This window comes from Pseudomonas sp. D3 (assembly GCF_029320995.1).
Lineage (GTDB): Bacteria > Pseudomonadota > Gammaproteobacteria > Pseudomonadales > Pseudomonadaceae > Aquipseudomonas > Aquipseudomonas paraveronii.
In genome coordinates this window covers 5030880-5087643 of the sequence record NZ_CP119772.1, presented here as the reverse complement: position 1 = coordinate 5087643, position 56764 = coordinate 5030880, and the positions used below count along the sequence as shown (strand labels likewise).

56 protein-coding genes (2 of these 56 only partly in view) are annotated in these 56764 nt (G+C 61.2%); 45 read left to right on the top strand and 11 right to left on the bottom strand.

Features of this window, described 5'->3' with window-relative positions; translation table 11 throughout:
* On the top strand, positions 1–1151 hold the 3' portion of the coding sequence (locus tag P3S72_RS23430) for an MFS transporter (RefSeq protein ID WP_276194435.1). 229 nt of this gene lie to the left of the window's left edge; the window shows 1151 of its 1380 coding nt (coding positions 230–1380); the start codon falls outside the window, past its left edge; its stop codon occupies positions 1149–1151.
* 59 nt (positions 1152–1210) lie between these two features.
* Here P3S72_RS23430 and P3S72_RS23425 read toward each other — a convergent pair whose 3' ends face one another.
* The 4 genes from P3S72_RS23425 to flgA form a co-directional block, all read right to left on the bottom strand.
* Positions 1211–1960, bottom strand: coding sequence for a flagellar brake protein (locus P3S72_RS23425; protein ID WP_276194434.1), 750 nt, complete (start codon positions 1958–1960; stop codon positions 1211–1213).
* A gap of 96 nt (positions 1961–2056) precedes the next feature.
* Positions 2057–2527 (bottom strand): flagellar protein FlgN, encoded by a 471-nt coding sequence (locus tag P3S72_RS23420; protein WP_276194433.1) that lies wholly within the window; start codon positions 2525–2527, stop codon positions 2057–2059.
* 48 nt (positions 2528–2575) lie between these two features.
* Positions 2576–2899, bottom strand: coding sequence for a flagellar biosynthesis anti-sigma factor FlgM (flgM, locus tag P3S72_RS23415; RefSeq protein WP_276194432.1), 324 nt, complete (start codon positions 2897–2899; stop codon positions 2576–2578).
* A 141-nt stretch (positions 2900–3040) separates the two neighbouring features.
* Positions 3041–3805, bottom strand: a complete 765-nt coding sequence (flgA, locus tag P3S72_RS23410) for a flagellar basal body P-ring formation chaperone FlgA (RefSeq protein WP_276194430.1) — start codon at positions 3803–3805, stop codon at positions 3041–3043.
* A gap of 82 nt (positions 3806–3887) precedes the next feature.
* On the opposite strand from flgA, the gene P3S72_RS23405 reads away from it, so the two are divergent.
* The 7 genes from P3S72_RS23405 (at position 3888) to P3S72_RS23375 (ending at position 10216) form a co-directional block, all read left to right on the top strand.
* Positions 3888–4820, top strand: coding sequence for a chemotaxis protein CheV (locus tag P3S72_RS23405; protein WP_026140310.1), 933 nt, complete (start codon positions 3888–3890; stop codon positions 4818–4820).
* Positions 4821–4862: 42 nt separating this feature from the next.
* On the top strand, positions 4863–5690 hold the full coding sequence (cheR, locus tag P3S72_RS23400; RefSeq protein WP_276194429.1) for a protein-glutamate O-methyltransferase CheR: 828 nt from the start codon (positions 4863–4865) through the stop codon (positions 5688–5690).
* Between the two features lie 304 nt (positions 5691–5994).
* On the top strand, positions 5995–6402 hold the full coding sequence (flgB, locus tag P3S72_RS23395; protein ID WP_003175633.1) for a flagellar basal body rod protein FlgB: 408 nt from the start codon (positions 5995–5997) through the stop codon (positions 6400–6402).
* A 3-nt stretch (positions 6403–6405) separates the two neighbouring features.
* A complete protein-coding gene (gene flgC / locus P3S72_RS23390) occupies positions 6406–6849 on the top strand; it encodes a flagellar basal body rod protein FlgC (RefSeq protein ID WP_016973698.1) in 444 nt (147 codons plus the stop codon).
* Positions 6850–6865: 16 nt separating this feature from the next.
* Positions 6866–7591, top strand: a complete 726-nt coding sequence (gene flgD / locus P3S72_RS23385; protein WP_276194427.1) for a flagellar hook assembly protein FlgD — start codon at positions 6866–6868, stop codon at positions 7589–7591.
* 31 nt (positions 7592–7622) lie between these two features.
* A complete protein-coding gene (gene flgE / locus P3S72_RS23380; protein ID WP_276194426.1) occupies positions 7623–8939 on the top strand; it encodes a flagellar hook protein FlgE in 1317 nt (438 codons plus the stop codon).
* A 188-nt stretch (positions 8940–9127) separates the two neighbouring features.
* Positions 9128–10216: a hypothetical protein gene (locus P3S72_RS23375; RefSeq protein WP_276194425.1), complete on the top strand. Its 1089-nt coding sequence runs from the start codon at positions 9128–9130 to the stop codon at positions 10214–10216.
* A gap of 103 nt (positions 10217–10319) precedes the next feature.
* Here P3S72_RS23375 and P3S72_RS23370 read toward each other — a convergent pair whose 3' ends face one another.
* Positions 10320–13214, bottom strand: coding sequence for a ribonucleoside-diphosphate reductase subunit alpha (locus P3S72_RS23370; RefSeq protein ID WP_276194424.1), 2895 nt, complete (start codon positions 13212–13214; stop codon positions 10320–10322).
* 784 nt (positions 13215–13998) lie between these two features.
* Here P3S72_RS23370 and P3S72_RS23365 point away from each other — a divergent pair.
* The gene (locus P3S72_RS23365) at positions 13999–14724 is read left to right on the top strand and encodes a response regulator (RefSeq protein ID WP_276194423.1); all 726 of its coding nucleotides are present in this window, start codon (positions 13999–14001) and stop codon (positions 14722–14724) included.
* Positions 14721–16331: an ATP-binding protein gene (locus P3S72_RS23360; protein WP_276194422.1), complete on the top strand. Its 1611-nt coding sequence runs from the start codon at positions 14721–14723 to the stop codon at positions 16329–16331. Before P3S72_RS23365 ends, P3S72_RS23360 begins: the two co-directional genes overlap by 4 nt.
* 82 nt (positions 16332–16413) lie before the next feature.
* Here P3S72_RS23360 and P3S72_RS23355 read toward each other — a convergent pair whose 3' ends face one another.
* Positions 16414–17130 carry a 4'-phosphopantetheinyl transferase superfamily protein gene (locus P3S72_RS23355; protein WP_276194421.1) on the bottom strand — a complete coding sequence of 239 codons (717 nt, stop codon included), beginning with the start codon at positions 17128–17130 and terminating at the stop codon, positions 16414–16416.
* 136 nt (positions 17131–17266) lie between these two features.
* Between P3S72_RS23355 and P3S72_RS23350 the strand changes: the two genes are divergently transcribed.
* The 3 genes from P3S72_RS23350 to P3S72_RS23340 are packed head-to-tail and all read left to right on the top strand — an operon-like array spanning position 17267 to position 19614.
* The gene (locus tag P3S72_RS23350; protein WP_276194420.1) at positions 17267–17575 is read left to right on the top strand and encodes a hypothetical protein; all 309 of its coding nucleotides are present in this window, start codon (positions 17267–17269) and stop codon (positions 17573–17575) included.
* Between the two features lie 18 nt (positions 17576–17593).
* A complete protein-coding gene (locus P3S72_RS23345) occupies positions 17594–18271 on the top strand; it encodes a response regulator (RefSeq protein ID WP_276194419.1) in 678 nt (225 codons plus the stop codon).
* The gene (locus P3S72_RS23340; protein WP_276194418.1) at positions 18268–19614 is read left to right on the top strand and encodes an ATP-binding protein; all 1347 of its coding nucleotides are present in this window, start codon (positions 18268–18270) and stop codon (positions 19612–19614) included. The genes P3S72_RS23345 and P3S72_RS23340 overlap by 4 nt, the downstream gene beginning before the upstream one ends.
* A 21-nt stretch (positions 19615–19635) precedes the next feature.
* On the opposite strand, the gene P3S72_RS23335 is transcribed toward P3S72_RS23340, so the two are convergent.
* Positions 19636–20634 (bottom strand): AraC family transcriptional regulator, encoded by a 999-nt coding sequence (locus P3S72_RS23335; RefSeq protein ID WP_276194417.1) that lies wholly within the window; start codon positions 20632–20634, stop codon positions 19636–19638.
* Positions 20635–20973: 339 nt separating this feature from the next.
* On the opposite strand from P3S72_RS23335, the gene P3S72_RS23330 reads away from it, so the two are divergent.
* From P3S72_RS23330 to P3S72_RS23310, 5 genes are all read left to right on the top strand, one after another.
* Entirely contained in the window at positions 20974–22305 is a 1332-nt protein-coding gene (locus P3S72_RS23330; protein ID WP_276194416.1) for a dicarboxylate/amino acid:cation symporter, read from the top strand.
* A 254-nt stretch (positions 22306–22559) separates the two neighbouring features.
* Entirely contained in the window at positions 22560–23030 is a 471-nt protein-coding gene (locus P3S72_RS23325) for a (2Fe-2S)-binding protein (RefSeq protein ID WP_247395888.1), read from the top strand.
* Complete coding sequence (locus P3S72_RS23320; RefSeq protein ID WP_276194415.1) at positions 23027–25348, top strand: xanthine dehydrogenase family protein molybdopterin-binding subunit; 2322 nt, start codon at positions 23027–23029, stop codon at positions 25346–25348. The genes P3S72_RS23325 and P3S72_RS23320 overlap by 4 nt, the downstream gene beginning before the upstream one ends.
* Positions 25348–26334, top strand: coding sequence for an XdhC family protein (locus P3S72_RS23315; RefSeq protein WP_276194414.1), 987 nt, complete (start codon positions 25348–25350; stop codon positions 26332–26334). The genes P3S72_RS23320 and P3S72_RS23315 overlap by 1 nt, the downstream gene beginning before the upstream one ends.
* Positions 26331–26915, top strand: a complete 585-nt coding sequence (locus tag P3S72_RS23310; protein ID WP_276194413.1) for a nucleotidyltransferase family protein — start codon at positions 26331–26333, stop codon at positions 26913–26915. The genes P3S72_RS23315 and P3S72_RS23310 overlap by 4 nt, the downstream gene beginning before the upstream one ends.
* A 173-nt stretch (positions 26916–27088) precedes the next feature.
* Here P3S72_RS23310 and rne read toward each other — a convergent pair whose 3' ends face one another.
* Positions 27089–30307: a ribonuclease E gene (gene rne, locus P3S72_RS23305; protein ID WP_276194411.1), complete on the bottom strand. Its 3219-nt coding sequence runs from the start codon at positions 30305–30307 to the stop codon at positions 27089–27091.
* A gap of 768 nt (positions 30308–31075) precedes the next feature.
* Between rne and rluC the strand changes: the two genes are divergently transcribed.
* The 3 genes from rluC to P3S72_RS23290 are packed head-to-tail and all read left to right on the top strand — an operon-like array spanning position 31076 to position 33689.
* Positions 31076–32035 (top strand): 23S rRNA pseudouridine(955/2504/2580) synthase RluC, encoded by a 960-nt coding sequence (rluC, locus tag P3S72_RS23300; protein WP_276194410.1) that lies wholly within the window; start codon positions 31076–31078, stop codon positions 32033–32035.
* The gene (locus P3S72_RS23295; protein ID WP_276194408.1) at positions 32022–32684 is read left to right on the top strand and encodes an HAD-IA family hydrolase; all 663 of its coding nucleotides are present in this window, start codon (positions 32022–32024) and stop codon (positions 32682–32684) included. The genes rluC and P3S72_RS23295 overlap by 14 nt, the downstream gene beginning before the upstream one ends.
* A 21-nt stretch (positions 32685–32705) precedes the next feature.
* On the top strand, positions 32706–33689 hold the full coding sequence (locus tag P3S72_RS23290; RefSeq protein ID WP_276194406.1) for a S49 family peptidase: 984 nt from the start codon (positions 32706–32708) through the stop codon (positions 33687–33689).
* Positions 33690–33819: 130 nt separating this feature from the next.
* Here P3S72_RS23290 and P3S72_RS23285 read toward each other — a convergent pair whose 3' ends face one another.
* Complete coding sequence (locus tag P3S72_RS23285; protein ID WP_276194405.1) at positions 33820–34398, bottom strand: nucleoside triphosphate pyrophosphatase; 579 nt, start codon at positions 34396–34398, stop codon at positions 33820–33822.
* A gap of 105 nt (positions 34399–34503) precedes the next feature.
* On the opposite strand from P3S72_RS23285, the gene P3S72_RS23280 reads away from it, so the two are divergent.
* From P3S72_RS23280 to P3S72_RS23185, 20 genes are all read left to right on the top strand, one after another.
* Complete coding sequence (locus P3S72_RS23280; RefSeq protein WP_247405338.1) at positions 34504–35034, top strand: YceD family protein; 531 nt, start codon at positions 34504–34506, stop codon at positions 35032–35034.
* A 13-nt stretch (positions 35035–35047) separates the two neighbouring features.
* Positions 35048–35230, top strand: a complete 183-nt coding sequence (gene rpmF / locus P3S72_RS23275) for a 50S ribosomal protein L32 (RefSeq protein ID WP_008152339.1) — start codon at positions 35048–35050, stop codon at positions 35228–35230.
* Between the two features lie 4 nt (positions 35231–35234).
* A complete protein-coding gene (plsX, locus tag P3S72_RS23270; protein WP_276194403.1) occupies positions 35235–36245 on the top strand; it encodes a phosphate acyltransferase PlsX in 1011 nt (336 codons plus the stop codon).
* A 126-nt stretch (positions 36246–36371) separates the two neighbouring features.
* Entirely contained in the window at positions 36372–37310 is a 939-nt protein-coding gene (fabD, locus tag P3S72_RS23265; RefSeq protein ID WP_276194402.1) for an ACP S-malonyltransferase, read from the top strand.
* Between the two features lie 24 nt (positions 37311–37334).
* Positions 37335–38078, top strand: a complete 744-nt coding sequence (fabG, locus tag P3S72_RS23260) for a 3-oxoacyl-ACP reductase FabG (protein ID WP_276194401.1) — start codon at positions 37335–37337, stop codon at positions 38076–38078.
* A 192-nt stretch (positions 38079–38270) separates the two neighbouring features.
* Complete coding sequence (acpP, locus tag P3S72_RS23255; protein ID WP_003442511.1) at positions 38271–38507, top strand: acyl carrier protein; 237 nt, start codon at positions 38271–38273, stop codon at positions 38505–38507.
* Positions 38508–38632: 125 nt separating this feature from the next.
* Positions 38633–39877, top strand: coding sequence for a beta-ketoacyl-ACP synthase II (gene fabF, locus P3S72_RS23250; protein ID WP_276194398.1), 1245 nt, complete (start codon positions 38633–38635; stop codon positions 39875–39877).
* Positions 39877–40692, top strand: coding sequence for an aminodeoxychorismate lyase (gene pabC / locus P3S72_RS23245; RefSeq protein ID WP_247408289.1), 816 nt, complete (start codon positions 39877–39879; stop codon positions 40690–40692). The genes fabF and pabC overlap by 1 nt, the downstream gene beginning before the upstream one ends.
* Before the next feature lies 1 nt (position 40693).
* A complete protein-coding gene (gene mltG / locus P3S72_RS23240; protein ID WP_276194397.1) occupies positions 40694–41824 on the top strand; it encodes an endolytic transglycosylase MltG in 1131 nt (376 codons plus the stop codon).
* Between the two features lie 19 nt (positions 41825–41843).
* Positions 41844–42476: a dTMP kinase gene (gene tmk, locus P3S72_RS23235; RefSeq protein WP_276194396.1), complete on the top strand. Its 633-nt coding sequence runs from the start codon at positions 41844–41846 to the stop codon at positions 42474–42476.
* Positions 42469–43458: a DNA polymerase III subunit delta' gene (locus P3S72_RS23230; protein ID WP_253398150.1), complete on the top strand. Its 990-nt coding sequence runs from the start codon at positions 42469–42471 to the stop codon at positions 43456–43458. The genes tmk and P3S72_RS23230 overlap by 8 nt, the downstream gene beginning before the upstream one ends.
* 63 nt (positions 43459–43521) lie before the next feature.
* Positions 43522–44307, top strand: a complete 786-nt coding sequence (locus P3S72_RS23225; protein WP_247405608.1) for a TatD family hydrolase — start codon at positions 43522–43524, stop codon at positions 44305–44307.
* A gap of 445 nt (positions 44308–44752) precedes the next feature.
* A complete protein-coding gene (locus tag P3S72_RS23220; protein ID WP_276194395.1) occupies positions 44753–45421 on the top strand; it encodes a TetR/AcrR family transcriptional regulator in 669 nt (222 codons plus the stop codon).
* 114 nt (positions 45422–45535) lie between these two features.
* Complete coding sequence (locus tag P3S72_RS23215; protein WP_276194394.1) at positions 45536–46504, top strand: radical SAM protein; 969 nt, start codon at positions 45536–45538, stop codon at positions 46502–46504.
* A gap of 206 nt (positions 46505–46710) precedes the next feature.
* The gene (locus P3S72_RS23210; protein ID WP_276194393.1) at positions 46711–47316 is read left to right on the top strand and encodes a DUF4823 domain-containing protein; all 606 of its coding nucleotides are present in this window, start codon (positions 46711–46713) and stop codon (positions 47314–47316) included.
* A gap of 16 nt (positions 47317–47332) precedes the next feature.
* On the top strand, positions 47333–47893 hold the full coding sequence (locus tag P3S72_RS23205; protein WP_276194392.1) for a DUF1285 domain-containing protein: 561 nt from the start codon (positions 47333–47335) through the stop codon (positions 47891–47893).
* A 70-nt stretch (positions 47894–47963) separates the two neighbouring features.
* On the top strand, positions 47964–48677 hold the full coding sequence (locus P3S72_RS23200) for a GntR family transcriptional regulator (RefSeq protein WP_276194391.1): 714 nt from the start codon (positions 47964–47966) through the stop codon (positions 48675–48677).
* On the top strand, positions 48674–49705 hold the full coding sequence (locus tag P3S72_RS23195) for an ADP-ribosylglycohydrolase family protein (RefSeq protein ID WP_276194390.1): 1032 nt from the start codon (positions 48674–48676) through the stop codon (positions 49703–49705). The genes P3S72_RS23200 and P3S72_RS23195 overlap by 4 nt, the downstream gene beginning before the upstream one ends.
* A gap of 68 nt (positions 49706–49773) precedes the next feature.
* Positions 49774–51240, top strand: coding sequence for a cytosine permease (locus P3S72_RS23190; protein ID WP_276194389.1), 1467 nt, complete (start codon positions 49774–49776; stop codon positions 51238–51240).
* Complete coding sequence (locus P3S72_RS23185) at positions 51233–52150, top strand: PfkB family carbohydrate kinase (RefSeq protein WP_276194388.1); 918 nt, start codon at positions 51233–51235, stop codon at positions 52148–52150. The genes P3S72_RS23190 and P3S72_RS23185 overlap by 8 nt, the downstream gene beginning before the upstream one ends.
* A 16-nt stretch (positions 52151–52166) precedes the next feature.
* On the opposite strand, the gene P3S72_RS23180 is transcribed toward P3S72_RS23185, so the two are convergent.
* Together P3S72_RS23180 and P3S72_RS23175 are read right to left on the bottom strand one after the other, a co-directional pair.
* Positions 52167–52511, bottom strand: a complete 345-nt coding sequence (locus P3S72_RS23180) for a hypothetical protein (protein ID WP_276194387.1) — start codon at positions 52509–52511, stop codon at positions 52167–52169.
* An 86-nt stretch (positions 52512–52597) separates the two neighbouring features.
* On the bottom strand, positions 52598–53794 hold the full coding sequence (locus P3S72_RS23175; RefSeq protein ID WP_276194386.1) for an MFS transporter: 1197 nt from the start codon (positions 53792–53794) through the stop codon (positions 52598–52600).
* A 190-nt stretch (positions 53795–53984) separates the two neighbouring features.
* Between P3S72_RS23175 and P3S72_RS23170 the strand changes: the two genes are divergently transcribed.
* The 4 genes from P3S72_RS23170 to araG form a co-directional block, all read left to right on the top strand.
* The gene (locus P3S72_RS23170) at positions 53985–54464 is read left to right on the top strand and encodes a GNAT family N-acetyltransferase (protein ID WP_247407386.1); all 480 of its coding nucleotides are present in this window, start codon (positions 53985–53987) and stop codon (positions 54462–54464) included.
* Positions 54465–54618: 154 nt separating this feature from the next.
* Entirely contained in the window at positions 54619–55440 is an 822-nt protein-coding gene (locus tag P3S72_RS23165; RefSeq protein ID WP_276194385.1) for an SDR family oxidoreductase, read from the top strand.
* Between the two features lie 38 nt (positions 55441–55478).
* A complete protein-coding gene (locus P3S72_RS23160; RefSeq protein WP_276194384.1) occupies positions 55479–56465 on the top strand; it encodes a substrate-binding domain-containing protein in 987 nt (328 codons plus the stop codon).
* On the top strand, positions 56462–56764 hold the 5' end (the start) of the coding sequence (araG, locus tag P3S72_RS23155) for an L-arabinose ABC transporter ATP-binding protein AraG (protein WP_276197983.1). Its footprint extends 1197 nt past the window's final position; only the first 303 of its 1500 coding nucleotides appear in the window; it begins with the start codon at positions 56462–56464; its stop codon lies beyond the right edge, outside the window. Before P3S72_RS23160 ends, araG begins: the two co-directional genes overlap by 4 nt.

The window sequence follows — 56764 nt, the reverse complement described above, 5'->3', positions numbered from 1 at the left end:
GTGCCGGGATCGTCGGCGCGGCGGTGTTGGGCCATGGCCTGATCGATTGGCTGCCGGCCTGGATCGTGCTGCGGGTCATTGTGGGCCTGGGGATGATGTGCCAGTACATGGTCATCGAAAGCTGGCTTAACGAGCAGGCGGATGCCCGGCAGCGTGGTGTGGTGTTCAGCGGCTATATGATCGCGTCCTACCTTGGCCTGGTGCTGGGGCAGTTGATCCTGGTGATGCATCCCCAGCTCGGCCTCGAGTTGCTGATGGTGGTGGCGCTGTGCTTCGCCCTGTGCCTGGTGCCGGTGGCCATGACCCGGCGCATTCACCCGGCGCCCCTGCGTCCGGCGCCGATGGAGCCGCGCTTCTTTATCCAGCGGGTGCCGCAGTCGTTGAGTACGGTGCTGGGGGCGGGGTTGATCGTCGGCTCGTTCTACGGTTTGGCGCCGCTCTATGCGTCCCAGCAGGGGCTGACCACCGAGCAGGTCGGTCTCTTCATGGGTAGCTGCATTTTTGCCGGGTTGCTAGTGCAGTGGCCGTTGGGCTGGCTGTCCGATCGTTACGATCGTGCGCTGTTGATTCGCTGCTTCGCCCTGTGCCTGGCGGTGGCGGCATTGCCGTTGGCCATCCTGAGCAAGGTGCCGTTGGAAGTGCTGTTCGTGGCCGGGTTCCTGTGTTCGCTGGTGCAGTTCTGCCTGTACCCGCTGGCCGTGGCGTTTTCCAATGACCACGTTGAAGGTGATCGGCGGGTATCGCTGACGGCCATGTTGTTGGTGACCTACGGCGTTGGCGCCAGTATCGGGCCGTTGCTGGCTGGTGTGGTGATGAAGCTGTTTGGTAGCCAGATGCTTTACGCGTTTTTCAGCCTGTGCGCGCTGATCCTGGTGTGGCGTATCCGTCCTAAAGCGGTGACCAACCTGCATCAGGTCGATGACGCACCGCTGCACCACGTGGCGATGCCTGACAGCATGTCCAGCTCGCCGCTGGTGGCTGCACTTGATCCGCGGGTTGATGAGCAGATGGTGCAGGAGCAGATGCAGACGCCTGTTGCGGAGCCTGAAACCGACTCCGAACCACCGACCGATGAGCCGCCTTTCGAAGGGCCGCCGGAACCACTGGGCCCGGATGAGCACCCCCATGACCTGAGCAGGGCGCGCCCCTGAATGCAAAAACGGGCAGATCCCGAAAGGGTCTGCCCGTTTTTTTGTCGCGATCTCAGTGCTTAAAAATCGTCGTCTTTGTCGAAGCGCCGTGCTTCGCGTTGCAATTGGTACACGAAACGCTCGACCTGGCGCTGCACCAGGCCGCTCATGTTGTGGAAGCGCACGCCGGCGAAGGTGGTGTTGATCTTCTCTTCGAAGTGCAGGTAACGCAGTTCGACCGAGGTGGTCATGCTGCCGAAGGGCAGGGCGGCGATGAAGCGGTCGTAGACCTCGCCCAACTGCAGTCGATCGGAAATATCGCCTTCAAAGCGCAATTTGCAGCCGGTGGCGGAGATGTCCAACAGTTTGCCGGTGGGCGCGGCCTTGAGTTTCTCGCCGCCCAGCTCGATGTTCACCAGTTGTGCCAGCTTCAGCGCGGCACGGAACGCATTGCGGCGCTGATGGTAGACCACCTCGTCCGGCATGCTGCCGGTGTAGATACGGTGGCCGCCTTTTTCGCTGATGCTCAGGGTGCCGTTGCTTTCCCAGGCGATGCGTACACCGTCGTGAAAGCCTTCGATGCGGAAAGGCTCGCCATTCTCAAGGTGGCGTTCGCCATCGCGTGGAATCATTTCGTCCAGGGCCAGGGTCTTGCTGTCCCGGTTGACGTCGACCAGGTAGCTTTGAAAGCGCTGGCTGCGCTCATGGAAGGTGATGATCAGCGGGTCATGGCTTTCTTGCAGCATTCGCAAGGTGCCGGCGATTTCCAGAGGCGTGGTGAGCACCTTGGGTGGCTGCGGAGCATCTTCCGCATTAAGGGCGTTGAACACGGTTCTTCCATCTCCAGACAAAATACGACTACACGCAATAACCGTCATTTTGCCAGTATGTCGCGCGCCTTGGATAGGGCACGCTTTAAACCGGCGTCAGGCTTGGCTGCGGGTGCTTGGCTTAACCAGGCGTGAGGTAGAACCTTGGGCGTTATACAGGGCCGGAGGTTCGCCGCCGTGGAGTATGCGCAACTGATTGGCCGTCGTGGTTTGCTGAAGCTGGATCGACTGACCGTTGAGCAGGTTGGCTTCCTGACACTGGGTGAGTAATTGATTGAGTTCTTTGCTCTGGGCCAGCAACTGATCGCCGACCGAGGAGTGACTGGCCAACTGCGCAAGGCCGTCTTGATCAGCCGGCAGGCCGAGGCTGACGAGAATCTGGCTACGCTTCTTGCCGTGCTGTTCCAGCAGGACAATCAGCGATTGTTTGCGCGCCAGGATTTCTTCCAGCAGCGGCATATCCCGGCCGTAGAGCGCCAGGGATTCTTCTTTGAGCAGCTCGAGCAATTGTTGCGTCGGCGCCAGATCATCAATGATCAGTTGAAGCAGATTTTCGTCGTGGTGCATGGCTGGCCTTGGGTTTTAAGCGTCCAAAAGCCTGGCGCAGGCCTTTGCCTAGCGCTCGGCTTCGAAGTTAAGCAGCTTGCTGGCTACACGGTTGCTGTCGACTTTATAGCTGCCATCGGCGATCGCCTGTTTCAATTCGGCCACGCGGGCTTGATTGACGACGGGTTGATCGCGCAGCGAGTTAGTGACCTTCTGCAACTGTTGAGCCTCATTGCTCAGGTGTACGGATTCCCCGCTTTGGCTGGCGCCGGCCTGTTCTGCCTTGGCGGGCAGAGGCTGGGCCTTGGCTTCTACGCTGTCCTTGGTGCCGCTGGTGCGCGTAGTGCCTGGCAAAGCCGGGGCGTTATTCAAACGGCTGAAATCGATGACCATGATAAAAAACCTCTGGGTATTTGGACGCTTGCCATGTTTTCGGCCATACCCGTACAAACTTTAGGCGCGATTGACAATAAACCTGCATGCACGAACGTCAGGCGTACAGTGTAGGAAAAGCTGGCGTCCTATTCCAGCTATCTATAAAGCGACCTCGACTTGGCCGGGCGCTGTGACCCGTGCCCTGATGACGCGGTTGGAGTTGAGGTTCTTGACCCGGATCTGTTCGCTCATGCCGCCGTTGGACAGCGCTTCGCCCGGCATCTTCACGTTCAGCCCGCCGCTGCTCGCGGAAATGACGACCTGGTCGCCCTTGCGAATGACCTCGGCCTGTTCAAGATTGACCAGGGTGATGACCTGATCGCTGACCATTGGTCGGGTTAATCGTTGCCCAACAGCCTGGTCCACTGACGTCAGGTAGCCCTGATTGATCAGGCTGATGTCCCGCTCACGCAAGATGACATCCTCATCGCCGATGATTCCGCCGCGTTTAAGCGGCCGCGATACCACGACTACATCGCGGAACAGTTTGACCTGGGCGGGCACGAACACGGTCCAGGGCGAGGCACCTTCACAGCGGACCTTGACCGTCACGCGGCCAATGGGTTGGGCCGGGCTTTCCAGGGTGGCTGTCAATTCCTTGTCGCACATCGGCATGCGCAGGCGCGGGTCCAGTTGGTTGACCTGGATTTCATAACGTCCTGGCGTCTGAGTGGTTGCCAGATAATCTTCTACAGTGAACTCAAGAAAGCCTTGGGTGACGCCGATAAGTAGATCAGGCAATGTGACGTTGTCGGCGCGGGTAGTGGCGCTTGCGCCCACGGCAAACAACGCCATCCAGGCGCAGAGTAATCTGCGGTACCGTGGGCGGCTGGTGCGTCGGGAAACTGTCGTTTTCATATCCATGACCAAATAAAAAGCAAAGCTCGTGCCGTTTAGTGTTGGGTGCGCGTCGTACCCCCAAAGGTTTTAGCGTAGGAGTCTGGGCATGGCAGGTGTAATGGATTCAGTAAACCAGCGCACACAGCTGGTAGGGCAGAATCGCCTCGAACTGTTGCTTTTTCGCCTGGACGGCAAGCAGCTATATGGCATCAACGTGTTCAAGGTGCGGGAAGTGCTGCAGTGTCCCAAGCTGACGATCATGCCCAAGTCGAGCCCGGTGGTGTGTGGCGTAGCCAACATCCGTGGCGCGACCATTCCGATTCTCGACCTGGCGTTGGCCACGAGTTCGGCCGGCCTGCAAGACCGCGAGAACCCGTTTGTGATCATTACCGAATACAACACCAAGACCCAGGGTTTCCTGGTGCGCTCGGTGGAACGTATCGTCAACATGAACTGGGAAGAGATCCATCCACCGCCCAAGGGCACCGGTCGCGATCACTACCTCACGGCGGTGACGCGGGTGGACAACCAGTTGGTGGAAATCATCGACGTGGAGAAAATCCTCGCCGAAGTCGCACCGACTTCCGAAGCGATCTCGGTTGGCGTCGTCGATGCCGAAACGGCGCACAAGGCGGTTTCGCTGCGGGTGTTGACGGTGGACGACTCCTCGGTGGCGCGTAAACAGGTGACCCGTTGCCTGCAAACCATCGGCGTTGAGGTGGTGGCGCTCAATGATGGCCGCCAGGCGCTGGATTACTTGCGCAAGCTGGTGGATGAAGGCAAGAAGCCGGAAGAAGAGTTTTTGATGATGATTTCCGACATCGAGATGCCGGAAATGGATGGTTACACCCTTACGGCTGAGATACGTAACGATCCACGCATGCAAAAATTGCATATCATCCTGCATACTTCGTTGTCGGGCGTATTCAATCAGGCGATGGTCAAGAAGGTCGGTGCTGACGACTTCCTGGCTAAGTTCCGCCCTGATGACCTGGCATCCCGGGTAGTCGACCGGATCAAGGCAGCAGATCACGGCTAGGGGGATTTCCCTGGCGGTCACACGATTTAAGAGGCGGTATCATTGTCTACGGGTAATTTGGATTTCGAACAGTTCCGGGTCTTCCTGGAAAAAGCCTGTGGCATATTGCTCGGTGAAAACAAGCAATATCTGGTATCCAGCCGTCTCAACAAACTGATGGAACAGCAGGGTATCAAGTCCCTCGGTGAGTTGGTCCAGCGGATTCAGAGCCAGCCGCGCAGCGGGCTCAAGGAAATGGTGGTCGATGCCATGACCACCAACGAAACCCTGTGGTTTCGCGACACCTATCCCTTTGAAGTACTCAAGAGCAAAGTGCTGCCCGAGGCCATCAAGGCCAGCCCGGGTCAGCGTTTGCGGATCTGGTCGGCAGCCTGTTCCTCGGGGCAGGAACCGTACTCGATTTCGATGTCCATCGACGAGTTCGAGCGGACCAACATGGGCCAGTTGAAGGCCGGTGCGCAAATTGTCGCGACCGATTTGTCCGGCACCATGCTCACCAACTGCAAGACCGGCGAGTATGACAGCCTGGCCCTGGGCCGCGGTTTGTCCCCGGAACGCCTGCAGCGTTTCTTCGATCCGAAAGGCGCGGGGCGTTGGGCGGTCAAGGCGCCGATCAAGAGCCGGGTGGAGTTTCGCTCGTTCAACCTGCTCGACAGCTACGCCAGCCTGGGCAAGTTCGACATGGTGTTCTGCCGCAACGTGCTGATCTACTTCTCGGCCGAAGTGAAGAAAGACATCCTGCTGCGCATCCACGGCACGCTCAAGCGCGGTGGTTATCTGTTCCTCGGTGCATCCGAGGCGCTGAACGGCCTGCCGGATCATTTCCAGATGGTGCAGTGCAGTCCAGGGATCATTTACCAGGCCAAGTAAGTCGCACGCAGTCAACGTGTGGGAGGGGGCTTGCCCCCGATAGCGGTTCAGTTGATGTAACTATCACTGACACACCGCCGTCGGGAGCAAGCCCCCTCCCACATTTGTTTGCGCTGCAAACTTCCCAATAGCGGCAACCGCGATTGCCGCTTTACTGGCGCCACGCGGAAACCGGTTGCCGCTTTTCTGGCATTGCCGCCGGCAATCTCCCCGCAACCCCTTGATATATGGGCTCCCATCAGATTGGCATGTACCTTGCTATAACCCTGTTAACGAACAGCAGGTCAGCCTAAAGGTTTCCGCCATGAGCATCAGCTTCGATAAAGCGCTCGGTATCCATGAACAAGCCCTGGGCTTTCGCGCCCAGCGTGCGGAGGTTCTGGCCAACAACATTGCCAACGCCGACACCCCGAACTACAAGGCTCGGGACCTGGACTTCTCCGCCGTGCTCGCCGCACAGCAGGACAAGACCAAGAACGGCACCTTCGCCTTGAACATGACCAATAGCCGTCATATCGAAGCGCAAGGCCTGAGCAGTGGTGACGAGTCGCTTCTGTATCGCACCCCGATGCAGCCATCGATCGACCAGAACACCGTCGACGCGCAGTTGGAGCAATCGGCCTACGCCGAGAACTCGGTGAACTTTCAGGCCAGCTTCACCCTGCTTAACAGCAAATTCAAAGGGCTGATGTCAGCCCTGCGTGGAGAGTAAGCCATGTCCCTAGCCAGTGTTTTCAATATTGCCGGCAGTGGCATGAGCGCGCAGACCACGCGTTTGAACACCGTCGCCAGTAACATCGCCAACGCCGAGACCGTGTCTTCGAGCATTGACCAGACATATCGCGCGCGTCACCCGGTGTTCGCCACCATGTTCCAGGGCGGCCAGAGCGGCGGCAGCGATTCGCTGTTCCAGAACCAGGATGCTGCCGGACAAGGCGTGCAGGTACTCGGCGTGGTGGAAGACCAGAGCAATCTGGAAGCGCGCTATGAGCCGAATCACCCTGCGGCGAACGAAAAAGGCTACGTGTACTACCCGAACGTCAACGTGGTCGAGGAAATGGCTGACATGATTTCCGCCAGCCGCTCGTTCCAGACCAACGCGGAAATGATGAATACCGCCAAAACCATGATGCAGAAGGTCCTGACCCTGGGTCAGTGATAAGGGGTGCCAAACAATGGCCATTGTTGATACGACGAACAACACGGCAGTCCAGAACCTGTTCAATAGCAAGGTCAGTACTGCGACGACCAACAGCAGCCTCAGCACTGCCACCAAGACGGCAACGGGCAGCCAATCGCTGGGCAAGGATGCGTTCCTGCAACTGTTGGTGACCCAGCTGAAAAACCAGAACCCGCTGTCGCCTCAGGACAATGGTGCGTTCGTGGCTCAACTGGCGCAGTTCAGCAGCCTGGAAGGCATCAACACCCTGAATGATTCGGTAAACAACATCTCCAGCAACTACAGCTCGTCGCAGGCGTTGCAGGCTTCGTCGCTGGTAGGCCGCTCGATCATTACCCAGACCGACACTGCGCTGGTGGATACCAGCAAGAGCATGACCGGCTCGGTCGCGGTGACGGCGGCAACGGGCAACGTCTCGGTCAAGATCACCGACAAAGACGGCGTCGTGGTGCGCACCCTCGATCTGGGCGCACAGAGCGCAGGTAGTTCCGACTTCATCTGGGATGGCAAGAACGCCAATGGTGAGGTCGCGGCTGCCGGGACTTACACCTTTGCGGCCACCACCAAGAACGACACAGGCGACTCGGTGGCACTGGCGACTTCTCTGCCGGCGACGGTCACCAGCGTGACCCTCAGCCAGACCGGCGGCGAAATGCTGCTTAACCTTGCTGGCGGCATGGGCAGCGTCAAGCTGTCGCAAATTCAGACTATCGGTACATAGAGCCGGCTAAATACGGCAGAGGGAGAGAAACATGTCTTTTAACATCGGCCTTAGCGGCCTCTATGCGGCCAACAAACAACTGGACGTGACCGGCAACAACATCGCCAACGTCGCGACCACTGGCTTCAAAGCGTCCCGCGCGGAGTTCGCGGATATCTACGCGGCGTCCAAACTGGGCACCGGCCAGAACAGCGTCGGTAACGGTGTGAACCTGGCGGCGGTGTCCCAGCAATTTACCCAGGGTGACGTCAACAACACGGGTGGCATCCTGGACATGGCGATCCAGGGCGGCGGCTTCTTCGTACAGAAGGGCAGCGACGGGTCGCTGGAATACACCCGTAGTGGTGCCTTCCGTTCGGACAAAGACGGCTATATCACCAACAACACCGGTACTTCGCGCCTGCAGGGCTACGCGGCGGATGCCAACGGCAAGATCGTCAAGGGCGGCTTGGTCGACCTGCAAGTGAGCCTGTCGAACCTGCCGCCTAAAGCCTCCAGCACCGTGGACTCCACCAGTAACCTGAACTCCTCGGAGGCGGTGATCGACCAGGTGGCCAAGCCATTCAACCCAAGCGACACCAGTACCTTCACCACCCAGTACAGCACCACCTTGTACGACACCCAAGGCAACTCCCACCCGATGGTGCAGTACCTGGTGAAGACGGGTTCCAACCAATGGAACTCCTACACCTTGATCGACGGGGTTAACCCTAATGGCACACCGATCAGTGGCACAGGCGCAGTGGCACCTGTAGCGTCGACCTTATCGTTCGACACCTCCGGTAAGCTCACTGGCGTGGTTACGCCGCCTAGCACGACCTCCAACACCACCCTGACCATTTCCGACTGGAAACCGGGTACCGTGACCAATGGTGTATGGACAGCTAACGGCGCTGCGGCCAACACGAGTGGTATTGCGGTCAACATGGCGAGTATCACCCAGTACAATTCGGCCAGCTACCGCAACCCGCCGGTCACCGATGGTTATGCCACCGGCCAGATCACCGGGCTGAAAATCGACGGCAGCGGCGTACTGTTCGCCACCTTCAGTAACCAGCAGAGTAAGGCCATTGGCCAGATCTCCCTGGCCAGCTTCAACAATGAGCAAGGTCTGCAGCCAGCGGGCAGCACCACTTGGAAGGAGACCTACGCTTCGGGCCAGCCGGGCTATGACGCCCCTCAAGCCGGTACCCTCGGTTCGATCGTGGCCAACTCCCTGGAGAACTCCAACGTCAACCTGACCAACGAGCTGGTGGACCTGATCAAGGCCCAGAGCAACTACCAGGCGAACGCCAAGACCATCTCCACGCAGAGCACCATCATGCAGACCATCATCCAGATGGCCTGATGCGTTAGCGCTGCACAAGAAGCCCCTCGATCGAGGGGCTTTTTTTTGCGTTTTATTTGGCATTAAGACCTTTTCCCACTACCGATGCGGTTACGAGATGACACGCCTTTGTTGGAACGCGCCACACCTGTCTTTCCACCTATCCAGCCGAGAGGCGTTGGGTTCTCTCATTGTTGGGGAGAGGCGATATGTGGAGTTCATCGGTATCTGGCCAAGGGGTCGGGGGTGTGCGTTACGAAAGTGGGGGGGCAGGGCAACACCTGAAGGCCGCCAGCCAGTCTGATGGCACCCAGCAAGACACGGGCGCCGTCAAGGAAAGCGTCACAAAGCTGATCAAAGAGCTTGAAGACGCCGAAAAAACCTCGAAGAACCAGACGGCCCAGGAGTTGCGGGACAAGCTGAATGAAAAGCGAAAGGAGCTTGGTGAAGAGAAATTCAAGGAGATTCTCGATGATCTGAAGAAAGATGCGTCCGAGGGTTTTCTCGATTTCATGAAGAGAGCCTTTCCGGAGGCGTTTCCTGATGGCCCGTCTCCGGATAAACCCCCTTCACCCTCTCCCTCTCCTTCCCCCTCGCCGGGAGGAGGTGGAGGTGGAGGTGGAGGCGGTGGAGGCGGCGGCGGTGGTTTTGGCCCCAGCGAGGCCATGAGCAACAAGGCGATTACCGAAGGCGCGAAGCATTTCGACTACAAACCCGATAACAGTGAGCCGGGAAAAAAACCGGAGAATATCTGGAGCGGCTTCAAGCAGGGGCCGGACGGCAATTGCGTGACGGTTTCAGCGATCAAATCCGCCATGATGCACTTTGGTGAGAAACCCACCGATGTCTTCAAGGAGGTCAAGGAAACGGGTAATGGCTACTCGGTGACCATGCGCGATGGTGTCAAGGTTGATCTGACCAAGGATGAAGTGCGGCTAGCTGCCACTCATGCACGTTTCCAGGGGGATGATCCAAAAATGATGACCAACGCCAACTTCATGTTTGCCGTGAGTGCAAAACGGGCGCAAATGGAAAACAACGATGGCACTGCCGGGCGCAGCTTTCTGGATGGCATACGCACGCTCAACGATGGTGAGTACAGTCGGGAAGGTCTGGACCGCCTGGGGCTGCGCAACAATTACCGGCAGTCCACGGATGCCGACTTGCGAAACAGCAAGTCGGGGACGGTGGAGTACGGCGGTCATTCGATGGCGGTGATCGACGGCCGGATTGAACTGTGGGGCAAGCGGGGCGGGGTGCCCAAGACAGGGATTGCGACCATATTGTTCGGCAACTGACGGGCTTTGCCTGGGCAAAAGAAAACCCCGATAAACCCAACTGCAGCTAGGGTCTATCGAGGTTTTTTCAATCACGGGCAATCAAGCCCGGAACCGACTCAGCTTATTGGCACGCTTCGCAATCCGGCTCGTCGATCGCGCAGGCTTTCGGCACTGGCGCCGGGCCGGCAGGTGCGGCGAGCACCGAGTCATCACCGTGGTTGCCGCTGGAAACCGCGTTCAGCTTGCCGGTGTTGATGGTCGACTTCTCGGTGCTGGTCGCGGCCAGGGCACGGAGGTAGTAAGTGGTTTTCAAGCCACGGTACCAAGCCATGCGGTAGGTCACGTCCAGCTTCTTGCCCGAAGCGCCGGCGATGTACAGGTTCAGGGACTGCGCCTGGTCGATCCACTTCTGACGACGGCTGGCGGCGTCAACGATCCACTTGGTGTCCACTTCGAAGGCGGTCGCGTAGAGCTCTTTGAGTTCTTGCGGGATGCGTTCGATCTGCTGCACCGAACCGTCGTAGTACTTCAGGTCGTTGATCATGACCGAGTCCCACAGGTCGCGGGCTTTCAGGTCGCGAACCAGGTACGGGTTGATCACGGTGAATTCGCCCGACAGGTTCGATTTCACATACAGGTTCTGGTAGGTCGGTTCGATCGACTGCGATACGCCGGTGATGTTGGCGATGGTTGCGGTCGGCGCGATGGCCATGATGTTGGAGTTACGAATACCTTTCTGTACACGGGCACGTACCGGCGCCCAGTCCAGGGATTCGTTCAGGTCAACGTCGATGTACTTCTGGCCACGTTGCGCGATCAGGATCTGTTGCGAATCCAGCGGCAGGATGCCTTTGGACCACAACGAACCCTGGAACGTCTCGTAGGCACCGCGCTCGTCGGCCAAGTCGCAGGAAGCCTGGATCGCGTAGTAGCTGACCGCTTCCATGGACTTGTCGGCGAATTCGACCGCTGCATCCGAACCGTAAGGAATGTGCTGCAGGTACAAAGCGTCCTGGAAGCCCATGATGCCGAGGCCGACTGGACGGTGCTTGAAGTTGGAGTTCTGCGCCTGTGGCACCGAGTAGTAGTTGATGTCGATGACGTTATCGAGCATACGCACGGCGGTGTTCACGGTGCGTGCAAGCTTCACGGTGTCTAGCTTGCCGTTGACGATGTGGTTCGGCAGGTTGATCGAGCCCAGGTTGCAAACGGCGATCTCATCCTTGTTGGTGTTCAAGGTGATCTCTGTGCACAGGTTCGAGCTGTGGACCACGCCCACGTGCTGCTGAGGGCTGCGCAGGTTGCACGGGTCTTTGAAGGTCAGCCATGGGTGGCCGGTTTCGAAGAGCATGGACAGCATTTTGCGCCACAGGTCTTTGGCCTGGATGGTCTTGAACAGCTTGACCTTGCCTGGGTATTCGGTGAGGGCTTCGTAGTACTCGTAACGCTCTTCGAAAGCCTTGCCGGTCAGGTCATGCAGGTCCGGCACTTCGGATGGCGAGAACAGGGTCCATTTGCCGTCGTCGAAGACGCGCTTCATGAACAGGTCAGGAATCCAGTTGGCGGTGTTCATGTCGTGGGTACGACGACGGTCATCACCGGTGTTCTTGCGCAGCTCGATGAACTCTTCAATGTCCATGTGCCAGGTTTCCAGGTAGGCACAGACAGCGCCTTTGCGCTTGCCACCCTGGTTGACCGCTACGGCGGTGTCGTTGACGACTTTCAGGAACGGTACAACGCCCTGGGACTTGCCGTTGGTGCCCTTGATGTACGAACCCAGCGCGCGCACCGGGGTCCAGTCGTTACCCAGGCCGCCAGCGAATTTGGACAGCATGGCGTTGTCGTGGATCGCGTGGTAGATGCCCGACAGGTCATCCGGCACGGTGGTCAGGTAGCAGCTCGACAGCTGTGGACGCAGGGTGCCGGCGTTGAACAGGGTCGGCGTCGACGACATGTAGTCGAAGGACGACAGCAGGTTGTAGAACTCGATGGCGCGGTCTTCTTTGTGCTTCTCTTCAATCGCCAGGCCCATGGCCACGCGCATGAAGAACACTTGCGGCAGTTCGAAGCGGATACCGTCCTTGTGGATGAAGTAACGGTCGTACAGGGTTTGCAGGCCCAGGTAGGTGAACTGCTGGTCGCGCTCGTGGTTGATCGCCTTGCCGAGTTTTTCCAGGTCGAAGGTGGCCAGGACCGGGTTCAGCAATTCGTATTCGATACCCTTGGTGATGTACGCCGGCAAGGCCTTGGCGTACAGGTCGGCCATCTCGTGGTGGGTGGCGCTGGGGGCTACGCCGAGGAAGCCCAGGCCTTCGGCGCGCAGGGTGTCCATCAGCAGGCGCGCGGTCACGAACGAGTAGTTCGGCTCACGTTCAACCAGGGTACGGGCGGTCATCACCAGGGCGGTGTTGACGTCGGTCAGGGCTACGCCGTCGTACAGGTTCTTCAGGGTTTCGCGCTGGATCAGGTCACCGTCGACTTCTTCCAGGCCTTCGCAGGCCTCGGTGATGATGGTGTTCAGGCGGCCCAGGTCCAGCGGCGCGAATGTGCCGTCGGCCAGGGTGATGCGGATCGATGGGTGCGCTTGTACGGCGGCTTCGTCGACTGGGGAGCGAACGGCGCGCTCTTTGGAGCGGGCGTCACGGTAGATCACGTAGTCGCGGGCGACTTTCTGCTCGCCGGCACGCATCAGGGCCAGTTCGACCTGGTCCTGGATTTCTTCGATGTGGATGGTGCCGCCCGAAGGCATACGACGCTTGAAGGTCGCGCTGACTTGTTCGGTCAGGCGGGCAACGGTGTCGTGGATGCGCGACGAGGCGGCAGCGGTGCCGCCTTCAACTGCAAGAAACGCTTTGGTGATGGCGACGGTGATTTTGTCATCGGTGTAAGGAACGACAGTGCCGTTACGCTTGATCACGCGCAATTGGCCTGGTGCAGTGGCGGACAGATCCATATTCGAATCAGCGGCCTGCGGCACGGAGCCCTGCGGGTTCTCGCGAGTTGTGTCGGTTTGCATGGGGTGTTGTCTCCACATTCTATATTTATTTGGGCACCATCACGGCGCCCACCGTTCCGTCCTGAAGCACTTACAGCAGGCCTGGGCCTGGCATAACAACTTCGAGACAGGAGGAAGGGAGCTCATCGCGCCGCTTCCATGCCGAAGTCTTCGGTTTAGAGCTCAAAAGCTCCTCGCCGTATTCCTGGTGGGTGACAGTTGCCAAGTTCAAGCACTGCAACACCCGTACCGTTTTGCGCTGTTGGCGCGCTAAAACGGTTGCCATCCGCTTGAGCGGTTTGGGCTTTAAAAAATGCTGGAGTTGGACCAAACAGGAGCAAGAAAGGACTTGAGTTTCTTGTCTGATTTGTGTTTGGTCTTTTCGCTCAAAACCCTACATGTAGGGTTTTTTTTGCGCCGAGGTACAAGATAATGCGTTTTTGGAGGCTTAGCAATCCAAGGTCTGTGGATAACGCTGTGGGTAAAATGTGTATGAAACCTAGAATGCCCGTGTAGGCCGCAGTACTGCTGGACCGCGCCGTTTGTCACTGAATATTCCAAGGAAAAAACGGCCCATTGGATTTTTGAGGGCGCGAACCCTATCACAAAAAAACGTGATCACCGAATGCATTTCCTGGCTTGTGTTTGAGGGTTGGGGCATGGCTACAATCGATCTTTTTTATGCCCTTACAACATTACAAATAGGGTATGGCTGGCGAAGATCTAAAGGTGGGAGGGGGCTTGCTCCCTCCCACCTTTAGATCGAGCAGGCCAATCAATTCCTTAATAACAACGAGGATTACCTGTGGAGCATGAAGCCTGGCAAATTCTGATCGTCGAGGATGACGAGCGATTGGCCGAGTTGACCCGCGAGTACCTGGAGAGCAACGGCCTGTGCGTGTCGGTGGAATGCGATGGCGCCCAGGCTGCCGCGCGGATCATCGCCGAGCAGCCGGACCTGGTGATCCTCGACCTGATGCTGCCCGGCGAAGACGGCCTGAGCATCTGCCGCAAGGTGCGCGAGCGCTACGACGGAGTGATCCTCATGCTCACCGCACGTACCGACGACATGGACCAGGTACTGGGCCTGGACATGGGCGCCGACGACTACGTGTGTAAACCCGTGCGTCCGCGCCTGTTGCTGGCACGTATCCAGGCGCTGTTGCGCCGCAGCGAGCCGGCGGAACCCGTCGTGGTGGAAAACCAGCGCCGCCTGCAATTCGGCCCGCTGCTGGTGGATAACGCCCTGCGCGAAGCCTGGCTGCAGGGCGAGGGCATCGAACTGACCAGCGCCGAGTTCGACCTGCTGTGGCTGCTGGTGGCGAATGCCGGGCGCATCCTGTCCCGCGAAGAAATCTTCATCGCCCTGCGCGGCATCGGTTACGACGGCCAGGACCGCTCGATTGACGTGCGCATCTCGCGTATCCGTCCGAAGATCGGCGACGACCCGATCCACCCGCGCCTGATCAAGACCGTGCGCAGCAAAGGCTATTTGTTCGTCCCCGAAGCCGCCGCCGACATGCCGCTGTGAACTCGATCTTCCTGCGCATCTACGGCGGCATGTGTGCGGCGCTGATCCTGGTGGCGCTGTTGGGCGTGCTGGCGTTGCACCTGCTCAATGACGTGCGCAGCGGGCAGTACCGTGAGCGCCTGGCCCACGGCACGTTTGCCTTGATGGGCGATAACCTGCAACCCATGAGCGCGATTGAGCGCCAGCGCGCGCTGGCGGTGTGGGAACGCCTGCTGGGTATTCCTCTGACGCTGCGCACCTACACCGATGCTCAATTGGACCTCGGCCAGCGCACCCGCCTGCAGCACGGCCAGGTGCTGGTGCAACAGACCGGCCCCCATGCGGCACGGGTGCTGCGGTTGGTCAGCGAGACGGATCAATTGGTGCTGGAAGGTGAAGTGCAGCAGATCAGCGAGCAATTGGCGCGCGCGACCATTTACCTGTTGGCCGACGAACTGGTGCGTTTCCCGGTGGCCGAGCAGCCGCAGCGGCTGGCCGCTATAAAAGAAGCCAAGGGTTTTGGCTTCGAGATGCACCTGATGGCCCTCGACCAGGCCGATATGGATGACGACCAGCGCCGCCGCGTGGCGGAGGGCGATACGGTGATGGCGCTGGGCAAGGGTGGCGATTCGATTCGGGTGTTTGCCGGCATGGTCGGCACCCCCTGGGTGCTTGAAATCGGCCCGTTGTATCAAATGAACCCTTACCCGGCGCAATGGTTGATCCTGATTGCGTTGATCGGCCTGACCCTGATTGGCCTGATCGTCTATCTATTGGTGCGTCAGCTTGAGCGCCGCCTCAAAGGCCTGGAAGCGGCCGCCACGCGTATTGCCAAAGGCAACCTGGAAGTGCGCGTGCCGGCGCGTGGCGCCGACTCGGTAGGGCGCCTGGCCGCCGCCTTCAATGGCATGGCCGAGCACCTGCAGCAGTTGCTGGCGATCCAGCGCGAACTGGTGCGCGCCGTGTCCCACGAACTGCGCACCCCGGTGGCACGCCTGCGTTTCGGCCTGGAGATGATCGGCGACGCCGCCACCCCGCAGGCCCGGCGCAAATACCTCGAAGGCATGGACAGCGATATCCAGGACCTCGACGGCCTGGTCGACGAAATGCTCACCTACGCGCGCCTGGAGCAGGGCGCGCCGGCGCTGAATTTCCAGCGGGTCGACCTCAATGCGTTGCTCGACCAGGTGATCGGCGAATTATCGCCACTGCGTCCGCAGGTCAACGTGGCCCGTGGTATTTGCCTGTCATCGGCGCATTGGGACGATGCCTGGGTCGATGCCGAGCCGCGCTACCTGCACCGTGCCCTGCAAAACCTGGTGAGCAACGCCATGCGCCATGCCCAGGGTCAGGTACTGATCAGCTACCAGGTCGGCCAACTGCGCTGCCGCATCGATGTGGAAGACGATGGCCCCGGCGTACCGGAAAGCGCCTGGGAGCGCATCTTCACGCCTTTCCTGCGCCTGGACGATAGCCGCACCCGCGCCTCGGGCGGGCATGGCCTAGGCTTGTCGATTGTGCGGCGGATAATTTATTGGCATGGCGGGCGGGCGTTGATCAGCAAGAGCAACAACCTGGGAGGGGCATGCTTCAGCCTGAGTTGGCCTAGGGACCAAGATAAATCCTGATCCATCGCTATCGGGGGCAAGCCCCCTCCCACAGTGGAATGCATTCCCCTGTGGGAGGGGGCTTGCCCCCGATAGCGATGGATCAGACGCTGATTGCTACAAGGCTCAACAACTGCTCCCCCTCCACCGCAAATTGCCCAACCAATTCCTTACCGTGACGCCACTCTTCGGACAAGTCCGTCAGCAGCCGCAACCGCACCTGCCCGTTCTCTGACCATTCCAGCACCTCGGCATGCTCAAAATAAAAGCGCTTCTGCACGATCGGGTAAAGCGCCTTGAACAAACTCTCCTTGGCCGAAAACGTCAGTGTCACCAGCAGCGCATGTTGCTCACGCGGCAACAGGGCCATGCGCTGCAACTCAGCGGCGCTGAGAATTTCCCCGGCCAGGCGTTCGGCGCGCTCCAGGCTCAGGACATTTTCCAGGTCCATCCCCAGCCCACGCCATTGCGCCTTGTGACCGACAATCGCCGCCGCGTGCCCGCTGCTGTGGGTGATGGAGCCGCAGATATGGTGCGGCCACACCGGCGCACGGTCTTCGCCGATTGCCGGCACGCAGTCCAGGTTATCGAGCTGTTGCAAGGCGGCGCGGGCGCATAACCGGCCGGCGAGAAATTCCGCCTGGCGCTTGGCCACCGAGCGTTGGATGCTCGCCGGCGGCGGCACGGCGCTGCGTTGGAAATCATCGGCGATCAACAAGGCCGGATCAAAGCGCGTACTGAGCAGCACCGTGCCCGGCAAGGGATCGGGCAACGGCCAATGGGCGTCGAGCGGGGTGCAGCAAGCGGGTAGGGGCGTCATGCGCGGTATTTTGCCGAGTTGACGCGCCAGTGGATAGCCCGCAGCGGTTCAGGCCAGGTTCAGAGCCTGTTCAGGGGGAGTTCAGGGGCGCTTGCGTAGTGTGGGTCCACAGCCAAAACGCGTAGAGGTAGGCACCATGACTGCGATCAAGAAGCTTATGTTGGCATTGACCATGCTCAGTGCCACCGCCGGGGCGCAGGCCAGCGATGGTGCCTTTGCGGGATTCGGTCGCGAGAAAACCAAGAAATCCAGCACGCTGATGCAGCGTGTGAGCTTCGACGAGGTGCGCAGCCAGGTCGCGCCGTGGGGCCAGTCGCTGGGCCTGAGCACCCCGCAGGCGGCTTACCGCGCCGGTTATGAGCACCTGAGTGGCCAATACAATGGCATTAAACTGCGCCCGCAAGACCTGCAGGGCCGCTATGATATCCCTCTGTCGGACAGTTGATTTGCCTTGGAGAGCCTTATGAAATTGCTGGTGGTGGAAGATGAGGCGCTGTTGCGTCATCACCTGTATACCCGCCTGACCGACAGCGGGCATGTGGTCGAAGCCGTGGCCAACGCGGAAGAGGCCTTGTACCAGACCGGCCAATTCAACCATGACCTGGCGATCATCGACCTCGGCCTGCCCGGCATGGGTGGCCTTGACCTGATCCGCCAACTGCGCACCCAGGACAAGACCTTCCCGATCCTGATCCTCACCGCTCGCGGCAACTGGCAGGACAAGGTCGAAGGCCTGGCCGCTGGCGCCGACGACTATGTGGTCAAGCCGTTCCAGTTCGAAGAGCTGGAGGCGCGGATGAATGCGTTGCTGCGCCGTTCCAGCGGCTTTACCCAGTCGACCATCGTCGCCGGCCCCTTGCTGCTGGACCTCAATCGCAAGCAAGCCTCGCTGGATGAGCAGCCACTGGCGCTGACCGCCTACGAGTACCGGATTCTCGAGTACCTGATGCGTCACCATCAGCAGGTGGTGCCCAAGGACCGCTTGATGGAGCAGCTCTACCCCGATGACGACGAGCGCGACCCGAATGTCATCGAAGTGCTGGTCGGCCGCCTGCGCCGTAAACTGGAAGGCCCGGCCGGGTTCAAACCGATCGACACCGTGCGCGGCCTGGGCTATCTGTTCAATGAGCGCTGCCGTTGATTCGCTCGTTACGTGTGCGCTTGATGCTGGCGGCCGCCACCCTGGCCGTGCTGTTTATGCTGGGGTTGTTGCCGGCCATGCAGGGCGCGTTCAGCCTGGCCTTGCAGGACTCGATCGAGCAGCGCCTGGCGTCGGACGTTACGACCTTGATTTCGGCGGCGCGGGTCGAAAACAACCGCCTGCAGATGCCGGCGCAGTTGCCGGACGAACGCTTCAACCTCACCGATAGCCGGTTGCTCGGTTATATCTACGACCGCGAAGGCCACCTGGTATGGCGCTCGCGGGCGACCCAGGAAGAAAAGATCAACTACAAGCCGCGCTATGACGGGCGTGGGAATGAATTTGCGCGGATTCGCGAGAGCGATGGCCAGGAATTCTTCGTGTATGACGTCGAGGTCAAGCTGCTCGGCGGCAAGAGCGCGGCGTTCAGCATCGTCGCGCTGCAACCGGTGCGCGAATACCAGTTGACCCTCGAAGGCCTGCGCGAAAACCTCTACCTGGGCTTCGGCGCGGCGTTGCTGGTATTGCTGACCTTACTCTGGCTGGGCCTGACCTGGGGCCTGCAGGCGTTGCGGCGCCTGAGCCAGGAGCTGGACCAGATCGAAGGCGGCACCCGCGAAAGCCTCAGTGAAGAGCACCCCCGCGAACTGCTGCGCCTCACCGGGTCCCTCAACCGTTTGTTGCACAGTGAGCGCGAGCAGCGTACTCGCTACCGCGATTCCCTCGACGACTTAGCCCACAGCCTGAAAACCCCGCTGGCGGTGTTGCAAGGCGTGAGCGAAGACATGGCCCAGCGCCCCGAAGACCGCGACCAGGCCTGGGTGCTGCAATCGCAGATCGAACGCATGAGCCAGCAGATCAGCTACCAATTGCAGCGCGCCAGCCTGCGTAAAAGCGGTTTGGTACGCCATCAGGTGCGCCTGCAGCCGGTGCTGCAAAGCCTGTGTGACACGCTGGACAAGGTCTACCGCGACAAGCGCGTCAAGGTGTCCTTCGAGTTGCCGGACGAGTGCGATGTGCCCATCGAAAAAGGCGCCTTGCTGGAACTGCTCGGCAACCTGCTGGAAAACGCCTACCGCCTGTGCCTGAGCGAAGTGCGCATCAGCCTGGTGGAAAGCCAGGAAGGCATTGAGCTGTGCATCGAAGATGACGGCCCCGGTGTACCGCCCGACCAGCGCGCGCGGATTCTGCAACGCGGCGAGCGGCTGGATCGCCAGCACCCGGGGCAGGGGATCGGCCTGGCGGTGGTCAAGGACATCATTGAAAGCTACGGCGCGCGCCTGACTCTGGGGGACTCACCGTTGGGGGGCGCGGCATTCAAGATTCACTTCCCGGCCCTGTGACCCAGCGGGTGATCTGACTCATCAGGTTTCCTGCGCGCGGTAGGCCCCCGGCGTCAATCCCGTCCACTTCTTGAACGCCCGATGAAACGCCGACGGCTCGGAAAACCCGAGCTGCTCGGCAATTTCCTGCAAAGACAAGTTCGCGCGTCCCAGATGGTAAATGGCGATGTCCCGGCGCAACTCATCCTTGAGCGCTTGAAAACTGCTGCCTTCTTCACGCAGATGCCGGCGCAGGGTCTGCGGGCTGATGTGCAGGTGCTGGGCAACGGCATCCAGGTCCGGCCAGGGCGTGCGGTCACGGCTGAGCAAGCGGCGGATCTGGCTGCTCAAACTGTCGCCCTCATCGGGCCGCGACAACACGTCGGCGGGGAAGCGCTGCAGGAAATGCTTGAGGGTGCGCTCGTCCTGCAGCAGCGGCAGGCTCAAGTAACGGGCAGGAAACACCAGGCTGCTGTTCGGTGCGCCGAACACCTGTGGGCAGGGAAACAACAGGTCGTATTCGCTGGCGTGGGCCGGCATCGGGTAGCTGAACGTGGCCTGGTGCAGACGGATGCGCTGGCCGATCAACCAACTGCCGAGGCGATGCCAGATCACCAACAGGCATTCACTGAGAAAATGATCCGGGTCGCCTAGCTGTGAGTCGTCCAGGCTCAAGCGGGCCATTTCGCCTTCCCGTGTCAGATGCCAGCGCGGACCTTGTGGGAATAGGCTATAAAACAATAAGCCGCGTTCGAGTGCCTTCTCCAGGGTGCGGCAATGGATCAGCGCGTGGCACATCATGGCGAACGTGCCGCGCTTGCTCGGACCCTCGGCAAATCCCAGGTACTCGTCGTCCAGCGCGAGCCAGAGCATTTGCAGCAGCCGGGTAAATTGTTCCGGCGCGATGCGGGCGCGGGGTTCGGTCAGCAGTTCTGGGGTGATGCCCACCTGCTGCAACAGGCCCGAGTAGTCGTAGCCGGCCCGGCGCGCACCGCCGAGGGCGGCTCGGGCGTAGTGACTGGCGATGGTACGTTCACGCATGCAAGGGCCTCGTCCATGGAGTGGCGGATGGTAGCCACCCCCCAGTACCACGACAAGGCGGATATCCGCCAAATTGTAGGACGAGACTCGATGAGTTGGCGGAAAACCGCCGCCTGACGGGCCGCGTTGCGGCACGGCTTAATCCCTCCAACCCTTATGTCTAAGGGGCTTCAGACAGTTTCAGCAAAGTGGCACGGCGTTTGCGATAAGGATTACAGCGCAGGCCTTGTCCTACAAGTCTCGCAAACAACAAATCCCTCCAGTGCAGGAGGGTTCGCAATTCAAGTGCCGTGGGCAATGGCGGATATTTGCCACACGGGACTATTGAGGAACTTTACAATGACGACTCGTCAGCCACTGTACAAATCCCTGTATTTCCAGGTGATCGTTGCCATCGTTATCGGTATTTTGCTCGGCCACTTTTACCCGCAGACCGGCGTGGCCCTCAAGCCGCTGGGTGACGGGTTTATCAAACTGATCAAAATGGTCATCGCCCCGATCATCTTCTGCACCGTTGTCAGCGGCATCGCCGGCATGCAGAGCATGAAATCGGTCGGCAAAACCGGCGGCTACGCGCTGCTGTACTTCGAAGTCGTGTCCTCCATCGCCCTGCTGATCGGCCTGTTCGTGGTGAACGTTGTGCAGCCGGGCGCCGGCATGCACATCGACGTGGCCACCCTGGACGCTTCGAAAGTCGCGGCCTACGTGACGGCTGGTGCGGACCAGAGCATCGTTGGCTTCCTGCTTAACGTGATCCCGAACACCATCGTCGGTGCCTTCGCCAACGGCGACATCCTGCAAGTCCTGATGTTCTCGGTGATCTTCGGTTTCGCCCTGCATCGCCTGGGTGCCTACGGCAAGCCGGTGCTGGACTTCATCGATCGCTTCGCCCACGTGATGTTCAACATCATCAACATGATCATGAAGCTCGCGCCAATCGGGGCCCTCGGCGCCATGGCGTTCACCATCGGTGCCTACGGTGTCGGCTCGCTGGTGCAACTGGGCCAGTTGATGATCTGCTTCTACATCACCTGCGTCCTGTTCGTGGTCGTGGTGCTCGGCGCCATCTGCCGCGCGCACGGTTTCAGCGTGCTGAAACTGATCCGCTACATCCGTGAAGAGCTGCTGATCGTTCTGGGTACGTCCTCGTCTGAATCGGCACTGCCACGCATGCTGATCAAGATGGAGCGTCTGGGCGCGAAGAAATCCGTGGTTGGCCTGGTGATCCCGACCGGCTACTCGTTCAACCTCGACGGTACGTCGATCTACCTGACCATGGCTGCCGTGTTCATCGCCCAGGCGACTGACACGCACATGGACATTACCCACCAGATCACGCTGTTGCTGGTGCTGCTGCTGTCCTCCAAAGGCGCTGCAGGCGTGACCGGCAGTGGTTTCATCGTACTCGCCGCGACGCTGTCGGCCGTAGGCCACCTGCCGGTTGCCGGTCTGGCGCTAATCCTGGGTATCGACCGCTTCATGTCCGAAGCCCGTGCGCTGACCAACCTGGTCGGTAACGCCGTGGCGACCCTGGTGGTAGCCAAGTGGGTCAACGAACTGGACGAAGACAAGCTGCACGTCGAGCTGGCTTCCGGTGGTCGTGGTATCTCCGACACCCGTGAAGAAGATGACCTGGGCGTGGCCGAAGGCCCGGCGCCGGTGATCAAGTAAGACGCTGATGGCGTGAACTGACGTCCACAGCAATCCGCAAACGCCCCGACTGGTTCGGGGCGTTTGCGTTTCTGCCCGGTCACTTTGCGGATTTTTGGTTTACATTAAGCCCATGTTCCATCAAAGGCCCGGTGAAGATTCGTCTTCACAAGAGAGCCTCCTCAGCCTGAGCCAATCTGCGCGTACCCGAACCAGCGATACCTTTCGCGACAGATGGCTCGCCCCTAAATGCAGCAAATAGGCGGGCGTGCCCAATGATTACCCTGAAACTCAACGGCCAAGACCATCAACTGGACGTCACCGAGGAGATGCCACTGTTGTGGGCGATCCGCGATGTGGCGGGCTACAACGGCACCAAATTCGGCTGCGGCATGGGCCTGTGCGGCGCATGCACCATTCATATCGACGGCGCGCCGGCGCGCAGTTGCATCACCCCGATCGGCGCGGTCAAGGGCCAAGCCGTCAGCACCATCGACAACCTGCACACCGACCCGATCGGCCAGGTCGTGCAGCAAGCCTGGCTGGACAGCGCCGTGGCCCAGTGCGGCTACTGCCAGGGCGGGCAAATCATGTCGGCCACCGCGCTGCTGAAAACCAACCCCAACCCCAGTGACGAGCAGATCGAAGAGGCGATGGTCGGCAATATCTGTCGGTGCGGCACTTACAACCGCATCAAGACCGCGATCCGCCAGGCGTCGACGCATCTGCAGGGGGCCAAGGCATGAGCCGCTTACCCGCTGATTTCGTCCTCAATAACCTCAGTCGCCGTGGTTTCCTGCAGGGCGTCGGCGCCACCGGCGCGCTGGTGATCGCCGCCAGTTGGGGCTTGCCCGAGGCGTTTGCCGCTGATGCCGTCAAGAAATATGGCGGCGCTGCCATGCCCCATGGGCTGATCGATGACCCCAAGGTCTACGTCAGCATCGCCACCGACGGTACCGTGACGGTGATTTGCAACCGTTCGGAAATGGGCCAGGGCGTGCGTACCAGTCTGAGCCTGGTGGTGGCCGATGAGTTGGACGCCGATTGGGCCCATGTGCGGGTCCAGCAGGCGCCGGGCGACGAAGTGCGTTACGGCAACCAGGACACCGATGGCTCGCGCAGCATGCGCCACTGGTTCGAACCGATGCGGCGTTGCGGCGCGAGTGCGCGCGCGATGCTGGAACAGGCGGCTGCCGACCAGTGGAAAGTCCCGTTGGGCGAGTGCCGTGCGCAGTTGCATAAGGTCATCCACCAGCCCAGCGGTCGCGCCCTGGGCTATGGCGAATTGGCCGCCGCTGCCGGTGCATTGGCGGTGCCGGCGCGGGACACGCTGCGCCTCAAGCAGCCGTCGGAGTTCCGCTACATCGGCAAAGAGGGTGTCAAGGCCATCGATGGTGTCGACATCGTTAACGGTCGCGCAGTCTACGGCGCGGACGTGCATTTCGACGGCATGCTCTACGCCACCATTGCACGGCCGCAGGTCTATGGCGGCAAGGTCAAATCCTTCGATGCCAGTGCGGCGTTGAAGGTGCCGGGGGTGATCAAGGTCGTCGAAATCGAAAGCCGCCCTCTGCCTTCGGAGTTCCAGCCGCTGGGCGGCGTGGCCGTGGTGGCGAGCAACACCTGGGCGGCGATCAAGGGCCGTGAAGCGCTGAGCATTGTCTGGGATGACGGCGTCAACGCCGGCTACAACTCCATCGATTACCGCAAGGCTCTGGAAGCGGCCGCGCAGCAACCGGGTAAAGTGGTGCGCAATACCGGCACCCTCGACCAGGCCATGAGCGCTGCCGACAGCACCCTCGAAGCCGCTTATTACTTGCCGCATCTGGCCCAGTCGCCGATGGAACCGATGGTTGCCATCGCCCGTTTCGACAAGGGTCAGTGCGAAGCCTGGGCGCCAAGCCAGGCGCCTCAGGTGACTCGCGAGCGCGTTGCCGAGCGCCTGGGCCTGCCTTTCGATAACGTGACCATCAATGTCACGCTGCTGGGCGGCGGCTTCGGTCGCAAGTCCAAGCCGGACTTCGTGGTCGAGGCGGCCATCCTCGCCAAGGAGTTCCCCGGCAAGGCCGTGCGCGTGCAGTGGACCCGTGAAGATGATATCCACAACTCCTACTTCCACACGGTTTCTGCCGAGTACCTCAAGGCTGGCCTGAACAAGGACGGCCTGCCTTCTGCCTGGCTGCACCGCACCGTCGCGCCGAGCATCACCGCACTGTTTGCGCCGGGCATGAACCATGAGGCGGCGTTCGAGCTGGGCATGGGCTTTACCAACATGGCCTACGCGATTCCCAACGTGCGCCTGGAAAACCCCGAAGCCGCCGCTCACACCCGGGTTGGCTGGTATCGCTCGGTGTCGAACATCCCCCACGGCTTTGCGATTCAGAGCTTTGTTGATGAGCTGGCGCACAAGGCCGGTCAGGACCCGTTGCAGTACCAACTCAAGTTACTCGGGCCGGATCGTCAGATCGATCCTAAAACCCTGAGCGATGAGTGGAACTACGGCGAATCCCCGGAGCGCTACCCGATCGATACCGCCCGCCTGCGCGGGGTGCTGGAAACCGCCGCCAAGGCCGCCGGCTGGGGGCGCACGCTGCCCAAGGGCCGAGGACTGGGGCTGGCGGTGCATTACAGTTTCGTCACCTATGTGGCGGCGGTGATCGAGGTCGAAGTCAAAGACGACGGCACGCTGATCGTACACAAGGCGGATATCGCCGTGGACTGCGGCCCGCAGATCAATCCGGAACGCATTCGCTCGCAATTCGAAGGCGCCTGCGTGATGGGCCTGGGCAACGCGGTATTGGGCGAAATCAGCTTCAAGGACGGCAAGGTCCAGCAGGATAACTTCCATATGTATGAAGTGGCGCGCATGTCCCTGGCGCCCAAGGTCGTTGCGGTACACCTGGTCACGCCACAGGGCGAGGTGCCGTTGGGTGGTGTCGGTGAGCCCGGCGTGCCGCCGATTGCGCCGGCGTTGTGTAATGCGATCTTTGCCGCCACCGGCAAGCGCATTCGTAGCCTGCCCGTGCGCTACCAACTGCAGGGTTGGCAGGAGACGAAGGCCTGATGGACAGTGTGGATCTGAATGTCCTGCGCAGCGTGCTCGAATGGCGCCGCGCGGGGCAGCGGGTGGTGTTGTACAGCGTGGTCCAGACCTGGGGCAGCGCGCCGCGTCCGCCCGGGGCCATGCTGGCCTTGCGCGGTGACGGGGTGGTGATTGGCTCGGTGTCCGGCGGCTGCATTGAAGATGACTTGATTGCGCGTTTGCAGGATGGTCGGTTGGCGGATGACGGGCCACCGGTGCAGTTGGTGACCTACGGCGTGACGCGCGATGAAGCGGCGCGGTTTGGCCTGCCGTGTGGCGGCACCCTGCGCCTGACCGAAGAGCGCGTGATGGAGTGGCAGTGGGTGGCCGAGTTGCTGGCGCGCTGTGAAGCCCATGAAATCGTCGCTCGCGAGTTGGACCTGGCCACCGGCAATGTGCGCTTGAGCGCTGCAAGCAAGACCGACGTGGTGACCTTCGACGGCGAGCGCTTGCGCGCCATTTATGGCCCGCGCTGGCGCCTGCTGTTGATCGGCGCCGGGCAGCTGTCACGCTATGTGGCGCAAATGGCGCGGTTGCTGGATTTCGAAGTGCTGATCTGCGACCCGCGTGAAGAGTTCGTGTATGGCTGGGAAGAACAGCATGGCCGCTTTGTGCCCGGCATGCCTGATGAAGCGGTGCTGAACATCCAGACCGACGAACGCACGGCTATCGTCTGCCTGACCCACGATCCGCGCCTGGACGATATGGCGTTGCTGACGGCATTGAACTCCAGCGCGTTCTATATCGGCGCGCTGGGTTCGCGGGTCAACACCCGTAAACGCCGGGAAAACCTGGCGGCGCTGGGGATGTCTGCGCAGGCGATTGCGCGGCTGCATGGGCCGATCGGTTTGCATATCGGCAGCCATACACCGGCGGAGATTGCCCTGTCGTTGCTGGCGGAAATTGTCGCGATCAAGAACGGCGTGGCACTGCTGCAGAAAAAGCCGATGCCGGTGCAGGTTGAATGAGCGTCACGGTGATTGTGCTGGCGGCGGGGCAGGGCAGTCGTTTTCGCGCTGCAGCCGCGGCTGATCAGGATAAGTTGCTGGCTGATTGCGTGGGCCGGGACGCCGTAGTGCGGCCGGTGATCGAGCAGGTGCTGGTGAATTTGCCTGCGTGCGCTGTAAAACGCGTGGTGGTGACCTCGCCCGATCGGCTTGAAGTCATTCGTCTGGCGCAGGCCCATGGCTGCGAGGTAGTGCAGCTGTGCTCAGACGGAATGGGCGACAGCATTGCCGCAGCGGTCGCGGCCAGTGGTTCCAGCGATGGCTGGCTGGTGGTGCTGGGTGATATGCCGTTCATTCTGCCGTCCAGCATTGAACGGGTGTTGGAGCGCATAGACGGTATCAGTGTGCCGGTGCATGCCGGCCAGTATGGGCATCCGGTTGCGTTTGGGCGAGCGTTCGGGCCGGCGTTGATGGCGTTGACGGGTGATTGCGGGGCCAAGCCACTATTTGCCCAGGGGCAAGTGCGCGAGATCCAGGTAAGTGATCCTGGCGTACTCTGGGATGTGGATCTTCCGCATCTGTTGGATTTCAAACCGCTCTGAAATGTGGGAGGGGGCTTGCCCCCGATTGCGGTGTGCCAGCCAACATATCTGGTGACTGATACATCGCAATCGGGAGCAAGCCCCCTCCCACATTGGTTTTTCAGCGTTTTGACAATTGGCATAAAAAAGCCCCGCCTGAGTGATCAGACGGGGCTTTTTAGTGGCGGATGGAATCAGACGAGAGGTTTAGGTTCGTGCTCTTCTTCCAGGGCCTTTGGGTGGTGCTCTGCCACTTCTTCAACGGAACTCGGGGTCTCGTCGACGATTGGGGCAGTGTGTTCGACCACTTCGGCGGCAGCCGGTGCGGCAGCGGCAGCAGCGGCGGCAGCTTCGGCTTCCTTGCGGCGACGGCGCACTTCACGTGGGTCGTTCGGCGCACGGCCGTTTTCGGTCAGGGTAATGGCCGGTGCGGCTTCAACCACCGGGGCGGCGGGTTCGGCAACGACGGGTGCTTCAACCACTGGCGCAGGCTCGGCAACCGCTACCGGAGCGGCTTCAACCACTTCGACAACCGGGGTTGGCGCTGCTTCTACCACAGGGGCAGGGGCGGGCGCTTCAACCGGTGCGGCAGGTTCGGCTGTCCACTGGAAGGCGGTCTGTTCTTCGCGAACTTCACGCACGGCCGGGGCGGCTTCTTCGACAACCGGTGCTTCGACAACGGCTTCAACCACTGGCTGTGGCTCAACCACCGGGGCAGGCTCCGCAGCAACTACTTCGGTTTCTGGTTGGGCTTCGCGAACCGGCGCAACTTCCACTTCCGCAACCACTGGGGCTTCGATCGGGGTGGTTGCTTCTACGACCGGTGCTTCAACCACTGGGGTCTCGGCGACTGGTGCCTCTACCGCAACGGTTTCTTCGACGGCGGCAGTGGCGCGTTCAGCCTGCTCGTGAGCCTGGGCTTCAGCAGGTGCGCTGATGACCGAGCTGGCAACGGCAGCGGTAACGGCCAGGCCGGCAGCCAGTTCGGCGCCAGTCGGTTCGCTGTTGGCGGCTTCTGCGTTCTCGCCGGCTTCTTCCGAACCTTCGATCACGTTGCCGTTGGCATCACGTTGACGCTCACGACGGTTGCTGCGACGACGCTGACCGCGGGAGCGGCGGCGTGGACGATCGCCTTCGGCGTTGTCCTGGCCGTCTTCCAGCAGTTGCTCTTCGCCGGTCAGCACTTCGTCGTCGTCTTCTTCGCTGGCGCTAGCCGCCTGCTCGGTGCGTGGTTGACGTTCTTCACGCGGTGCGCGTGGTTGGCGCTCTTCACGTGGCGCACGCTCTTCACGCGGCGGGCGAGCCGGGCGTTCTTCTGGGGTGGCGGCAGCAGCAGTAGCAGTCGCGGCGGCAACGGCAGGCGCGGCGTCCAGCGGCTCGCGCAGTTCACGCACACGTTCTTCGCGCTCGCCACGTGGCTTGCGATCTTCACGTGGGGCGCGTGGTGGGCGCGGTGCGCGCTCTTCACGCGGTGCACGTTCTTCACGGGCTACCACGGCCGGGGTCTCTTCGCGGGCTTCGCGAGGCGCACGCTCTTCACGGGGTGCGCGCTCTTCACGCGGGGCACGTTCTTCGCGCGGCTTGCGCTCTTCGTCACGGCGACCGTTGCGGTTACGGCTCTGCTGACGACCGTTGCGACGCTCTTCGTTACGCGCTGGGCGCTCGGTGGCAGGTTTTTCAACCACAACCGGTGCCGCAGGTTCTTCCTTGCTGGCGAACAGGCTGACCAGCGACTTCACCAAGCCTTTGAACAGGCTTGGCTCAGGCAGCGCGGCCGGGGCGGCAACTGGGGCCGCGACTTCAACCGGAACTGGTGCGTTGGCACGCGCCGGAGCAGTCTTCACAGCAGCTTCCTGGCGAACCAGGGTGCGGGTCGCGGCGGCTGGCTGGACTTCTTCCACTTCGGCAGCGGCAGCGGCGATTTCGTAGCTGGACTGGCCGCTGTGGGCTTCCGGGCTGTCATCACGCAGGCGCTGCACTTCGAAGTGCGGCGTTTCGAGATGATCGTTCGGCAGGATGACGATACGGGCACGGGTACGCAGTTCGATCTTGGTGATCGAGTTGCGTTTTTCGTTGAGCAGGAACGCGGCAACCGGGATCGGCACTTGCGCGCGGACTTCGGCGGTGCGGTCTTTCAGGGCTTCTTCTTCGATCAGGCGCAGGATCGCCAGGGACAGCGATTCAACGTCACGAATGATGCCGGTGCCGTTGCAGCGCGGGCAAACAATGCCGCTGCTCTCGCCCAGGGACGGACGCAGGCGCTGACGGGACATTTCCAACAGGCCGAAGCGCGAGATGCGGCCGACTTGCACGCGGGCACGGTCGGCTTCCAGGCATTCGCGGACTTTTTCTTCCACGGCGCGCTGGTTCTTGGCGGGGGTCATGTCGATGAAGTCGATCACGATCAGGCCGCCGATATCACGCAGGCGCAACTGGCGGGCGATTTCTTCAGCCGCTTCCAGGTTGGTCTGCAGGGCGGTTTCTTCGATGTCGCTACCTTTCGTGGCGCGCGCCGAGTTGATGTCGATGGACACCAGGGCTTCGGTCGGGTCGATCACGATGGAGCCGCCGGAAGGCAGTTCGACCACGCGCTGGAAGGCGGTCTCGATCTGGCTTTCGATCTGGAAACGGTTGAACAGCGGAACGCTGTCTTCGTACAGCTTGATCTTGCTGGCGTACTGCGGCATCACCTGGCGGATGAAGGTCAGGGCTTCGTCCTGGGCTTCGACGCTGTCGATCAGCACTTCGCCGATGTCCTGGCGCAGATAATCGCGGATGGCGCGGATGATCACGTTGCTTTCCTGGTAGATCAGGAACGGCGCGGAACGATCCAGGGACGCTTCTTTGATAGCGGTCCACAGTTGCAGCAGGTAGTCGAGGTCCCACTGCATTTCTTCGCTGCTGCGGCCCAGGCCGGCAGTGCGCACGATCAGGCCCATGTCGGCTGGAGCGACCAGGCCGTTCAGCGCTTCACGCAGTTCGTTGCGCTCTTCACCTTCGATGCGACGGGAAATGCCGCCGGCACGTGGGTTGTTCGGCATCAGCACCAGGTAACGACCGGCCAGGCTGATGAAGGTGGTCAGGGCGGCGCCCTTGTTGCCACGTTCTTCTTTTTCTACCTGAACGATGACTTCCTGGCCTTCGCTCAGGACGTCCTTGATGTTCACGCGGCCTTCGGGGGCTTTCTTGAAGTATTCGCGGGAGATTTCTTTGAGGGGCAGGAAGCCATGGCGCTCGGAGCCGAAATCGACAAAGGCAGCCTCAAGGCTTGGTTCGATGCGAGTAATACGGCCTTTATAGATGTTGGCCTTCTTCTGCTCGCGTGCACCGGATTCGATGTCCAGGTCGTAGAGGCGTTGGCCATCTACCAGCGCAACACGCAACTCTTCGGGTTGAGTTGCGTTAATCAGCATTCTTTTCATGTTGTACCGTCGGTTTCCGGGCTGCCGGAAACGGCGTTCGGCACACACGACTTCTCACGGTCGGTGTCAGGTGCGTCAAGAGTGGTTGGCCACTCCAGTGTCCAGCAATAACCGGCCAATTGGGCTGGTATCGCGACGGACGCGTCCTGCTTGTTAGCGGTGGTGACAAAAGCACCACTTCAACAAAAGCTAAGGTCAGGAGGAGGAATCAACCGGCGACTGTGGACGAGATGAAGCGTCTATATATAAGCCTAGTGCTACACGGTCCGACGGTTGTGCATCTCCACCCTACACGTATCCCTGATAATTCGGGTGCTGCCGCGCGCAGAATCCGCAGCGGGTTGGCATTTACCGTGTGCTCCAATGGGGAGTACACGCTCATGGCTAAACAAGACCAAGTGTGGGCGACTGCGCTCTCACTCAGCTCTTAACAGGCTTTGTTTCCGAAGCATTCGCCATGGTGTGTCCCAAGACTGACTGCACTTTGTGAACTGGCCGTAAATATCGGCGCAAAATGCGAGTATTTACTCTGCTTTCTGCACTCGCTTCAGGCCTCATGTCACCTGCGCTTGTTACAATCTCGAGCTTTCCACGGTGACGAAAGCCCCGTAGGACGGCCTCGCGTCCTGATGAATTGCGATGGTCAGGGCCGGCAGTTTGCCGCAAGTCCTCTGTCCAGGCCGCTTTTGGCGGCGTTCGCGACTATAGCAGTAATGATTAAGTGCTTCAATTCCATAAAAAATTGTTATCATCGCCGACATGACGACTACCGCCCCCCAGACCCCCAGCGTCCAGCTGCTCGAGGTCTCGCCGGAATATGCCGGCCAACGCATCGACAATTTTCTCCTGGCCAGGCTCAAAGGCGTGCCCAAGACCTTGATCTACCGCATTTTGCGTAAAGGCGAAGTGCGCGTGAACAAAGGCCGCATCAAGCCCGAGTACAAGCTGCAGGCGGGCGATATCATCCGCGTGCCGCCGGTGCGCGTGCCGGAGCGTGATGAGCCTGTGCCACTGGCCCAGGGCCTGCTGCAGCGCCTTGAGGCGTCGATTGTCTTTGAAGACAGCAAGCTGATCGTGATCAACAAGCCCTGTGGCATTGCGGTTCACGGTGGCAGCGGCCTGAGTTTCGGTGTGATCGAAGCCTTTCGTCAGTTGCGTCCGGATGCCAAGGAACTGGAACTGGTTCACCGCCTTGATCGCGACACCTCCGGCCTGCTCATGATCGCCAAGAAACGCAGCATGTTGCGCCATCTGCACGCCGCCCTGCGCGGTGATGGCGTGGACAAGCGCTACATGGCGCTGGTGCGCGGCAACTGGGCCAGCTCGATCAAGAGCGTCCGCGCGCCGTTGCAGAAGAGCAACCTGCGCTCCGGCGAGCGCATGGTCGAAGTGGACGAGGAGGGCAAAGAGGCCCTGACCCTGTTCAAGGTGCTGCGCCGCTTCGGCGACTTCGCCACCTTGGTCGAGGCCAAGCCAGTCACCGGGCGCACTCACCAGATTCGCGTCCACACTTTGCATGCGGGCCACTGCATTGCCGGCGACACCAAGTACGGCGACGAGGCGTTCTCCAAGGAGATTCGCGACCTGGGCGGCAAGCGCCTGTTCCTGCACGCCTACATGCTCACCGTGCCGCTGCCCGATGGTGGCGAATTGAAGTTGCAGGCGCCGGTCGATGACATGTGGGCCAAGACCGTGGAGCGCTTGAGTGTCGCACCTTGACTACAAGCTGCTGATTTTCGATTGGGACGGCACGCTGTGTGATTCCATTGGCCGGATTGTCGAGTCGATGCACGTGGCGTCGACCCGTTCGGGCTATGAGCTGTGCAGCGACCTGGCAGTCAAGGGCATTATCGGTCTGGGGTTGCCCGAGGCGATTCGCACCTTGTACCCGGAAATCGCTGACGATGAATTGGTCGCGTTCCGCGAGCATTACGCCGATCACTACATCGCGCTGGAGGCCGAGCCTTCGCCGCTGTTTGACGGTGTGGTGCAGTCCCTGGAAGCATTCCGTGCCGAGGGTTATCACCTGGCGGTCGCCACCGGCAAGGCCCGTCGCGGCCTGGATCGGGTGCTCAGGGCTCACGGCTGGGAAGGCTATTTCGACATCACCCGCGCAGCGGATGAAACCGCCAGCAAGCCCCATCCGCTGATGCTTGAGCAGATACTCGCCCATTGTGGCGTGTCGCCACGCCAGGCGCTGATGGTGGGCGACGCTTCCTTCGACCTGATGATGGCTCGCAACGCTGGCATCGACAGCGTGGCGGTCAGCTATGGCGCCCAGGCTGCCGAGGCGTTGCAGCAATACGAGCCCAGGCTGACGATCGATCATTTTTCTGAATTGCAGGCCTGGCTCAGCCGGGCTCACTAAGTCTTTGCTGGGGTAGATGGCATGAGTGATGAGTGGAAAGCGCCCGAAAAGGCCGACAGCGGTGATGACAAGAGCTGGAAGCTGCTGGAGAAGACCCTCCTGGCCAGCGTGCAGGAGCAGCGTCGTTCGCGGCGTTGGGGGATTTTCTTCAAGCTGCTGACCTTTGTTTACCTGCTCGGCATGCTGGCGCTGTTCAGTCCGCTGATGGACATGGAAAAAAGCGCGACCCGTGGCCCCAACTACACCGCCCTGATCGAAGTGCGCGGGGTGATTGCCGACAAGGAGTCCGCCAGTGCCGACAATATCGTCAGCAGTCTGCGCACCGCGTTTGAAGACCCCAAGGTCAAGGGCGTGATCCTGCGCATCAACAGCCCAGGCGGCAGTCCGGTGCAGTCGGGCTACGTGTATGACGAGATTCGCCGCCTGCGCGCGCTGCACCCTCAGACGAAGCTGTACGCGGTGATTTCCGACCTGGGCGCCTCGGGCGCGTATTACATCGCCAGTGCTGCTGACCAAATCTACGCCGACAAGGCCAGCCTGGTCGGTTCCATTGGTGTGACGGCGGCCGGTTACGGCTTTGTCGGCACCATGGAGAAGCTGGGCGTGGAGCGTCGCACCTACACCTCGGGCGAGCATAAGTCGTTTCTCGACCCGTTCCAGCCGCAAAAGGCCGATGAAACCCAGTTCTGGCAGAGTGTGCTCGACACCACCCATCGCCAGTTCATCGCCAGCGTCAAGCAGGGGCGTGGGGATCGTCTGAAGGATAAAGATCATCCAGAACTGTTCTCTGGGCTGGTTTGGTCTGGGGAGCAGGCCTTGCCGCTGGGCTTGATCGATGGCCTGGGCAGTGCCAGCTCGGTGGCGCGGGACGTGATTGGTGAGAAGGAACTGGTGGACTTCACCGTTGAGGAATCGCCGTTTGACCGTTTCTCCAAGAAGCTCGGCGCCAGCGTGGCTGAGAAGTTGGCCCTGTACATGGGCTTCCAGGGCCCGGCCCTGCGCTGAAATCTCAAGGTCTGTGTAGATAAATGTGGGAGGGGGCTTGCCCCCGATTGCGGTGGGTCAGCTACAGATAAGCTGGCTGATCCACTGCTATCGGGAGCAAGCCCCCTCCCACATTGGTTTTGTGGTGGTTTTAAGGGATCTGTATGCCTTCGGCCAGCAGCATGTCCACCAGGCGGATCAGCGGCAAGCCGACAAGGCTGGTCGCGTCCGAGCCTTCGGTGCTTTGAAACAGGCTCACACCCAGCCCTTCGGCCTTGAAGCTGCCCGCGCAGTCATACGGCTGCTCGATCCGCAGGTAGCGTTCAACCTGCTCCGTGTCCAGTATGCGCATGTGGACGGTAAACGGCACGCAGTCCACCTGACAGTGCCCGGTCTCGCTGTTCAGCAGCGCCAGCCCGGTGAGGAAGCTGACACGCTTGCCGCTGGCGGCCAGCAGTTGCTCGCGAGCGTTCTCGAAGGTGTGGGGCTTGCCGATGATCCGGCCTTCCAGTGCGGCCACCTGGTCAGAGCCGATGATCAGATGGCCTGGATGACTGGCGGCGAGGGCGCGGGCTTTCTCTTCGGCTAGGCGCTTGACCAGTTCGACGGCTGACTCATTTGCACGGCGGCTTTCATCGATATCCGGCGAGCTGCAGATGAACGGCAGGTGCAGGCGCTCCAGCAATTCCCGGCGATAAATCGAGCTGGATGCGAGTAATAAAGGCAGCATGGGCGTCTCCTCGGGGCGGCTGGGGATTCTAGCGGGGCGACCGGCTGACGCCCAGGGCTGAATTTCCTTTGACATGGCTGGGTGCATCCCTATAATGCTGCGCCTATGTTGAATGACCCGATTCCACCTCACGTTGACCCGCGCAAATTGGCTGATCGTGGCACTTCCCTTCAAGGTGAATTGCTGCTGGCCGATTTGAAGAGACTCTGCGACCCGCTTTCCGACACTGTCGGTACGGTGCAGGCTAAATTCGTTTTTGAACGAGATGAACGTAAATCTGTGGTTATTCACAGCTTTATCGACACCGAGGTCAAAATGGTTTGCCAGCGTTGTCTTGAGCTGGTCACCCTGCCGATCCACAGCGAGTGCAGTTATGCTGTGGTAAAGGAGGGTGCGAATACCCAGTCGTTGCCGAAAGGTTATGACGTGCTGGAACTGGGCGAAGATCCTTTGGATCTGCATGCACTGATCGAGGAGGAGCTTTTGCTCGCCTTGCCCATTGTGCCTGCTCATCATCCGGAAGAATGCCAGCAGCCGGCGGGCCTCGATGACGAGTCCGAACCGAGCGAGGACGAGGTAACGCGGTCCAACCCGTTCAGTGTATTGGCGCAGTTAAAGCGTGACCCAAACGTTTAGGAGTTAATCAATTATGGCTGTTCAGCAGAACAAAAAATCCCGCTCTGCCCGTGACATGCGTCGTTCGCACGACGCCCTGACGGCGAGCACTCTGTCTGTAGAAAAAACCACCGGTGAAATTCACCTGCGTCACCACGTATCGCCAGAAGGCGTATACCGTGGCCGTAAAGTGATCGACAAGGGCGCTGACGAGTAATCACTTGTCTGCTCAAGTCATCGCGATTGACGCAATGGGCGGGGACTTCGGTCCCCGCAGCATTGTTCAGGCCTGCATTGCCAGCCTGTCTGCCACGCCCTCGCTGCACCTGACCCTCGTCGGTCAACCTTCCCTTCTTGAAGAACTGATTGCCAGCCATCCGGCGGTGGATTGCGCGCGCCTGACGATTACGCCAGCCAGCGAAGCCATCGGCATGGATGAAAAGCCGGCGGTCGCCTTGCGTGGCAAGCCTGATTCTTCAATGCGGATCGCCCTTGAGTTGTTGCGTGATGGCAAGGTGCAAGCCTGTGTCAGCGCCGGCAATACGGGCGCGCTGATGGCGTTGTCACGGCATGTGCTCAAGACCTTGCCGGGGATCGACCGACCGGCGATGGTCGCGGCGATACCGACGCAGGCAGGCTATTGCCAGTTGCTGGACCTGGGCGCGAATGTCGATTGCAGCGCCGAGCACCTGTTCCAGTTCGCTGTGATGGGCTCGGTGGCTGCCGAAGCGCTGGGTGTGGCCCGTCCGCGGGTGGCCTTGCTGAATATCGGCACCGAAGACATCAAGGGCAACCAACAGGTCAAGCTCGCCGCCGCTTTGCTGCAAGGTGCGCGGGGTTTGAACTACATCGGCTTTGTCGAAGGTGACGGTTTGTATCGCGGCGAGGCGGATGTGGTGGTGTGTGACGGATTTGTCGGCAATATCCTGCTTAAATCCAGCGAAGGCCTGGCCACCATGATTGCCTCGCGGATTGAGACTTTGTTCAAGCGCAACCTGGCCACACGCCTGGTCGGCGCCTTGGCGCTGCCGCTGATGCGCCGCCTGCAGGCGGACCTGGCCCCGGCGCGGCATAATGGCGCGAGCTTTCTCGGCTTGCAGGGGATCGTGGTGAAAAGCCATGGTTCAGCGGGGGTGGAAGGCTTTCAGAGCGCGATTGCACGGGCCTTGATCGAGATCCAGGAAAACCTGCCGCAACGCTTGCACGGCCGCCTGGAGGACCTGTTGCCTTAGGCGAATCGGCCTGGAAATGCTTAAATGTGACCGGCCGGTTCAATTGACCATCCAATCTGTCAGTTTCGTGCGCTCCCATCGTAGGAGCGCCCATATCCGACGACCAGATCATTAGGGGCTTGTTACATGTCTACATCCCTCGCATTCGTCTTTCCAGGGCAGGGTTCGCAGTCCCTCGGCATGTTGGCCGAGCTGGGCGCGCACTATCCGCTGATCCTGGAAACCTTCAAGGAAGCTTCCGATGCCCTGGGTTACGACCTGTGGGCGCTGACCCAGCAGGGGCCGGAAGAGCAACTCAATCAAACCGATAAAACCCAGCCGGCCATCCTCACCGCTTCGATCGCCCTGTGGCGCTTGTGGCTGGCGGAAGGTGGTGCGCGTCCGGCGTTCGTGGCCGGTCACAGCCTGGGCGAATACAGCGCCCTGGTCGCTGCGGGCAGCCTGACCCTCGCTGAAGCGGTCAAGCTGGTCGAACGTCGTGGCCAGTTGATGCAGGAAGCGGTTCCGGCCGGGCAGGGCGGTATGGCCGCCATTCTCGGCCTGGATGATGCTGTGGTGATCGAGGCCTGTGCCGAAGCGGCCCAGGGTGAAGTGGTCAGCGCGGTGAACTTCAACTCTCCGGGCCAGGTGGTGATTGCCGGTGCCAAGGCCGCCGTTGAGCGCGCCATGGAAGGCTGCAAGGCCCTTGGCGCCAAGCGTGCCTTGCCGTTGCCGGTGAGTGTGCCGTCGCATTGCGAACTGATGCGCCCGGCGGCCGAGCGTTTTGCCGAGTCCATCGCGGCCATCAACTGGCAGGCGCCGCAGATCCCGCTGGTGCAGAACGTCAGCGCGGCAGTTGCAGCGGATCTCGACACCCTCAAGCGCGACCTGCTGGAGCAGCTCTACAAGCCGGTGCGCTGGGTTGAATCGGTGCAGACCCTGGCCGCCAACGGCGCCACCGAGCTGGTCGAGTGCGGCCCGGGCAAAGTCCTGGCCGGCCTGAACAAGCGCTGCGCCGACGGCGTGTCGACCGCCAACCTCAATACCCCGGATGCCTTCGCTGCCGCTCGCGCGGCACTGGCCTGATCCCCAAACTTAGGAGAAGCCTGCATGAGTCTGCAAGGTAAAGTTGCACTGGTTACCGGCGCAAGCCGTGGCATTGGCCAGGCGATTGCCCTGGAGCTGGGCCGTCAGGGCGCCATCGTGATCGGCACTGCCACTTCCGCTGCGGGCGCCGAGCGTATCGCCGCGACCCTGAAGGAAAACGGCGTGCAAGGCACCGGCCTTGAGCTGAATGTGACCAGCGATGAGTCCGTGGCTGCCGTACTGGCCGAGATCAGCGCACAGTTCGGCGCGCCTGCGATTCTGGTGAATAACGCCGGTATCACCCGCGATAACCTGATGATGCGGATGAAAGACGACGAGTGGCATGACGTGGTCGACACCAACCTGAACAGTCTGTTTCGCCTGTCCAAGGGCGTTTTGCGCGGCATGACCAAGGCGCGTTGGGGCCGAATTATCAATATTGGCTCCGTAGTGGGTGCCATGGGCAACGCAGGCCAAGTAAACTACGCCGCGGCGAAGGCCGGTCTGGAAGGTTTCAGCCGCGCATTGGCGCGTGAAGTCGGCTCGCGGTCGATTACGGTCAACTCGGTGGCCCCAGGGTTCATCGACACCGATATGACCCGCGAACTGCCGGAAGCACAGCGTGAAGCCTTGCTGACGCAGATTCCGCTGGGCCGTCTTGGCCAGGCTCAAGAGATCGCGAATGTGGTCACTTTCCTGGCATCCGACGGTGCGGCATACGTGACTGGGGCTACAATCCCGGTTAACGGCGGGATGTACATGAGTTAAATTGTGACGGATCGCTTCAAAAAAATGTCATACGAGCTGTCTAAAATCCGTTATAAAGCTGCAACTTAATTTATAGGCGGGTGGCCGACCGGGTACTGGGTGAACCTTTCAGTTGAAAAGCTGAAATGGCTTTCTATACACTTACCCACTGGCCAGCTGCCTGAATTTGTCCATTAGGAGTGAAAACAAGGTATGAGCACCATCGAAGAGCGCGTCAAGAAAATCGTTGCCGAGCAACTGGGCGTTAAAGAAGAAGAAGTGGTCAACACTGCTTCCTTCGTTGAAGACCTGGGTGCCGACTCCCTTGACACCGTTGAGCTGGTGATGGCTCTGGAAGAGGAATTCGAGACCGAAATCCCGGACGAAGAAGCTGAAAAAATCACTACTGTTCAAGCTGCAATCGACTACGTTACTAACCACCAGGCGTAATAGTTTGTAGTCGTCGCTTGCTGTCAGGGAAAACCGCACTGCTGTAAAGGCGTGCGGTTTTTTCTTTAGCTCTGATGAAAAGTGATTCTGAAGCAAAGTGTCGTCATTAGAAAAAGGAGAGTGCTGTGTCGCGTAGACGCGTCGTAGTCACCGGTATGGGTATGTTGTCGCCACTGGGCACGGATGTGTCGAGCAGTTGGCAGGGCATTCTGGCTGGCCGCAGTGGTATCGGTCTGATCGAACACACGGACCTTTCTGCCTATTCCACCCGTTTTGGCGGCTCGGTAAAGGGGTTCAATGTCGAGGAATACCTCTCGATCAAAGAGTCCCGCAAACTCGACCTGTTCATTCAATACGGCCTGGCAGCGGGTTTTCAGGCAGTGCGTGACGCTGGCCTGGAAGTCACCGACGCCAACCGTGAGCGCATCGGCGTGGCCATGGGGTCGGGTATTGGTGGTTTGACCAATATCGAAGAGACCAGCCGCACGTTGCACGAGTCCGGCCCCCGTCGAATTTCACCGTTCTTCGTGCCGGGTTCGATCATCAATATGATTTCCGGTTTCCTGTCCATCCATCTGGGCGCACAGGGACCTAACTACGCGATTGCTACCGCTTGCACCACAGGTACTCATTGCATCGGCATGGCCGCGCGCAACATTGCCTATGACGAAGCGGACGTGATGATCGCCGGTGGCGCCGAAATGGCGGCGTGCGGCCTGGGCATGGGCGGTTTCGGCGCGTCACGTGCGCTGTCGACCCGCAACGACGAGCCCGCTCGCGCCAGCCGTCCGTGGGACAAAGGTCGTGACGGTTTCGTCCTGGCCGACGGCGCCGGTGCCCTGGTGCTGGAAGAGCTGGAACACGCTAAGGCGCGTGGTGCGACGATCTACGCCGAGCTGATCGGTTTTGGCATGAGTGGCGACGCCTACCACATGACTTCGCCACCGTCCGACGGTGCCGGCGCCGCACGTTGCATTACCAACGCCCTGCGCGATGCGAAGATCAGCCCGGACCGGGTGCAGTACATCAACGCCCACGGTACTTCGACGGCGACCGGCGACCTGGCGGAAGCCGAAGCGGTCAAGTCGGTATTCGGCGAGCACGCCTACAAGCTGGCGGTCAGCTCCACCAAGTCCATGACCGGCCACCTGTTGGGTGCGGCGGGCGCGGTCGAAGCGATCTTCAGCGTACTGGCCATCAAGGATCAGGTCGCTCCGCCGACCATCAACCTCGATGAGCCGGATGAAGGCTGCGACCTGAACTTCGTGCCTCACGAAGCGCAGAAAATGCCGATCGACGTGGTGTTGTCCAACTCGTTCGGTTTCGGTGGTACCAACGGTTCCCTGGTGTTCCGCCGGTTCGCTGAGTAATGCATAGCTGGGTCGACGGTCAGCCAGCGGACAGCGTGCCCCTGAAAGATCGCGGCCTGGCGTATGGCGATGGCCTGTTCGAAACCATCGCCGTCAAGGCCGGGCAACCCGTGTTGCTCGACCGCCACCTGCAACGCCTGGCTGAAGGTTGCAGGCGGTTGGCATTGGTTGCGGACCACGCATTGGTCCGCAGCGAAGTGCTCGCTTACGCCACCGCCCTCGGCGACGGCGTACTCAAGTTGATCCTCACCCGTGGCGACAGCCTGCGCGGTTATGGCATCAACCCCGGCGCCCCGGTGCGCCGTATCCTGCAGGGCAGTCCGCCTGCTGCTTATTCCCAGGCTCATGGCGCCGACGGTATCCGCCTGTTTCCGTGCGTCACCCGTTTGTCCGAGCAGCCGCTGCTGGCCGGTCTTAAACATCTCAATCGCCTCGAACAAGTGATCGCTCGCGCCGAGTGGCAAGATGCCGAGCATGCCGAAGGTTTGATGCTGGATATGTCCGGGCGCGTCATCGAAGGCGTGTTCAGCAACCTGTTCCTGGTGCGCAACGGCGTGTTGCTGACCGCCGATCTGAATCGTTGCGGCGTGGCCGGGGTCATGCGTGCCGAGATCCTGGCCCAGGCGCAGGCGCTCGGCACCCCGGTGGTCGTGGCCGATATCAGCCTTGAGCAGTTGCAGTCGGCCGACGAGGTTTTTGTCTGCAACAGCGTTTATGGCATTTGGCCGGTGCGCGACTGCGCTGCGATGAGCTGGCCGGTTGGGCCGCTCACCCGTAAACTGCAGGGCATTGTTCGCACGCTATTGGATATTTGAGTTGATACGAAAACTGTTGTTACTGCTGCTGATCGGTCTGTTCTCGGCGGCATTGCTGTTGGGGGTGTCGGCCTGGAAGCTCAACTCAGCCCTGAAGCAGCCCTTGCACCTGACCGAGGAGCAACTGCTCGACGTGCCGGCAGGTTCCACGCCGACCGGCACCTTCAATCGCCTGGAAGCCGACGGGGTGCTCGACGGCGCGTTCTGGTTGCGTCTTTACTGGCGTTTCAACCTCGAAGGCCAGCCATTGCACAGCGGTGAATACCGCCTGACACCCGGGCTCACCGCTCAAGGCTTGATCGGTTTGTGGCAGCGTGGCGAAGTGGTGCAATACAGCCTGACGCTGGTGGAGGGTTGGAATTTTCGCCAAGTGCGCTCGGAGTTGGCCAAGCATGAAAAGATCGTGCAGAGCCTTGCCGGGCTGAGTGACAGTGAAGTGATGGACAAACTCGGCCACCCTGGGGTGTTCCCCGAGGGGCGATTCTTTCCCGATACCTATCGCTTTGTGCGCGGCATGACGGATGTCGAGTTCCTCAAGAAGGCCTATAACCGCCTGGATGACGTACTCGCCCAGGAGTGGAGCAAGCGCGCCGCCGACGCGCCGTACACCGACCCGTACCAAGCCCTGATCATGGCCTCCCTGGTGGAGAAAGAGACCGGTGTGCCGGAGGAGCGGGGGCAGATCGCCGGGGTATTCGTGCGTCGCATGAAGATCGGCATGCTGCTGCAGACCGATCCCACGGTGATCTACGGCCTGGGCGAACGCTACAACGGCAAGCTGACGCGCGCCCATCTCAAGGAAGCCAATCCGTACAACACCTACATGATTGCGGGGCTCCCACCGACACCCATCGCGATGGTCGGCCGCGAGGCGATTCATGCGGCGTTGAACCCGGTATCGGGCAGCAGCCTGTATTTCGTCGCACGGGGCGATGGCAGCCATATTTTCTCGGATGACTTGGATGCGCATAATGCCGCCGTGCGTGAGTTCCAGCTCAAGCGTCGCGCCGATTACCGTTCCAGCCCGGCGCCGCAGGTGAAACCGTTGGAAGACGCCACGCCGACGAACGACGCACCTGCCGCCTCCGCCGAGCCTGCGCCGGACGCCGTCGCACCGCAAAGCCCGCAATGACTCTGACTAAGGACTGCCTGTGACTGGCTTGTTTATTACCCTGGAAGGCCCGGAAGGCGCCGGCAAAAGTACCAACCGCGATTACCTGGCCGGGCGTTTGCGCACCGAGGGTATTGAGGTGGTGCTGACCCGCGAGCCCGGCGGTACGCCGTTGGCCGAGCGCATTCGTGAAGTGCTGCTGGCTCCGGGTGAAGAACAGATGAATCCGGACGCCGAGCTGCTGCTGGTGTTCGCCGCCCGCGCCCAGCATCTGGCCGAAGTGATTCGCCCGGCACTGGCCCGTGGTGCCGTGGTGATTTGTGACCGTTTCACCGATTCCACCTATGCCTACCAAGGCGGCGGCCGCGGCCTGTCCCAGGCGCGCATTGCCACCCTGGAAACCTTCGTCCAAGGCGATTTGCGCCCCGACCTGACCCTGGTGTTCGACCTGCCGGTGGAAGTCGGCCTGGCCCGCGCCAGTGCGCGTGGCCGCCTGGACCGCTTCGAACTGGAAGGCCAGGCGTTTTTCAACGCCGTGCGCAGCGCGTTCCTCGCCCGGGCCAAGGCCGAGCCGGCGCGTTACTACCTGCTGGACGCCGCCCAGCCGCTGGCCCAGGTGCAGCACGCCATCGATGCCCTGCTACCGACATTGCTGGAGCGCGCCCGTGGCTGAAGCCTACCCCTGGCAGGACAGTCTCTGGCAGCAACTGGCCGGCCGTGCCCAGCACGCCCACGCCTACTTGTTGCACGGCCCGGCGGGTATCGGTAAGCGCGCACTCGCCGAACGCCTGATGGCCAGCCTGCTGTGCCAACGCCCGGTCAACCTGGAAGCCTGCGGCGCGTGCAAATCCTGCCTGCTACTCAAGGCCGGCAGCCACCCGGACAACTACCTGCTGGAACCCGAGGAGGCAGACAAGGCGATCAAGGTCGACCAGGTGCGTGATCTCGTCAGCTTCGTGGTGCAGACCGCGCAGATGGGCGGGCGCAAGGTCATACTGATCGAACCCGTGGAGGCGATGAACATCAACGCCGCCAACGCCTTGCTCAAAAGTCTCGAAGAGCCTTCCGGCGATACCGTGCTGTTGCTGGTCAGCCACCAGTCCAGCCGCTTGTTGCCGACCATTCGTAGCCGTTGCGTGCAGCAGGCGTGCCCGTTGCCCAGCGAAGCGATGAGCCTGCAGTGGCTGGAGCAGGCGCTGCCGGACTGCTCCGCCGCCGAGCGCGTCGAGCTGCTGACCCTGGCCGCCGGCTCACCCCTGGCCGCCGTGAAGCTGCAAGCCCAGGGTGTGCGCGAGCAACGTGCGCTGGTGGTGGACGGGGTGAAAAAGCTGCTCAAGCAAGAGCTGTCTGCCAGCCAGTTGGCCGAAGCTGCCTGGAAGGACATCCCCTTACTGCTGCTGTTCGACTGGTTCTGCGACTGGTCGAGCCTGATCCTGCGCTACCAGTTGACCCAGGATGAAAATGGCCTGGGCCTGCCGGACATGCGCAAGGTCGTGCAATACCTCGCGCAGAAAAGCGCGCAGGACAAGGTGCTGAATATCCAGGACTGGATTCTCGCCCAGCGCCAGAAGGTGCTCGGCAAGGCCAACCTCAACCGCGTGCTGTTGCTCGAAGCGCTGCTGGTGCAGTGGGTCGGCTTGCTCGGCCGGCGTTAATTTCCGTGGCCGACGGGTGTATCGTCGGCCAGACCCTTCCCGTGATTGAAGTTGTCATTTCTTATGCTCGTAGATTCCCATTGCCACCTTGATCGCCTCGACCTCGCCCAACACGGCGGTTCCCTCGACGCCGCCCTGGAAGCGGCCCGCCAGCGTGGGGTCGGGCACTTCCTGTGCATCGGCGTCAGCGCCGACAATGCGGCCGACGTCAAAGCCCTCGCAGATCGCTATGCCGACGTGGATTGTTCGGTGGGTATCCATCCGCTGGACCTCAAGCCCGGCGAAGCCCCGGCTCTCGACTGGTTGCTCGGCGAACTCAACCACCCACGGGTGGTGGCGATTGGTGAAACCGGCCTGGACTATCACTACGAGCCCGAAGCCGCGCAATTGCAGCAGGCGTCGTTCCGCCTGCACCTGCAAGCCGCCGAGCAGACCGGCAAACCGGTCATCGTCCACACCCGAGGCGCTCGCGCCGACACCCTGAGCCTGCTGCGCGAAGCTGCATTGCCCCAGGCCGGGGTGCTGCATTGCTTCACCGAAGACTGGGACATGGCCAAGGCGGCCCTCGACTTGGGGTTCTACATTTCCCTGTCGGGCATCGTCACCTTCCGCAATGCCGACGCCCTGCGTGACGTGGCGCGACAAGTGCCGGCCGACCGGCTGCTGGTGGAAACCGACTCGCCGTACCTGGCGCCGATTCCCCATCGCGGCAAGCCGAACCTGCCGGAGTATGTGCGCGATGTGGCGGATTATCTGGCGATGCTGCGCGGTGAATCCTACGAGCGCTTTGCCGAGCAGACCACCGAGAACTTCAAGCGCCTGTTTCCGCTGGCTCACGTCGCCGTTTAACGCGGCCAAAGCGCAGGCAAAAAAAACCCGGGTTCTGGGGGGGGAATCCGGGTTAAGACCATTAGGAGTAAAACAAGGGCACACAGTCCGTCGGTACCCAGATCGACGCGTCACTTGGGGGAGATGTCGCGCCGACAGTTGAAGTATTGATCAGTATCCGATTCAGTCCAGTCGCGTCTGGTCGTTTTTTAAACAGATTTGGAATACGCGCGCTTCGCTTGAGTTCTCATTGAGCGGATGTACAGGCGTAAACGTTATGTATTATTTCTGACTGAGCGCCATGAATTCGTTGGCGCGCTGAAAGTAATGTGTGTGACGGGTTCACATAGGCGTTGCCCAACGACCGTTCAGTCGGGATAATCTCTCGCACCGGGTAAATCGTATCGCCACGTATCCTTGGCCCTGCGCAACCCTCCCTTTACCGACCTCTGCAGACCTTTTCCTCATGCAAAAAGAACCCCGTAAGGTCCGTGAGTTTCGCCGCCGCGAGCAGGAAATTCTCGATACCGCCCTCAAGTTGTTCCTCGAACAAGGTGAAGACAGCGTTACCGTCGAGATGATTGCGGATGCCGTAGGTATCGGCAAAGGCACCATCTACAAGCATTTCAAGTCCAAGGCCGAGATCTACCTGCGCCTGATGCTCGACTACGAGCGCGACCTGAACGAGCTGCTGCATTCGGCCGATGTGGACAAGGACAAGGAAGCTCTGTCGCGGGCTTACTTTGAGTTCCGCATGCGTGACCCGCAGCGCTACCGCCTGTTCGACCGTCTGGAAGAGAAGGTGGTCAAGGGCCACCAGGTGCCGGAAATGGTCGAGGAGTTGCACAAGATCCGCGCCTCGAACTTCGAGCGCCTGACCCTGCTGATCAAGGGCCGCATCAGCGAAGGCAAGTTGGAAGACGTGCCGCCGTATTTCCACTACTGCGCCGCCTGGGCGTTGGTGCATGGCGCCGTGGCGCTGTACCACTCGCCGTTCTGGAGCAATGTGCTGGAAGATCAGGAAGGCTTCTTCCAGTTCCTGATGGACATCGGCGTGCGCATGGGCAACAAGCGCAAGCACAGCGCTGAGCTGCCACCCGTTGAAGCCACGCCCGCCGAGACGCCTGCCACGTAATGATTTGCTGCCAGGCGCAGTAACCCAGGAATATACTCAGGTAAGGCGCTTGCTAAAAGCTGATTTATAAGTCAGCTTTTAGCGCGTCCGAATTATCCTCTGCCGGAGTGATCCATGATCGTTGATCGTCAAGGCAGGCGTTTTCGCAATTTGCGGATCAGCCTGACCTCAGCCTGCAATTACGCGTGTACCTACTGCGTGCCTAACGGCAAGCGGTTGGTGGCTGCCCAGGACGAACTCTCGGCCGAGGCCATGGCCCGTGGCGTGGCTTACCTGATCGAAGCCGCCGGTATCGAACGCCTGCGCATCACCGGCGGCGAACCGTTGGTCAGCCCCAAGCTGGAAGCCTTCATGGGCGCCGTGGGTGGGATGGGCCTCAGTGACATCAGCCTGACCACCAACGGCCAACTGCTGGCGCGCAAACTGCCGCTGCTGGTGGACGCCGGCATTCGGCGGATCAACGTCTCCCTCGACACGCTGAACGCCGACGCCTTCCGCAGCATCGCCCGTGGTGGCGACCTGGCCACGGTGCTCGATGGCATGGACCAGGCGCGCGCGGCCGGGATCAAGATCAAGGTCAATATGGTGCCGCTGCGCGGTCAGAACCTCGACCAGGTGATGCCGCTGCTCGACTATTGCCTGGAGCGGGGCTACGAGCTGCGCTTTATCGAACTGATGCGCATGGGCCACCTGGCCAAGGACTCCAATGCGTTCCTGCAGCAATTCGTCAGCCTTCAGCAACTGCTTAGCCTGATCGGCGAACACCACGAATACCTGCAAGCCAACGCTCCCGTGGATGCCACGGCGGTGCGCTACGAAGTGCCGGGCAAGGGCTTCTTTGGCGTGATCGCCAACGAAAGCGTGCCGTTCTGCCGTACCTGTTCACGGTTGCGGCTGTCGTCCACCGGTTGGCTGCATGGCTGCCTGTCGTCGAGCAACCGTCACTATGTCGGCGACCTGCTCGATAAACCGCGCCACCAGGCGCTGCCTGCCTTGCAGGGCTTGTTGATGAAGGCTCTGGGCGATAAACAGGAAGTGGCGTTCTCCGGCGGTGCGACCATCATGAAGATCATCGGCGGCTAACCCTGCCCCCTGGATTTCACACCATCCAGTGTGGGAGGGGGCTTGCTCCCGATTGCAATGTGTCAGTCCCAGATGAGCTGACTGACTCACTGCCATCGGGAGCGAGCCCCCTCCCACATTTAGTGATGCGTTGTTTCCAAATGGCGCGGATTCTGCATCTCGTGTCCATTCGCCGGTTTTCCGTCACCGGCTTCTGGAGGATTAGGATGCGTAGTCTGGTTTTGTTGCTGGCGTCGTTGGCGCTGAGTGGTTGCATGACCGTCAGCGATATGGCCGAAGGCACCCGTTATCAGATGAGCGATGCCGGGTTGCTGGACCACAGCGACACCCGGCGCACCGCCTCGATTCGCGTGCAGCCGGACTCCTTCATCTTCATCGCCCAGGGCGCCTTCGTGCCGCCGGGCAGCGCGTATCCGCGACCGAACGTGGTCGCCGAAGAAGCCTTCAACGGCTTCGTCGAATACTTCCCCATGGTGCGCCGCGCCCGTCAGCCCGAAGGCCTCGAACAAGCCATGGCCGAAGCCCGTGCGGCCGGCGCTCACTACTTGCTGTACTGCCGCTTCGCCAAGGCGGATGACCGCATCGGCAACGCCGATGAGTGGACCGATCAGCAGGCCCTTGACCGTGTCGGCCTGGACAGTGGCGTTATCCAGATCATGTTGATCGAGACCAGCACCCAGTATTTGATTGATACTGCACGGATTCACAGTCGTGGCGGTTTACTGACGTTCCACGACAATAAGCCCCAAGATCTGATCGCCCGCCCCCTGGCGCAGTACGCCCGAGGCCTGCTGGGCATGAGCGATCAGTAAGCCAGAGGAGAACCCCATGACCGATTCCGCCAAGGCCAATGATCTATTGGCTCAACTGCCCAAGGGCAAGGGGCCGGCGCCGGTGCATCTGTGGAACCCGGACTTCTGCGGCCACATCGACATGCGTATCGCCCGCGACGGCACCTGGTATTACCAGGGCACGCCGATCGGGCGTAAACCGATGGTCAAGCTGTTCTCCAACATCATCCGGCGCGATGGCGATGAGTACTTTCTGGTCACCCCCGTGGAAAAGGTCGGCATCACCGTCGAGGATGCGCCGTTTGTCGCGGTCACCCTGGAAGTCGAAGGGCAGGGCGAAAGCCAACGGTTGCGCTTCACCACGCAAGTCGACGAGCAGGTTGAGGCTGGTCTCGAACACCCGCTGCGGGTGGTGATCGACCCCGACACCGAGGAGCCTTCGCCCTATCTGCGGGTGCGCACCAACCTCGAAGCGCTGGTTCATCGCAACGTGTTCTACCAATTGGTCGAGCTGGCGGTGAGCCGCCCAATCAACGGTCGGAACTGGCTCGGCGTGTGGAGCGACGGGGTGTTTTTCCCGATTGGCCTGGAGCCCTGAGGGCGGTTTTTTTCTCCCCCTGAAATAATTCGCTTGCTGCAAACGGCGGCTTTCGGTTATCAATTTGTACATGATTAGACATGTCCGATTTGATAAGAAAAAACGCGTCGTCGACGAACTCATCCGCCGTATCGAAGGTGGGGTGATGGCCGACGGTTTCCTGCTGCCGGGTGAGTATCAACTGGCCGAAGAGTTTGCAGTCAGTCGCGGCACATTGCGCGAAGCCCTGGCCGAGCTCAAGCGCCGCCACTACATTGCCACCCAGAGCGGCGTTGGCTCCATCGTCACCTTCGACGGCATGGTGCTCGACCAACGCAGCGGCTGGGCTCAGGCACTGGCCGACACCGGCGCCCTGGTGAGCACCGATATCCTGCGTTTCGAAGCCGTGACCCGCCCGGACCTGTTCAGCCGTTTCGGCTGCGACCAATTTATTGCCCTCGACCGCCGTCGACGCACCGCCGATGGCCGCGCAGTGTCCCTGGAACGCTCGCTGATGCCAGCCTCGGGTGGCCTGGAAGGCCTGCCCCGCGTCGGGCTGATCGATAACTCCCTGACCATCACCCTGGCCGCCTACGGTTACGTCGGCGCCGAAGGTGATCAATGGATCGGCGCCGAGCCCCTGACCGATGAAGACGCCGAGCTGCTCGGCCGCCCGGCGCGCACGGTGTTTCTCAAGGCGTCGCGCACCACTTACGACCGGCGCGAGCGCTTCATGGAGTACGTCGAAAGTCTGCTCGACCCTGTGCATTTTCGTCTGCATCTGCAGTTTGGCGCGGCGAAATGACCGCGCACAGTCGCGCCCTCGGCGCCTTCTACGGCCTGGCGTTGGGCGATGCCCTGGGCATGCCGACCCAGTCCCTGAGCCGCGAACAAATCAGGGCTCGCTTCGGTGCCATCACCGGCCTGGAAGATGCCGACGCCGACCAACCCATCGCACCGAACATGCCCGCCGGCTCCATCACCGATGACACCGAGCAGGCGATCCTCGTCGGCGAGTTGCTGGTGGAAGGCCAGGGCACGATCGCGCCGAGCGTACTCGCGCAGCGCCTGATCGACTGGGAAGCGCGGATGCGCGCCAAGGGTTCCCAGGACCTGCTGGGCCCTTCGACCAAGCGCGCCATCGATATGATCCTCACCGGGCATACGCCTGAAGAATCCGGGCGCTACGGCACCACCAACGGCGCAGCGATGCGCATCACGCCGGTGGGGATTGCCGCCGATGTCCGCGACCCTGCTTCGTTCATCCAGGCGGTGATCCAGGCGTGCCAGGTCACTCACAACACCAGCCTGGGCATCTCAAGCGCTGCGGCGGTGGCGGCAGTGGTGTCGGCCGGGATCAACGGGGCGGACCTGGGCGAAGCGCTGAACGTCGGCACCCAGATCGCCCAGCAGGCCGAACGCCACGGGCACTGGGTGGCCGGCGGCCGTATTTCCACGCGCATCAGTTGGGCGCGGACCTTGAGCGTCGCCAGTGGCGACAAGGCGCTGTTCGCCGACCTGCTCTATGAGTTGATCGGCACCTCCGTCGCTTCCCAGGAATCGGTGGTGGTGTCGTTCGCCCTCGCGCAGCAAGTGGCGGTGGGCGCGATGAATGCCTTCGACGCCTTGTGCCTGGCCGCCAGCCTGGGCGGCGACACCGACACCATCGCCGCGATCCTCGGCGCGATGCTGGGGGCGTGCCTGGGGATGCAGTGCTGGCCTGCGGCGATGATCGAACAGGTCAAGCAGGTCAACGGGTTGGCGTTGCAGCCGTTGGTTGACGGGCTGCTCACCTTGCGCCAGATGCCACAGGCCGGCCCGCTCGCACATTGACCGCATCAAGATTGCGCTTTGCGAATTTGCCACAACCCTAACAATACCGGCACCAGGAGCACCCGCACATGAGTACGTCCACTTTCGGCCAAAGCGCCGGGCGCTTGGAAACACGCGGCATCGAACCGGTCCCCGAAGGCGAGTGCAACGGCCATCCACTGCAACTGTTCTGGGTGTGGTTCGCGGCCAACATCAGCATCCTGGGGTTGCCGCTGGGCGCCACCCTGGTTGCGTTTCGCGGCCTGGCCATCTGGCAGGCGATCATCGTCGCCATTCTCGGCGCCGCTGGCTCCTTCGCGGTGGTGGGTGTCATCTCGATTGCCGGGCGTCGTGGGCACGCGCCGAGCCTGACGCTGTCCCGCGCCATTTTCGGCGTGCGCGGCAATATCGGGCCGACGTTGGTGTCGCTGATGTCGCGCCTGGGTTGGGAAACCGTCAACACCACCACCGCCGCCTTCGTGTTGCTGTCGTTGTGTACGATCCTGTTCCAAACCCCGGTCGCGGCGAAAAGTGCGCCGCTGCTGACCCTGCTGTTCATCGCTATTTTCGTGCTGCTGACCCTGGCCGTTTCCGGCCTGGGCCACGCCACCTTGCTGGTGATCCAGAAGTGGGCGACCTACGTGTTCGGCGCCTTGAATCTCCTGGTCGGCGGCTTCCTCTGCGCCACCATCGACTGGAGCGCAGTGTTCAACGCCACCCCGGCGCCCTTGAGCGCGATGCTCATCGGTATCGGCACCATGGCCGCCGGCACCGGTATCGGCTGGGCCAACGCCGGCGCCGACATGTCGCGCTACCAGCACCGCAGCGTCAAGGCCGTGCGCCTGGTGGCATCCGCCGCGTTCGGCGCGGGCATTCCGTTGGTGCTGCTGATCACCCTCGGGGGCCTGCTGTCGGTGGGCAACAACGACCTGGCGTCGGCGACTGACCCGATCGTCGCGATCCGCGACATGCTGCCCACCTGGATGGCCGTGCCGTACTTGATCACGGCGTTTGGCGGGCTGTTGCTGTCCAATAACCTGTCGGTGTATTCGGCCGGTCTCACTACCTTGACCCTCGGCTTGAAGGTCAAGCGCGTGTACGCGGTGATCGTCGATATCGTGGCGATCTTCGCCGGCTCCATCTACTTCATGCTGATCGCCGACAGTTTCTACGGCCCGTTCATCACCTTCATCTCGTTACTGGCGGTGCCGATCACTGCGTGGGTGGGGATCTTCGTGGTCGACCTGATTCACCGTCATTACTACAGCCCCAAGGACCTGCTGGACGTCAGCCCAAGCAGCGCCTATTGGTACCACGGCGGGGTGGAATGGCGTGCGTTGGGTGCCTGGGCCGTGGCGATCGGGCTCGGGTTCAGTTTCACCACCATCGGCACCACCGCCGACAACATCTGGTTCGCCGGGCCGTTGTCCGATTCCTGGCTGGGCCACAACGGCCTGGGCTGGATCGTGACGTTCCTGGTGGCCGGCGGGATGTATGCGGCATTGGGCGGCGCCGCTGACCGGCGTCCGGTGTTCGTCGAGCGTGCCAATGCCTAGGTTGCTGCACACCGGCCAGGTCATCGTCGACCTGGTCATGGCCCTCGATCAATTGCCAGCGAGCGGCGGCGATGTGTTGGCGCAATCGGCCAGTTTCGAAGCCGGCGGCGGCTTTAATGTGATGGCGGCGGCGCGGCGCAACGGGCTGCCGGCGGTCTACCTGGGGCGCCATGGCACTGGGCGTTTCGGCGATCTGGCCCGCGCGGCGATGCAGGCCGAAGGCATCGACATGGCGCTGCCTGCCAGCCGCGGCAAGGACACCGGCCTGTGCGTGGCGCTGACAGAAGCCAGCACCGAGCGCACCTTCATCTCCCATCTGGGCGCCGAGGGTGAGCTGAGTGCCGAGGACTTGGCCAGCGTGGTGCCGCGTGCCGATGACTACGTGTACGTGAGTGGCTACAGCCTGCTCCTCGACGGCAAGGCCCAGCCGCTGATCGACTGGCTACTGGCGCTGCCACGGGCGATTGCGGTGGTCTTCGACCCTGGCCCGCTGGTCAAGGCGCCGGATTCGGCGTTGATGCGCGCGCTGCTGCCGCGTATCGACATCTGGACCAGCAACGGCCCCGAAGCCGTGGCGTTCACTGGCGCGGTGGATATTGCCAAGGCGCTGCTGGCGCTCAACCAGCACCTGCCCGCCGAAACGCTACGGGTGGTGCGCGATGGACCGAAGGGTTGCTGGGTCGGGCGGGCGAATGCGCTCGAGCATGTGCCCGGCTTCAAGGTGCAGGCGGTCGACAGCAATGGCGCGGGAGATGCGCACGCGGGCGTGTTTATCGCCGGTTTGGCCAACGGTTTGAACGCTCTCGACGCGGCGCGGCGCGCCAATGCGGCAGCCGCTTTGGCGGTGACGCGCTGGGGGCCGGCGACTTCTCCAGGCACCGCCGAAGTCGATGCGCTATTAGCCGACTAACCCCCTATTCGATGCATCAAGGCGCAGGCTGTTTCGGTGCGCCAGGGATATTCGAGTCGTCGCCCTTGTTGATATTCGGCTGATTGACACCTGGGCCCATTTTGCCGTTGCCGACGGCCGCCGGCGCCTGGCGCTGGGTGTCGTTGCCTTGGGTGCGCGGGTCGGCGCCGTTGTCGATGATCGCGCCGCCATTGGTGTCGAGGCCGGTGCCCATCGAGTCCTGGGATTCCTGGGTCGCCGAGCTCGGCGGAGTGTCGACCGGATCAGTCTTGCCGGTAGACGAGGACGCGGCGAAGGCGCTCAGCGAGGCAGCGGACAACAGCGCGGTGAAGGCGAGGGCGGCACACTTGGAATGCTTCATGAGGGTGTCTCCATTAGGATTAATGTCCTTACCCTTTATTGGTCAGCCCTCATTTGCTGTTCGTGCCTGGATGCCGACGAGCGGTCTCAGGACACCTGTAAGATTTTGTGTGCCGAGAGGTGGCGCGCTATCAGGCGTGCCACGGTGATCATCCAGTTCAGGGCGGCGATGGCCAGTACGCCCATCATCAATGTCGGCAGGCCGTAGTCGACGATGATCCTGCCCGCTAGCCAGGGAAACCCGAAGACGCCGACAAAATACGCCAGGCTGAACAGCAGCAACGCTTGGGACGTAGTGCCGGACGGCGATTCGTGGGCTACCAGCCCATTGATCACCGAATATGTCAGGCCGTACCCGACCCCCAACGTGGCAGCCGCCAGCAGGTAGCTGAGGTTACCGCTCACACCAAACGCAAACAGTGCAATCGACCCCAGCATGATCCCGGACAACACACACGCCGCCCGATAGGCATCACGCTTGACCACGAAGCCGGCGATCAACAGGCGGCTGGTGATCGCGGCACTCAGGAACCCCGCGAAGAACAGCGAATAGTCCAACCCATGCGCGGCCGCGTAGCTGGTCTGGAACGATGACAGCCCGCCAAACACGCAACCGCCCAGACCGACCATCAAGATGGCGAACGCCGCCTTGGAAGACAGTACCCGGCGGATGGCGGCCAGGGAAATCCTCGACGTCGGTGCATTCGCGTGACGCTTGAGTTGTGCGCCCAATCGCCAGAACAGCACCACCCCGGCCAGGCTGGCCACCCCAGCGATATAGAAGGCGGTCGTCAGGGGCAGGTCCAGCGCACTGGTGGCTCGTCCGAGCAGAGGCCCGGCACCGATCCCACTCAACATACTGCCCGACAGCAGCGCAAAGTACTTGGCCCGCAGCCTGGGCTCAACCAGCAAGGTCACGATGATCGGGCCCAGTGTATAGAACACGCCCCAGCCCAATCCGAGGGCCAGCCCGAACAGCATCAAGCCTTGGCCAAACCCCGGCGTCAGGGCAAAACCGAGGCAGGCCACCACCAGCAACACGCCCATCCCCGCAATCGCTCGTGCCGCGCCCAACGCGTCGGCCATATGCCCGGAGAGCACTACCGCGACGAAGGTACTGAGCATCGCCGTGGAAATCACGCTGCCGGCGTCATGCTCATTCCCACCGCGCGAATGAATCAGCAACGACAGCAGAAACGTCGAGCCGTAGGACAACGACAACAGGAAGCTGGCAAGGCAAAACAGGGCGAATAATTTTCCGCCCACCGGGGCTGTGGAGTTCATGAGCACGCCTTGGAATCATTGGAGTTATGGCGACTTTCTACCATGCACGTCCGGGCGGATTGTTCTGTAGTTGGTGGCGCTTGCATTAGCCCGCAACGGAGTAAGTCGCTTTGGCGATCCCGAAATTGCACTGCAATCTGTCATCAATCCGTCTTAGTATGTGGCCTTTGAATTTACCCAAGGCGCGCCCATGACCATCGAGATTCGCCCCGCCGTGCCCAGCGATGCTGCTCAGATCCTGACTTTCATTACCGAGCTTGCCGAGTTTGAGAGGGCTCGTCATGAAGTGATCGCCAGTGTGGTGGACATCGAGCGCAGCCTGTTCAGCGAGGGCGCGACTGCCCATGGGCTGATTTGCCTGCGCGACGGATTGCCGATCGGGTTCGCGGTATTCTTTTTCAGCTATTCCACGTGGCTGGGCAGCAACTGCCTGTACCTCGAAGACCTCTACATCAACCCCGAGCAACGCGGCGGCGGCGCTGGCAAGAAGTTACTGCGCCACCTGGCGAAGATCGCCTGCGACAACGGCTGCGGGCGTTTCGAGTGGAGCGTGCTGGATTGGAACGAGCCGGCGATTGCCTTCTACAAATCCATCGGCGCCCAGCCCCAGGAAGAGTGGGTGCGCTACCGCATGGAAGGCGAAGCACTGCGGGATTTCGCCCAGGGCTGATGAAAACCCCGATGAAAACCGGCATCCCGACGCCGGTTTTTTTACGCGATCTCTCACTATGTGGGATGTAAATTTATATATTGAGATATTTAAAGGTCTGGGTTTATAGTCGGCTGCATCAGCACTCACTACCAAAAATAAAACAGGTGAAGCGATGCAGGCACACCCTCTGTCACTCCCCGCCGTGCCCGAACCCACCTATGGCGAGCGGCTGAAGCACAAGGTGGTGATCATCACCGGCGCCGCCCAAGGCATTGGCGAGGCGATCGTTGCCTGCTTCCAGGCCCAGCAGGCACGGTTGGTGATCGCCGATATCCAGGCCGAAAAGGTCGAGCAAGTCGCCGTTCACTGGCGCGAACGCGGCGCCGAGATCTACGCGCAGCCGGTCGACATCACGTCCCAGGCGCAATGGCAGGCGCTGGTCAATTTGGCCATCGAGCGCTTCGGCCGCGTCGATGTGCTGGTCAACTGCGCCGGGGTCAATGTGTTCCGCGACCCGTTGCAGATGACCGACGAGGACTGGCGACGCTGCTTCGCCATCGACCTCGACGGTGCCTGGTACGGCTGCCGCACGGTGTTGCCGCACATGATCGAGCAGGGCATCGGCAACATCATCAACATCGCCTCGAGCCATTCCAGCCACATCATTCCCGGCTGTTTTCCCTACCCGGTCGCCAAACACGGCCTGCTCGGCCTGACCCGCGCCCTCGGCATCGAATACGCGTCCAAGGGTATCCGCGTGAATGCCATCGCGCCGGGCTATATCGAAACCCAGCTCAACGTCGACTACTGGAACGGTTTCCCCGACCCCCAGGCCGAGCGCCAGCGCGCGTTCGACCTGCACCCGCCCAAGCGCATCGGCCAGCCTGTTGAGGTGGCGATGACCGCGCTGTTTCTGGCCACCGATGAGGCGCCCTTTATCAACGCCACCTGCCTGATGATCGATGGCGGGCGGTCAGTGATGTACCACGACTAGAACTTGTCACTCTCCAATAACAACAAGAGGTGCCGTTCATGAAAAAAGCCCTACGCGTACTCACCGCCGCTATCGCGTTAAGCGGCCTCAGCAGTCTGGCCGTTGCCGAAGAAGTGAAGATCGGCTTTTTGGTCAAACAAGCCGAAGAACCCTGGTTCCAGACCGAATGGGCCTTCGCCGAAAAAGCCGGCAAGGAACATGGTTTCACCGTGATCAAGATCGCCGTGCCCGACGGCGAGAAAACCCTCTCGGCCATCGACAGCCTGGCCGCTAACGGCGCCAAGGGGTTTGTGATCTGCCCGCCGGACGTGTCCCTCGGCCCGGCCATCGTCGCCAAGGCCAAAGCCAACGGCTTGAAAGTGATCGCGGTGGATGATCGTTTCGTCGACGCCAAGGGCAATTTCATGGAGGACGTGCCGTACCTGGGCATGGCCGCTTTTGAAGTCGGCCAGAAACAAGGCGCGGCGATGGCCGCCGAGGCGAAAAAACGCGGTTGGGACTGGAAAGACACCTACGCGGTGATCACCACTTTCAACGAACTCGACACCGGTAAAAAGCGCACCGACGGCTCGATCAAATCCCTCGAAGAAGCGGGCATTCCCAAGGACCACATCCTCACTGCCGCGCTCAAGACCCTCGACGTGCCCGGCAGCATGGACGCCACCAACTCGGCCCTGGTCAAGCTGCCCAGCGGCGCGAAAAACCTGATCATCGGCGGCATGAACGACAACACCGTGCTCGGCGGCGTGCGCGCCACCGAAAGCGCCGGGTTTGCCGCCGCGAATGTGATCGGCATCGGCATCAATGGCACCGACGCCATCGGCGAATTGAAGAAAGCCAACAGCGGCTTCTTCGGCTCGATGCTGCCAAGCCCGCACATCGAGGGCTACAACACCGCGCTGATGATGTACGAGTGGGTCACCAAAGGCACGCAGCCGCCGAAATACACGGCCATGGACGAAGTGACGCTGATCACTCGCGCCAACTTCCAGGAAGAACTGACCAAGATCGGGCTGTGGAAATGACCGGCGCGGCCTTGCGTTTCAATGGCATCGGCAAGGAGTTTCCCGGTGTGAAAGCCCTGGCGCAGATCAGCTTTGAAGCGCGGCCGCACTCGGTTCACGCGCTGATGGGCGAGAACGGCGCGGGCAAGTCGACGCTGCTGAAGATCCTTGGCGGCGCCTACATCCCGAGCAGCGGCAGTGTGCAGATCGGCGCGCAGACCATGGCCTTCAAATGCGCGGCCGACAGCATTGCCAGCGGCGTCGCGGTGATCCACCAAGAGTTGCATCTGGTGCCGGAAATGAGCGTCGCCGAAAACCTG

What these genes read in the sequence shown, in the direction of transcription:
- P3S72_RS23420 (WP_276194433.1), bottom strand. Translation starts at nt 2,527, where the DNA reads ATGCACCACGACGAAAATCTGCTTCAACTGATCATTGATGATCTGGCG.
- flgM (WP_276194432.1), bottom strand. Translation starts at nt 2,899, where the DNA reads ATGGTCATCGATTTCAGCCGTTTGAATAACGCCCCGGCTTTGCCAGGC.
- flgA (WP_276194430.1), bottom strand. Translation starts at nt 3,805, where the DNA reads ATGGATATGAAAACGACAGTTTCCCGACGCACCAGCCGCCCACGGTAC.
- P3S72_RS23405 (WP_026140310.1), top strand. Translation starts at nt 3,888, where the DNA reads ATGGCAGGTGTAATGGATTCAGTAAACCAGCGCACACAGCTGGTAGGG.
- flgB (WP_003175633.1), top strand. Translation starts at nt 5,995, where the DNA reads ATGAGCATCAGCTTCGATAAAGCGCTCGGTATCCATGAACAAGCCCTG.
- flgC (WP_016973698.1), top strand. Translation starts at nt 6,406, where the DNA reads ATGTCCCTAGCCAGTGTTTTCAATATTGCCGGCAGTGGCATGAGCGCG.
- flgD (WP_276194427.1), top strand. Translation starts at nt 6,866, where the DNA reads ATGGCCATTGTTGATACGACGAACAACACGGCAGTCCAGAACCTGTTC.
- flgE (WP_276194426.1), top strand. Translation starts at nt 7,623, where the DNA reads ATGTCTTTTAACATCGGCCTTAGCGGCCTCTATGCGGCCAACAAACAA.
- P3S72_RS23375 (WP_276194425.1), top strand. Translation starts at nt 9,128, where the DNA reads ATGTGGAGTTCATCGGTATCTGGCCAAGGGGTCGGGGGTGTGCGTTAC.
- P3S72_RS23370 (WP_276194424.1), bottom strand. Translation starts at nt 13,214, where the DNA reads ATGCAAACCGACACAACTCGCGAGAACCCGCAGGGCTCCGTGCCGCAG.
- P3S72_RS23355 (WP_276194421.1), bottom strand. Translation starts at nt 17,130, where the DNA reads ATGACGCCCCTACCCGCTTGCTGCACCCCGCTCGACGCCCATTGGCCG.
- P3S72_RS23350 (WP_276194420.1), top strand. Translation starts at nt 17,267, where the DNA reads ATGACTGCGATCAAGAAGCTTATGTTGGCATTGACCATGCTCAGTGCC.
- P3S72_RS23345 (WP_276194419.1), top strand. Translation starts at nt 17,594, where the DNA reads ATGAAATTGCTGGTGGTGGAAGATGAGGCGCTGTTGCGTCATCACCTG.
- P3S72_RS23335 (WP_276194417.1), bottom strand. Translation starts at nt 20,634, where the DNA reads ATGCGTGAACGTACCATCGCCAGTCACTACGCCCGAGCCGCCCTCGGC.
- P3S72_RS23330 (WP_276194416.1), top strand. Translation starts at nt 20,974, where the DNA reads ATGACGACTCGTCAGCCACTGTACAAATCCCTGTATTTCCAGGTGATC.
- P3S72_RS23325 (WP_247395888.1), top strand. Translation starts at nt 22,560, where the DNA reads ATGATTACCCTGAAACTCAACGGCCAAGACCATCAACTGGACGTCACC.
- P3S72_RS23320 (WP_276194415.1), top strand. Translation starts at nt 23,027, where the DNA reads ATGAGCCGCTTACCCGCTGATTTCGTCCTCAATAACCTCAGTCGCCGT.
- P3S72_RS23315 (WP_276194414.1), top strand. Translation starts at nt 25,348, where the DNA reads ATGGACAGTGTGGATCTGAATGTCCTGCGCAGCGTGCTCGAATGGCGC.
- P3S72_RS23310 (WP_276194413.1), top strand. Translation starts at nt 26,331, where the DNA reads ATGAGCGTCACGGTGATTGTGCTGGCGGCGGGGCAGGGCAGTCGTTTT.
- rne (WP_276194411.1), bottom strand. Translation starts at nt 30,307, where the DNA reads ATGCTGATTAACGCAACTCAACCCGAAGAGTTGCGTGTTGCGCTGGTA.
- rluC (WP_276194410.1), top strand. Translation starts at nt 31,076, where the DNA reads ATGACGACTACCGCCCCCCAGACCCCCAGCGTCCAGCTGCTCGAGGTC.
- P3S72_RS23290 (WP_276194406.1), top strand. Translation starts at nt 32,706, where the DNA reads ATGAGTGATGAGTGGAAAGCGCCCGAAAAGGCCGACAGCGGTGATGAC.
- P3S72_RS23285 (WP_276194405.1), bottom strand. Translation starts at nt 34,398, where the DNA reads ATGCTGCCTTTATTACTCGCATCCAGCTCGATTTATCGCCGGGAATTG.
- P3S72_RS23280 (WP_247405338.1), top strand. Translation starts at nt 34,504, where the DNA reads ATGTTGAATGACCCGATTCCACCTCACGTTGACCCGCGCAAATTGGCT.
- rpmF (WP_008152339.1), top strand. Translation starts at nt 35,048, where the DNA reads ATGGCTGTTCAGCAGAACAAAAAATCCCGCTCTGCCCGTGACATGCGT.
- fabD (WP_276194402.1), top strand. Translation starts at nt 36,372, where the DNA reads ATGTCTACATCCCTCGCATTCGTCTTTCCAGGGCAGGGTTCGCAGTCC.
- fabG (WP_276194401.1), top strand. Translation starts at nt 37,335, where the DNA reads ATGAGTCTGCAAGGTAAAGTTGCACTGGTTACCGGCGCAAGCCGTGGC.
- acpP (WP_003442511.1), top strand. Translation starts at nt 38,271, where the DNA reads ATGAGCACCATCGAAGAGCGCGTCAAGAAAATCGTTGCCGAGCAACTG.
- pabC (WP_247408289.1), top strand. Translation starts at nt 39,877, where the DNA reads ATGCATAGCTGGGTCGACGGTCAGCCAGCGGACAGCGTGCCCCTGAAA.
- P3S72_RS23225 (WP_247405608.1), top strand. Translation starts at nt 43,522, where the DNA reads ATGCTCGTAGATTCCCATTGCCACCTTGATCGCCTCGACCTCGCCCAA.
- P3S72_RS23220 (WP_276194395.1), top strand. Translation starts at nt 44,753, where the DNA reads ATGCAAAAAGAACCCCGTAAGGTCCGTGAGTTTCGCCGCCGCGAGCAG.
- P3S72_RS23215 (WP_276194394.1), top strand. Translation starts at nt 45,536, where the DNA reads ATGATCGTTGATCGTCAAGGCAGGCGTTTTCGCAATTTGCGGATCAGC.
- P3S72_RS23210 (WP_276194393.1), top strand. Translation starts at nt 46,711, where the DNA reads ATGCGTAGTCTGGTTTTGTTGCTGGCGTCGTTGGCGCTGAGTGGTTGC.
- P3S72_RS23205 (WP_276194392.1), top strand. Translation starts at nt 47,333, where the DNA reads ATGACCGATTCCGCCAAGGCCAATGATCTATTGGCTCAACTGCCCAAG.
- P3S72_RS23200 (WP_276194391.1), top strand. Translation starts at nt 47,964, where the DNA reads ATGATTAGACATGTCCGATTTGATAAGAAAAAACGCGTCGTCGACGAA.
- P3S72_RS23195 (WP_276194390.1), top strand. Translation starts at nt 48,674, where the DNA reads ATGACCGCGCACAGTCGCGCCCTCGGCGCCTTCTACGGCCTGGCGTTG.
- P3S72_RS23190 (WP_276194389.1), top strand. Translation starts at nt 49,774, where the DNA reads ATGAGTACGTCCACTTTCGGCCAAAGCGCCGGGCGCTTGGAAACACGC.
- P3S72_RS23185 (WP_276194388.1), top strand. Translation starts at nt 51,233, where the DNA reads ATGCCTAGGTTGCTGCACACCGGCCAGGTCATCGTCGACCTGGTCATG.
- P3S72_RS23180 (WP_276194387.1), bottom strand. Translation starts at nt 52,511, where the DNA reads ATGAAGCATTCCAAGTGTGCCGCCCTCGCCTTCACCGCGCTGTTGTCC.
- P3S72_RS23175 (WP_276194386.1), bottom strand. Translation starts at nt 53,794, where the DNA reads ATGAACTCCACAGCCCCGGTGGGCGGAAAATTATTCGCCCTGTTTTGC.
- P3S72_RS23170 (WP_247407386.1), top strand. Translation starts at nt 53,985, where the DNA reads ATGACCATCGAGATTCGCCCCGCCGTGCCCAGCGATGCTGCTCAGATC.
- P3S72_RS23165 (WP_276194385.1), top strand. Translation starts at nt 54,619, where the DNA reads ATGCAGGCACACCCTCTGTCACTCCCCGCCGTGCCCGAACCCACCTAT.
- P3S72_RS23160 (WP_276194384.1), top strand. Translation starts at nt 55,479, where the DNA reads ATGAAAAAAGCCCTACGCGTACTCACCGCCGCTATCGCGTTAAGCGGC.